Raw genomic sequence first — 44,422 nt, 5'->3', positions numbered from 1 at the left:
CGCCCCCGGACCGCTATGGAGTTCGGGTCCCTCCTGCGTGTGCGAAGAAGTCAGCGGCGGTGCTGCGAGTCCGCCACCGTGACCTCGACGCGCTGGAACTCCTTGAGGTCGCTGTACCCCGTCGTCGCCATCGCCCGGCGCAGCGCGCCGAAGATGTTCATCGAGCCGTCGGGGGTGTGCGAGGGACCGGTGAGGACCTCCTCCGTCGTGCCGACGGAGCCGAGGTCGACCAGCTTGCCGCGCGGCACGTCCTCGTGGACGGCCTCCATGCCCCAGTGGCGGCCACGGCCCGGCGCGTCCGTCGCGCGGGCGAGCGGGGAGCCCATCATCACGGCGTCCGCACCGCAGGCGATGGCCTTCGGCAGGTCGCCGGACCAGCCGACACCGCCGTCCGCGATCACGTGCACGTACCGGCCGCCGGACTCGTCCATGTAGTCACGGCGGGCACCGGCCACGTCGGCGACCGCGGTCGCCATCGGGACCTGGATGCCGAAGACGTTGCGCGTGGTGTGCGCCGCGCCGCCGCCGAAGCCGACGAGGACACCGGCCGCGCCCGTGCGCATCAGGTGCAGGGCCGCGGTGTACGTGGCGCAGCCGCCGACGATCACCGGGACGTCCAGCTCGTAGATGAACTGCTTCAGGTTGAGCGGCTCGGCCGCACCCGAGACGTGCTCGGCGGAGACCGTCGTACCGCGGATGACGAAGATGTCCACGCCCGCGTCGACGACTGCCTTGGAGAACTGGGCGGTGCGCTGCGGGGAGAGCGCGGCGGCGGTGACGACACCGGAGTCGCGCACCTCCTTGATGCGCTGCCCGATCAGCTCCTCCTGGATGGGGGCGGAGTAGATCTCCTGGAGCCGGCGGGTCGCGGACTCGACCGGCATCTCGGCGATCTCGTCGAGCAGCGGCTGCGGGTCGGCGTGCCGGGTCCACAGGCCTTCCAGGTTGAGCACGCCGAGGCCGCCGAGCTCACCGATGCGGATGGCGTGCTGCGGGGAGACGACGGAGTCCATGGGAGCGGCCAGGAACGGCAGCTCGAAGCGGTAGGCGTCGATCTGCCAGGCGATCGAGACCTCCTTCGGGTCGCGGGTCCGGCGGCTCGGGACGACGGCGATGTCGTCGAATGCGTAAGCCCGGCGGCCGCGCTTGCCGCGCCCGATCTCGATCTCAGTCACGATGTGTGGCCTTTCCCTCTACGTCTGCGCTGTCCAGTATCCCCGACACACACATGAGGGGCGGTCCCGGGAACCCCGGTCCGCCCCTCACCTGCACTGTTGCGTTACTTCCTGCTGTAGTTCGGCGCTTCGACCGTCATCTGGATGTCGTGCGGGTGGCTCTCCTTGAGACCCGCCGAGGTGATCCGCACGAAGCGGCCCTTGCTCTCCATCTCGTCGACCGAGGCGGCGCCCACGTACCCCATCGTCTGGCGCAGGCCGCCGACGAGCTGGTGCAGCACGTTGGCCAGCGGGCCGCGGTAGGGCACCTGGCCCTCGATGCCCTCGGGGACGAGCTTGTCGTCGGAGGACACCTCGGCCTGGAAGTAGCGGTCCTTCGAGTACGAGCGGCCCTGTCCGCGGGACTGCATCGCGCCCAGCGAACCCATGCCGCGGTACGACTTGAACTGCTTGCCGTTGATGAAGAGGAGCTCGCCCGGCGACTCCTCGCAACCCGCGAGGAGGGAGCCCAGCATCACGCTGTCGGCACCGGCGGCGAGCGCCTTGCCGATGTCGCCGGAGTACTGGAGGCCGCCGTCGCCGATGACCGGGACGCCCGCCGCACGGGCGGCCAGCGCGGCCTCGTAGATCGCGGTGACCTGCGGGACGCCGATGCCGGCGACCACACGCGTGGTGCAGATCGAACCGGGTCCGACGCCCACCTTCACGCCGTCCACGCCGGCGTCGACCAGGGCCTGGGCGCCGTCGCGCGTCGCGACGTTGCCGCCGATGACGTCCACGTTCACGGCCGACTTGATCTTCGCCATCCAGTTGAGGGCGTTGCTGTTGTGGCCGTGCGAGGTGTCGACGATCAGGAAGTCCACCCCGGCCCCGGCCAGCGCCTGGGCGCGGTCCAGCGCCTCCGGGCTGGCACCGACGGCCGCGCCGACGAGCAGGCGGCCCTCGCCGTCCTTGGCCGCGTTCGGGTACTGCTCGGCCTTCTTGAAGTCCTTGACCGTGATGAGGCCCTTGAGGATGCCCGCCTCGTCGACCAGCGGAAGCTTCTCGATCTTGTGGCGGCGCAGCAGCTCCATGGCGTCCACGCCGGAGATACCGACCCGGCCGGTGACCAGGGGCATCGGCGTCATGACCTCACGCACCTGGCGCGAGCGGTCCGACTCGAACGCCATGTCGCGGTTGGTGACGATGCCGAGCAGCTTGCCCGCCGCGTCGGTGACCGGTACGCCGCTGATGCGGAACTTGGCACAGAGCGCGTCGGCCTCGCCGAGCGTGGCGTCGGGGCTGACCGTGATCGGGTCGGTGACCATGCCGGACTCGGACCGCTTCACCAGGTCGACCTGGTTGACCTGGTCCTCGACCGAGAGATTGCGGTGCAGTACGCCGACGCCGCCCTGACGGGCCATGGCGATGGCCATACGGGCCTCGGTCACCTTGTCCATCGCGGCGGAGAGCAGCGGGATGTTCACCCGTACGTTCCGCGAGATGAGCGTCGAGGTGTCGACCGCGTTGGGCAGCACTTCAGATGCGCCCGGCAGCAGCAGCACGTCGTCGTATGTCAGCCCGAGCGTCGCGAATTTCTCGGGCACTCCGTCGACGTTTGCAGTCATGACACCTTCCCCAAATGGCCTTGATCGGTGCGGATGTCCATGCTAACGGCCTTCGGGGGTGTCTCATTCCATGAACAAGATCACCGGGAGGTTCTGTAGCTTCCTACGGCACCGATCCGCGGCACCGCAGGCCCGGCTCACTGCTCCGCGAGGGCCCGCAGCCGGCTGAGCGCACGGTGCTGGGCGACCCGGACGGCACCCGGCGACATGCCGAGCATCTGTCCGGTCTCCTCGGCGGTGAGCCCGACGGCGACCCGCAGGACCAGCAGCTCGCGCTGGTTCTCGGGAAGGTTGGCGAGGAGCTTCTTGGCCCAGGCGGCATCGCTGCTGAGGAGCGCCCGCTCCTCGGGCCCGAGCGAGTCGTCCGGCCGCTCCGGCATCTCGTCGGAGGGCACCGCGGTCGATCCCGGGTGCCGCATCGCGGCACGCTGGAGATCGGCCACCTTGTGGCCGGCGATGGCGAAGACGAAGGCTTCGAAGGGCCTGCCGGTGTCCTTGTACCGCGGCAGCGCCATCAGCACCGCGACACAGACCTCCTGCGCCAGGTCCTCCACGAAGTGACGGGCATCACCGGGCAGCCGGTTCAGCCGGGACCTGCAGTAGCGCAGCGCGAGGGGGTGGACATGGGCCAGCAGATCATGCGTGGCCTGCGCGTCGCCCTCGACGGCGCGATGCACCAGGGCACCGATCACCGTCGTTCCGTCCTCGCGCATCGAACCATGGTGCCCCGGCGCCGCGTCATCCGCGGCACCGCGTCCGTAGTTGTGCACTGAAGCGTTATGAGCGGGTGCGCCGGAAGTCATGTCCTGCGCCCTCCCCTTCCGCTCGACCGAATCGTTCCCGAGGAACTCCACGTCTCAAGGATGCGTCATCGGCCGGGAAGCGTCACATGCCGCCGGGCGGCGGGCTGCACGGGTGGGGTACGAGCAGGCCGCGTCCGGGGACACGACCCGGCTCCGCACCCCTCCCCCGAGGTCGCCCCGTCCGCCCGCGAGCGGACGGGGATGGATCGTGGGGCCGGTCACGGCCCGCCCTCAGCGGACCAGGCCCCAGCGGAAACCGAGCGCCACCGCGTGCGCGCGGTCCGAAGCGCCGAGCTTCTTGAACAGGCGCCTGGCGTGCGTCTTCACCGTGTCCTCCGAGAGGAACAGCTCACGGCCGATCTCCGCGTTGGAGCGGCCGTGACTCATGCCTTCGAGCACCTGGATCTCACGCGCCGTGAGCGTGGGCGCCGCGCCCATCTCGGCCGAGCGCAGCCGGCGCGGGGCGAGCCGCCACGTCGGATCGGCCAGGGCCTGGGTGACGGTCGCCCGGAGCTCCGCCCGGGAGGCGTCCTTGTGCAGATATCCGCGGGCCCCGGCGGCGACCGCGAGCGCGACCCCGTCCAGGTCCTCGGCGACGGTCAGCATGATGATCCGCGCCCCGGGGTCGGCGGAGAGCAGCCGTCGGACGGTCTCCACACCCCCCAGACCGGGCATGCGTACGTCCATGAGAATCAGATCCGAACGGTCGGCACCCCAGCGGCGGAGTACTTCCTCCCCGTTGGCCGCCGTCGTCACACGCTCGACGCCGGGCACGGTCGCGACCGCGCGACGGAGCGCTTCTCGGGCAAGCGGGGAATCATCGCAGACGAGAACGGATGTCATGACCGCCCTCCGCAGCTGATGCGCGTCACCTTGAGCCTCCAGGCTGTTACAAGTCGTCACCTGAGCGGTTGACGCTCTCGGACGTTTGCCCGATCGCTTTCTCTGTCAACCGCCTCCGCACTCCCAACGATGGTCACTCGAAAGAGTTACGGGTCGGAGGATGGAGTTCGGCACTCTACGTGAGGGGTCGGCCACGGAGGAGAGCGCCACGAGGTCGTCCAGCCCTCAACCGAACCTTCTCAGGAACTTATGCACCATTTAGCGGATTTTCTTCCCTTTTGCTGGTGTCTGTGACTAGATTCGCAATCAGTCATATTTACATCTACTAACACCGTAGATGTACGGTCATGGGCACGGTACGACGGACGACCACGACGTTTCCGACTCAGCATGGTTTCGAGGGGACAAGCAATGGCAGATTTCTCCCGCCTTCCCGGACCCAACGCCGATCTGTGGGACTGGCAGCTGCTGGCGGCCTGCCGAGGGGTCGACAGCTCACTGTTCTTCCACCCCGAGGGGGAACGCGGAGCCGCCAGGAGCGCCCGCGAGACCTCCGCGAAAGAGGTCTGCATGCGATGCCCGGTACGCGCCGAGTGCGCAGCCCACGCCCTGGCGGTACGCGAGCCCTACGGAGTGTGGGGCGGACTGACGGAGGACGAGCGCGAAGAGCTCATGGGCCGGGCCCGCAACCGGCTGATCTCCGCGGCGGCACCCTCGTTCCCGCCCGGGCACGGCTGAGCCCCACCGCGCGCCACAAGGGAAGAAACGTTTCTCCACTCGGGTCGGGGTCGCATGCCCCTCTCCGCTCGGGCACCCGCGGGCGCGCACTCCTTGCCCGCTCGGGCCCGCGGGCCCGCCGCGGACCGCTCAGCGGGCCGCCGCATGCGACAGCTGGTCCAGGGTGGCCGCCACGGCCGGGACCTGCGCCAGGTCGGGCAGGGTCAGTGCGACGATCTCGCGCTCGATGGCCGGCTCCACCGTGACGGTCCGGGCACCCCTGGGGCGTACCGACTCGATCGCCAGCGCCGGCAGGACGGCCACCCCGAGACCCGCGCCGACCAGGCCGATCACCGCCGGGTAGTCATCGGTCGCGAAGTCGATCCGCGGGGTGAAGCCGGACGCCTCGCAGACCTCCACCAGCTGCCGGCGGCAGCGCGGGCAGCCGGCGATCCACGGCTCTCCCGCGAGTTCGCCGATGCCCACCTCGGCCCGGTCCGCGAGCTCGTGGCCTTCGGGGACCAGTCCGATCAGCCGGTCGGTGAGCAGGGGACGCACCACCAGGTCGTCCCACTCCGCGCCCGGCGTGCCGTACCGGAAGGCCAGCGCGATGTCGCAGTCGCCGTCGCGCAGCATCTCCACCGAGCGGGGCGGCTCCGCCTCGACCAGGGAGACCCTGGTGCCGGGATGGGCGGCCCGGAGCGCGGCGAGGGCGCCCGGGACCAGGGTGGAGCTGCCGCTGGGGAAAGAGACGAGCCGGACCCGGCCGGCCCGCAGCCCGGCGATCGCGGCGACCTCCTCCTCGGCGGCGGTGAGCCCGGCGAGGATGCCGGAGGCATGGCGCACGAGCGCCTCACCGGCCTGCGTCAGCCGCATCTCGCGTCCGGTGCGGATGAGCAGCGTGGTGCCCGCCGAGGACTCCAGCGCCTTCATCTGCTGGCTCACGGCGGGCTGGGTGCAGCCAAGCTCGCGGGCGGCGGCGGAGAAGGAGCCGGTACCGGCCACGGCGCGCAGGACTCGGAGATGACGGGCTTCGATCACTCTTCGAATATAAGGGATTCTTGGGTCATGGGCGAATTACTGGCGTGCAACTTTGAGGTGTGCGGCTCCGAGCCGGGAGTCGCTAGCGTTCGGGCATGACTGCGATGACTGTGCTGACCGTGAACGCGGGCCGCCCCGTGGCGGCGTCCTACACCGACGCCCCGGGCGGCATGACCGGGATCGACAAGCGCCCCGTCGAGGGGCTCGTGCGGGTCTGCGACCCGGGTCCCGAGGGTGAGGGCGGCAGCGGCCTGGCCGGGGACACGGTCTGCGACCTGCGCCATCACGGCGGCTCGCACCAGGCCGTGTACGCCTTCGCCCGCGAGGAGCTCGACGCGTGGGAGCGGGAGCTGGGGCGCCCGCTGCCCAACGGCTCCTTCGGCGAGAACCTGACCACGGGCGGTGTGACGGTCAGCGGCGCACTGATAGGCGAGCGCTGGCGGATCGGTGCCGAGCTGGTCCTCGAGGTCACCTCCGGCCGGATTCCGTGCCGTACGTTCGCGGGCCACCTCGACGAGGAGCGCTGGGTCAAGCGGTTCACGCAGGCCGCCGTGCCCGGCGCGTACCTCCGCGTGATCACGCCGGGGAGCATCCGGGCCGGCGACCCGGTCGAGATCGTGCACCGGCCCGACCACGAGGTGACGGTGGAACTGCAGTTCCGGGCCGTCACCACCCGGCGCGAGCTGCTGCCGCTGCTGCTTCCGGCAGGCGACGCCCTGCACCCCGGGGCGATGCGGAAGGCGCGCGCGCACGTGGCCCGTCAGGGATGAGCGGGGAGCGGCGGGCGGGTCGTCCGGTGGTGTGCGCCGGGCACTAACGTGCCGCGTATGACGACTGCACTGATTACGGGCGCGACCGCGGGTATCGGGGCCGCCTTCGCGCGGCGGCTCGCGGCCGAGGGACACAACCTCGTCCTGGTGGCCCGCGACACCGACCGGCTGCGGGAACAGGCCACCGAGCTGCACGACCGGCATGGCATCGAGGCCGAGGTGCTGACCGCGGACCTGTCCCTGGACGACGGGATCGCCGCCGTCGAGGCCCGGCTGGCCGACCGCAAGGAGTCGGTCGACCTCCTGGTCAACAACGCCGGGTTCGGCAACAAGGGCCACTTCCTCGACGTACCCATGGCGGACGAACTGGCGATGCTGAAGGTGCACTGCGAGGCGGTCCTGCGACTGACCTCCGCGGCCGCGGCCGGCATGAAGGAGCGGGGCAGGGGCGGCATCGTGAACGTGGCCTCCGTGGCGGCGTTCGTGCCGCGCGGTACGTACGGGGCGTCCAAGGCGTGGGTCGTGCAGTTCACCCAGGGCGCGGCGAAGGACCTGGCCGGTTCGGGCGTGCGGCTGATGGCGCTCTGCCCCGGCTTCGTACGGACGGAGTTCCACCAGCGGGCCGGGATGGGCACGGGCAACATCCCGGGCTGGATGTGGCTCGACGCCGACAAGCTGGTGGCCACGGCCCTGGCGGACCTGGCGCGCGGCAAGTCGGTCTCGGTTCCGGACGCGCGGTACAAGGCGCTGATGGGTCTGGTGAAGGTGACGCCGCGCGGCCTGCTCGGAGGGGTCACCTCCAAGACAGGCCGCAAGTACGGGCCCCAGTGAGCGGCGGGTTACCGCACCCCGCGGCCCTCGTAGGCGCCGATGTTGGGGGCGCCGGGCTTCAGGCGGTTGCCGAAGTAGTCCTTGCCGCCGTTGTCCTCGATGACGGCTCCGGCGGCGAGGGCGGGCGAGCCCGTGCCGAGCCGGAAGTCGTCCCGCAGCTTCGGGTCGGCCGTGGTGCCGCCGGGGTCCGGGCGCGTCATGTCGATGCCGTAAAAGGCGTTGTGGTCGAAGGAGAGCCCGGGGGTCGGGTTCTTGAAGGCGTAGCCGCCGGTGCCTTCGCTGACGAAGACGTTGTTGCGGACGGACAGTTCGTGCTGGGTGGTGGCGGGGCTGCCGGCATCGTCCTGGACGAGGTACCCGGGGATCTGCTCCTTGTTGCGGAAGGTGTTGTTGTAGATCTCGGTGCCCAGGATCGGGCCCCAGCAGTTCTGGATCAGGCGGGCGCCGTCGTCGCGGCTGACGTTGTAGCGGGCTACCGTGCCGATGGTCTTCGCGCCGCTGTAGGGGCAGATCAGCAGGAAGCCGCCCTTGTTGTCGTGGCTGTAGTTGTACTGGAAGACGGTGTTCCGCGAGGCGCCGTCGGCGTCGAAGGACATGCCGTCATGGGTGTTGCCGCCGCCGGAGACCTCGTTGTACTCGACGGTCGTGTCGTCGGTGTTGAACGTCCAGATGCCCGCGTTGGCGGAGGGCGAGCGGAGCTGGAAGCCGTCGACGCGGTTGTGGTCGACGCGGGCTCCGCTGGTGGTGTCGAGCTTCATGCCGTCCCCGGCCAGGGACTTCAGCGTGTTGTGGTGGACACGGACGCCGGTGCTGGGCGTCCACTCCCCCGGGTAGACGTTCGGATCCTGCTGCCCGCCGACCAGATCGCGTTTGGAGAAGGTCGACTTGAAGTAGACGCCCTCGCGGTCGACGTCCTCGATGCGGTTGTGGCCGATGTCCAGGCCGTCGTACCAGCTGGCCTTCGCCGTGCCCTCGACTGCGATGTGGATGGCGCTGGAGCCGGACACGGTCTTGTGGTCGCCGCCGCGTACGTCGTGGATGTAGAGGCCGCTGATGTCGAAGCCCCGGGCGACGCCGTAGTCGGTCAGGCGCAGGCGGACGCCGTTGCGCTCGCTGCCGGGGCTGTCGGCGTTGGTGATCTCCAGGGCCCTGAGGTGTACGTACTGCGTGTTGGAGAGCAGGACGGTGTCGTGGGCGCCGGCTCCGTCGAGCCTGGCCCGGGCAGGTCCGTTGCCGTAGTCGGCGATGGTGAACGGGGCGCGGGCGGAGCCGGTGCCCGTGGGGGCGAGGGTGCCGGTGCAGACGGCGCCGCGCCTGAAGAGCAGCCTGTCGCCGGGCCCGTAGGGGTGTGCGTTGGCTTCGGCGAGGGTGGTCCAGGGATGCCGCCTGCTGCCGGTGGCCCCTTCCGGGGCGGCGCCGCAGTCGACGTGGAAGGTGCGGCCGGCGGGTGCGGCCGCCTGCGCGGCGCCCGGTCCTGCGAAGGCCGGACCGGCGGCGGCGGTCAGGGCCGCGAGCGCCGCGGCGGTGACGCGATGTCTCACAATTCCTCCGTACGAACAGTCAAGGTCGGGGCGGGCCGGGAACGGCCTGATCGGCATCGCCGGGAATCCTGGACTTGGATTGATCGAACGTCAATGCATCGCGTTTGAATGATCGAAACTCCCATCGTTCGATCACGTTGGTCTAGGGTCGGACATCGGCTCCGGCACCGGCCGGGCCAGGGGCCGGGCCACACACTGCGAGGGGACTGCCGCCGTGCGCGAAAGTGCTGCTGAACGTCATGACCGCCTGCTCGGGCTGGTACGGGACCGGGGCTCCGCCCGGGTGTCGGACCTGGCATCGCAGCTGGGGGTCTCGCCCGTCACGGTGCGCCGGGACGTCGAGGACCTGGCAGGCCGCGGCCTGCTCGACCGGGTCCACGGTTCGGTGTCCTGGCCCCAGGACACCGCCCCCGCCGCGGGGCCCGGCGGCGCGGGCAGCGGCCTGGTCCTCGGCATGCTCGCGCCCTCCGCGACCTACTACTTCGCCGAGGTCATCCGGGGTGCCCACGAAGCCGCCGCACGGGCGGGGGCCCGGCTGATCCTGCGGATCTCCGACTACCGGCCCCAGGAGGACCAGGCCCGTACCGAGGGGCTGCTCTCCGCGGGCGCCGAGGGCCTGCTGGTCGCGCCGGGCTGGCAGCATCCGGGCGACCCGTCGGCGTTCGGCGACTGGATCGGCTCACTGCCCGTCCCGACCGTCCTGCTGGAGCGCAGGCCCGCCGCCGGCTCACCCCTGGACGCCTTGGACCGGGTCTGCTCGGACCACGCGCACGGGGTGCTGCTGGCCGTGCGCCATCTGGTGGACCTCGGGCACGGGGCGCCCCTGCTGATGGCCCGGGCGGACTCCCCGACCGCCCTCGCGGTGCGCTCCGGATACGCGGAGGCGCTGACCGTGCTCGGGCTGCGCCCCCCGCAGGACGTGATCGATTCCGTACCGGCCGAACTGGCCCCGGAGGCCTTCGAGCAGGCCGTGCAGGCGCTGCGCGAGGCGGTCCGGTCGGGGGTGGCGACGGCGGCGCTGATCCACAACGACGTCGACGCGATCCAGGTGGTCCAGCGCCTGGCGGAGCTGGACGTACGGGTCCCGGAGGACCTGGCGCTGATCGCGTACGACGACGAGGTGGCGGCCCTCGCGGACACCCCGCTCACCGCCGTGGCCCCGCCCAAGCGCGAGGTGGGCCGCCACGCGACGGAGCTGCTGGTGGAGCGGCTGGGCCAGGACGCCGGCGCCCCCCGGCGGCACTTGACACTGCTCCCGCAGCTGCGGGTCAGGGACTCCTGCGGGGCGCCCCTCCTGTAGCCGTCCCCGACGGTTCCGTACGCAACTCTTTTGATCTTTTTTCGATCAATCGCTCTTTCGCTCTTGACTTCGGTCACAGCTGGTTCAAGGATCACGGCCAACGCCAATGTCGCCGTCTGTTCAGGAGCCTCGCTGTGAGCCGCAGTTCGAGCAGAACGTCCCTCGCCGTAGTCGGCGCCGCCACCGCCCTCGCCGTTCTCACGGCCTGTGGCGGCAGCGGAGACGACAGTTCCGCCGCCGGAAGTGACGGCAAGCCCGTCAGCATCACCTTCTGGGGCTGGACCAAGGGATCCAAGGAGGTCGTTGACGCGTTCAACGCCTCGCACACGAACATCAAGGTGGTGTACGAGGAGATCCCGTCCGGCAACGCGGGCGGCTACGCCAAGATCTCCAACGCCGTGAAGGCGGGCAACGCCCCCGACCTCGTCTCCATCGAGTACCCGCAGCTTCCGGAGTACGTCAGCCAGGGCGCCCTCCAGGACATCGGCCAGTACTTCACCGAGGACATCAGGAAGAAGCTGCTGCCCCAGGCGGTGGAGCTGACGACACTCGGCGGCAAGAACTGGGCCGTCCCCTTCGACGCCTCGCCGCAGTCCTTCTACTACCGCAAGGACCTGTTCCAGAAGTACGGCGTCGAGGTCCCCAAGACCTGGGAGGACTTCCGCAAGGCCGCGGAGAAGGTCCGGAAGGCCGACAAGAAGGCCCGGATCGGCACGTTCTTCCCGGACGACCCGACCACCTTCCAGGCGATGGCCTGGCAGGCCGGCGCCCAATGGTACAAGCCCGAGGGCGACACCTGGAAGGTCGACACCACCGACGCGGCCACCAACAAGGTCGCCGACTACTGGCAGGGCCTGCTCGACGACGACCTGATCCGCGCCAACGCCTCGTTCAGCCCCGAGTGGACCAACTCCCTCAAGAACGGCGGCACCGTCGGCTACCTCGGCGCGGCCTGGGGCGCCGGCGTCCTCAAGGGCACCCTGCCCGAGCAGAGCGGCAAGTGGGCCGTCGCCCCGATGCCCAGCTGGGACGGCACACCGGCCAGCGGGATGCTCGGCGGCTCCACCTTCGCGGTGACGAAGGACAGCAAGAAGGCCGGGGCGGCGGTCGAGTTCGCCACCTGGATGTCGACCACCCCGGAAGGCATCAAGGCCCGCATCGAGTCCGGCACATCGAGCGCCTTCCCGGCCGCGGCGTCCCTGCGCCCCGTCGCGAAGAAGGCGTTCGACGCGGACTTCTACGGCGGCGAGGACATCTACCAGGTGTTCGAGGACGCCGCGACGTCCATCGGCCCGAACTGGAACTGGGGCCCGACGACCGGCACCACGAACACCACGATGAAGGACCGGTTCGGCAAGGTCGCAAGCGGCGGAACCACCATCAAGGACGCCGTGAAGGCCGGGCACGACGCCACCGTCGCCGAGCTGAAGAAGCGCGGTCTGAAGGTCGAGGACGCAGGCTGATGAAGCACGCCCGGACCACCAGAGCCGCCGCCATCCTGCTGGGGCCCTTCTTCGTACTGTTCACGCTGGCCATGGTGCTGCCGATCGGATACGCGGTCTGGCTCAGCCTGTTCACCGAGAAACAGTCCGGCCTGGGCTTCGGCGGCACCGAGACCGTCTTCAGCGGACTCGACAACTACACGGCGGCCCTGGGCGACCGGGCGTTCCGCGAGGGCTTCGGCGTACTCCTCGGATACTGCCTCTTCTACATCCCGCTGCTCCTCGTCGGAGCCCTCGCCCTCGCGCTGCTGCTGGACTCCACGCTGGCCCGCGCCCGCCGGTTCTTCCAGCTCGCACTGTTCCTGCCGCACGCCGTGCCCGGCATCATCGCCGCACTGATCTGGGTGTACCTCTACACACCGCAGCTCAGCCCGGTGGTCGGCGCCATGGAGTCCGGCGGCATCGGATTCGACTTCTTCTCGCCCGAAGGGGCCCTGCCCTCCGTCGTCAACATCGCGCTGTGGGAGTGGCTCGGCTACAACATGGTGATCTTCTACGCCGCGTTGCAGGCCATCGACCGCTCCGTACTCGAAGCGGCCACCGTCGACGGGGCCGGCGCCTGGCGGATCGCGGTCGGCATCAAGGTCCCGCTGATCCGCGCGTCCGTCGTGATGGTCGCGCTGTTCACCGTCATCGGCTCGCTCCAGCTGTTCACCGAGCCGCTGATCCTCAACAAGGGAACCGGCTCCGCCGTCACCTCCACCTGGACGCCGAACATGTACGCGTACACCGCGGCCTTCGAGCGCAACGACTACGGGCTCGCAGCGGCCGCCTCCATCCTGCTGGCGCTCACGGCCGCGCTGCTGTCCTTCGTCGTCACCCGTTTCACCGGCCGGAAGGGCAAGAAAGCATGAGTTCCCCCGCGTCCCGCGGCCGCTGGATGTCGAAGACCGCGGTCAACGGCTTCCTCCTGCTCGCCGTCGTCTACATGCTCTTCCCGCTCGTCTGGCTGGTCACCGCCGCCACGAAGGACACCGGCGATCTGCTCGCCGGCAACGCGTTCTCCTTCGACGGCTTCAACCTCGGCGAGAACCTGTCGAACCTGGCCTCGTACGGCGACGGCATCTACTTCCGCTGGTACCTCAACAGCCTTCTGTACGCGGGCGGCGGGGCGATCGTCTGCTCGCTGATCTGCGTCGCCGCGGGATACGCCTTCGACAAGTACGAATTCCGGGGCAAGGAGAACCTGTTCGGCCTGGTGCTGATGGGTGTGCTCGTCCCCACCACCGCGCTCGCCCTGCCGATGTATCTGCTGGCGTCCAAGGTCGGACTGGTCAACACGTACTGGTCGGTGCTGATCCCGGTGCTCGTCAACCCGTTCGGCGTGTATCTCGCGCGGGTGTTCTGCTCGGGCTACATACCGAACGAGGCGCTGGAGGCCGCCCGTATCGACGGGGCCGGTGAACTGCGCATCTTCTGGTCCGTCGGTCTGCCGATGGTCATGCCCGGCTTCGTGACCGTCTTCCTCTTCCAGTTCACCGCGATCTGGAACAACTTCTTCCTCCCCCTCGTGATGCTCTCGGACCGCAAGCTCTTCCCGCTGAGCCTCGGTCTGTACTCGTGGAACACCAACACCCATGGCGAGCCGAGCTTCTACCCCCTCGTCGTCACCGGCTCCCTCCTCGCCGTCATCCCGTTGATCGTCGCCTTCGTCTCCCTGCAGCGGCACTGGAAGGCGGGACTGACCGCCGGAAGCGTCAAGTGACCGTCCACGCGAGCCCCGAGGAGTACGAGTTCCACCATGCAGCACGCCACTGACAACCGGCCCCGTGCCCTGCTCGCGATGGGCCCCGGCATCGCAGGACGCCTCCTCGCCGAACGCCACCACACCCGGCTGGCCGCCCTCACCCGTACGGACACGCGTCTCGTCGCCCATGACCTGGCCGATCCGACGCCCGAGGTGGCGGCCGCGCTCGCCGAAGCCGATGTGCTCCTCACCTGCTGGGGCGCGACGCCGCTCACCGCACCGGTGCTGGCCGCCGCCCCGCGGCTGCGGGCGGTGGTGCACGCGGCCGGTTCCGTCAAGCACCACATCACCGACGCCTGCTGGGAGCGGGGCATCGCCGTCACCTCGGCGGCCGCGGCCAACGCGCTGCCGGTGGCCGAGTTCACCCTCGCCGCGATCCTCTTCGCGGGCAAGCGGGTCCTGGGCTCCGCGCAGCGCTACCGCGCCCTGCGGACAAAGCACGACTGGCTCCACGAGCTGGACGGCACCGGCAACTACCGCCGCACGGTGGGGATCGTCGGCGCCTCCCGGATCGGCCGTCGGGTGATCGAGCTGCTGCGCCCCTTCGATCTCGACGTCCTGCTGTACGACCCGTACGTCAGCGAGGAAGGGGCGGCGCGGCTCGGTGCCCGCCTCACCACGCTCGACGAACTGTGCGCGAGCAGCTCCGTCGTCTCGGTGCACGCCCCGCAACTGCCCGAGACGCACCATCTCATCGGCGCCGCCCAGCTGGCGGCGATGCCGGCGGGCGCGACGCTGATCAACACGGCGCGCGGGTCGCTGGTCGACGAGGACGCGCTGCTCCCCGAGCTGACGAGCGGGCGGCTGCACGCGGTCCTGGACGTGACGGACCCCGACCTGCCCCGGGCGTCCTCACCGCTGTACGACCTGCCGAACGTGCTGCTGACCCCGCATGTCGCGGGGTCGCTGGGCAACGAGCTGCACAGGATGGCGGACCAGGCCCTGGACGAACTGGAGCGCTTCGCGGCCGGCCTGCCGTTCGCGGACCCGGTGCACGGGGAGGGGCTGTCCCGCTCGGCGTGACCCTCCCCGGGGCCGGACACGCAAGAGGCCCGGTATCCTCTCGGGGATACCGGGCCTCACCGCTTGCGCGGAAAGCTACACGCTAGTGCGAGTGACCGTGGCTGTGACCGGCCTCGGCCTCTTCCTCGGCCGGCTTCTCGACGACCAGGGTCTCGGTCGTGAGCAGCAGCGACGCGATGGACGCGGCGTTCTCCAGCGCGGAGCGGGTGACCTTGACCGGGTCGATGACGCCGGCCTTCACCAGGTCGCCGTACTCGCCGGTCGCGGCGTTGAAGCCCTGACCCTTGTCGAGGTCGGCGACCTTCGAGGTGATGACGTAGCCCTCGAGGCCCGCGTTCTCCGCGATCCAGCGGAGCGGCTCGACGGCGGCGCGGCGCACGACCGCGACACCGGTGGCCTCGTCGCCGGTCTTGCCGAGGTTGCCCTCGAGGACCTTGACGGCGTGGACCAGAGCGGAGCCACCACCGGAGACGATGCCCTCCTCGACCGCGGCGCGGGTCGCGGAGATGGCGTCCTCCAGACGGTGCTTCTTCTCCTTGAGCTCCACCTCGGTGGCAGCACCGACGCGGATCACGCAGACACCGCCGGCCAGCTTCGCCAGGCGCTCCTGGAGCTTCTCGCGGTCCCAGTCCGAGTCCGTGGACTCGATCTCGGCCTTGATCTGGTTGACGCGGCCGGCGACCTCGTCGGACTTGCCGCCACCGTCGACGATGGTGGTGTCGTCCTTGGAGACGGTCACGCGGCGGGCGGTGCCCAGCACGTCCAGACCGGCCTGGTCGAGCTTGAGGCCGACCTCCTCGGCGATGACGGTCGCACCGGTGAGGGTGGCGATGTCGCCGAGCATGGCCTTGCGGCGGTCACCGAAGCCCGGGGCCTTCACCGCGACGGCGTTGAAGGTGCCACGGATCTTGTTGACGACCAGGGTCGACAGGGCCTCGCCCTCGACGTCCTCGGCGATGATCAGCAGCGGCTTGGACGCACCGGCCTGGATGACCTTCTCCAGGAGCGGCAGCAGCTCCTGGATCGAGCCGATCTTGCCCTGGTGGATCAGGATGTACGGGTCGTCGAGGACGGCCTCCATACGCTCCTGGTCGGTCACCATGTACGGGGACAGGTAGCCCTTGTCGAAGGCCATGCCCTCGGTGAAGTCGAGGTCCAGACCGAAGGTGTTGGACTCCTCGACGGTGATGACACCGTCCTTGCCGACCTTGTCCATCGCGTCCGCGATGAGCTCGCCGACCTGGGTGTCCTGCGCGGAGAGCGCGGCCACGGCGGCGATGTCGGACTTGTCCTCGATCGGGCGGGCGGTCGCGAGGAGCTCCTCGGACACGGCCTTGACCGCGGCGTCGATGCCCTTCTTCAGGGCGGCCGGGGACGCGCCCGCGGCCACGTTGCGCAGGCCCTCGCGGACGAGCGCCTGGGCCAGGACGGTGGCGGTGGTCGTACCGTCACCGGCTACGTCGTTGGTCTTGGTCGCCACCTCCTTCACCAGCTGGGCACCGAGGTTCTCGTACGGGTCGTCCAGCTCGACCTCGCGCGCGATGGTGACACCGTCGTTGGTGATGGTGGGCGCACCGAACTTCTTGTCGATGACGACGTTGCGGCCCTTGGGGCCGATCGTCACCTTGACCGTGTCGGCAAGCTTGTTGACGCCGCGCTCGAGGGCGCGACGGGCGTCCTCGTCGAACTTCAGGATCTTCGCCATGGAGCTGAACTGTCCTCTCAGAACAAGAACTGCGCCCCTCGCCGCCCGGCTAGTTATTTCGCAGGGGGCCAGGGGCGCAGAACAGAAGCAAACGTTAAGTGAATTACTTCTCGATGATCGCGAGCACGTCGCGAGCCGAGAGGACGAGGTACTCCTCGCCGTTGTACTTCACCTCGGTGCCGCCGTACTTGCTGTACAGGACGACATCGCCGGTCTTGACGTCGAGCGGAAGGCGCTCGCCGTTCTCGAAGCGGCCCGGGCCCACGGCCAGGACGACGCCCTCCTGGGGCTTCTCCTTGGCGGTGTCGGGAATGACCAGGCCGGAGGCCGTGGTCTGCTCGGCGTCGAGCGGCTGGACCACAATGCGGTCCTCGAGCGGCTTGATCGCAACCTTGGTGCTGGTCGACACGATCCGGTCTCCCCCTTCGGAGATCTCACGGGGTTATCAGTCTTTGGGTGGCGACCAGGTGGGCCCGTCGTCGCGGGTGCCGGACCTGCCGGTCGCACAGTACTGCTGGCACTCTCCAGTGGGGAGTGCCAGCACTGAGACTATGACCGCGATTAGCACTCGGTCAAGCGGAGTGCCAATTCACGCCCCTCGTGGCGTCCGGCCGCCCCCCGCCGGAACCCGTCCGGCACAGGGAGAACGCCGCAGGCACCCGGACCGTTCCGCACGTCAGGTGCGCCGGCACCCCGCATCCGCGGCCGCCCCGCCGCGCGGCCCCGACCGCTCCGGCCACCAGCGGACCGGCGGGCGCGTCCGGTCTCCCCCGGCCGCCGCGGGGCGGCCGCAGGCGACGACGACCATCGCCCCCGGCGCCCCGTGATCACCGCGCACCGCCGCGGGCCGCACCTCCGCGGCGCTCGGCGACGGGTTCACCCGCTGCGCCGCCTTCCGGCCCAGCCGCTCGATCGGGTCCACCGACTGCGCGCAGCCGGCGGTCAGGAGCGCACCGGCGGTCAGCAGTCCGGCCAGCAGCCGGTGCGCCCTTCTCATACGTAGTCCTCCAGCCGGGCCACCGCGTAACCCTTGTCCGTGACGACCTTCATGACGGACCGGATCAGGTCGGGCATGCTGCCCTTCCAGTCCTTCTTGCCGCGGAAGTGGGTGAGGATGATGTCGCCGGGGTGCAGGTCCTGGTCCTCCTCGCGCCACTCCATGTGGTCGGGGAACGCCTCGGCCGCCCACAGGGGCACGGCCGTGATGCCGCAGGACTTGGCGATCCGCAGGGTGTCGCCGTTGTAGTTGCCGTACGGCGGCCGGAAGAGCCGGGGGCGCTCGCCGTACTGCTGCTCGATGATGTCCTGCTGGTCGCAGATCTCCCGCTTCTGCTCCTCGTGGGAGAGGCCCGGCATGTAGCGGTGGTTCAGCGTGTGGTTGCCGAGGACGACACCGCGGGCCTGGGCCTCCTTGAAGTACCCGTAGTCGTCGCGCACCAGGTAGTCGCTGAGGAAGGCGCTGTACGGGATGTTCAGCTCCGACATCATCCGCAGCAGCTCGGGGTCCTTGTCGTCCCCGTCGTCCATCGTCAGGAAGACGACCTTCTCCTTGGTGGGGACCGTGGTGAAGACCGGCGGCAGCGAGGCGTCGCCGCCCTCGACCTCGAAGCCCTTGCGGGTGGCGAGGTGCGGCTTCGCGGCGGGCGGCGCCGGCGGAGCCAGCGGGGTGCTCGCCAGGCCCCACTTCTTGGCGGCGACGGCCCGTGCGGCCTGAGCGCGGCGCACCTTCTCGGCCCGGGCAGCGGCGGAGCCCGCCACCCCTGCCGGGGGGCCGCCCTGCTGCCCGGCCCGGGCGGCGGCCGCGCGGGCCGGATCGGCCGGGGCACGATCGCCGGTCTCGGCCGCACAGCCCGACCCGACGGCGGCGACCAGGAGCGCGGCGAGGACCGCGTAGCCCGGCCGGCGCCGCAGGTGTCCCTGCCCGCGCCGCTTCCGCCCCTGCCCGTCCGACACCGCACCCGGTCTGCGCCTCTTCATGTCAAATTCTTCCTTTTGTCGTACTGGCTGCATGGCGCCGCATCCTGCCAGCCCGGGGTCGGGCATCCGGCCCGACACAGCGCCCGCCCCGACGGTCCCCCCGGCTGGCGCGCAGCCGACTGGCCCACAATGGGGCGGGTGAACGCTCTCTCCCCGACCGGCCCGTCCGACGCCCCCGACCCGCTCGCCGCCTTCCTGGCCCTGCGCACCGCCGAGGGCGCCGAGCTGCTGGCCGGGCTGCGGTCGTACGACCCCGCCACCGAACTGGCCACCGCCACCCGGCTGCGCCGCACCCACCCGGCCGCCCTCGTCTCGGCGGCGCTGGGGCAGGCCCGGCTGCGGCAGCGGGCGGTGGCGAAGTTCGGGGCCGAGGACGCGCACCGGATGTTCTTCACACCGAACGGGGTCGAGCAGGCGACCCGTACCTCGGTGGCCGGCTACCGCGCCCGCCGGTTCGCGGACGCCGGGGTGCGCAGCGTCGCCGACCTGTGCTGCGGGATCGGCGGCGACGCGATCGCCCTGGCCCGGGCGGGGATCTCCGTGCTCGCCGTGGACCGCGACCCGCTGACCGCCGAAGTGGCCCGCGCCAACGCCGCCGCGCTCGGCCTGGACGCGCTGATCGAGGTGCGGTGCGCCGACGTCACGGAGATCGACACCTCGCCCTACGACGCGGTCTTCGTCGACCCGGCCCGCCGGGGCGGACGCGGCCGGATCTTCGACCCGGAGGCGTACTCCCCGCCCCTGTCCTGGGCGACGGCGGCCGCGCTGAAGGCTCCCCGAGCGGCACTGAAGATCGCCCCGGGTGTCCCGCACGAGGCGATCGGGCCGCAGGCGGAGGCCGAGTGGATCTCGGACGGCGGCGACGTGAAGGAGGCGGTGCTCTGGTTCGGCGAGGGCTTCGAGGCGGGTTCGTACCGCGCGACCCTGCTTCCGTCGGGCGCCACCCTGTCCGCTCCGGCCGCGCTGCCCGCCCCGCCCGTCGGTCCGGTGGGCCGCTATCTGTACGAGCCTGACGGCGCCGTGATCCGGGCGCATCTGGTCGCCGGGATCGTGGAGCGGTGCCACGGACGGCTGTTCGACGAGATGATCGCGTACGTCACGAGCGACGAGCTGTACGAATCCCCGTACACCGCCGGCTACGAGATCACCGATCAGCTCCCCTTCAACATGAAGCGGCTGAAGGCGCTGCTGCGGGAGCGGAAGGTCGGCGTCCTCACGGTCAAGAAGCGCGGCTCGGCGGTCGAACCGGAGGAACTGCGCCGGAAGATGAAGCTCCAGGGCCCGAACGCGGCCACGGTCTTCCTGACCCGGGTCGCGGACGCGCCGACGATGCTGATCGGCCGTCCCGTGACCGGCCCGGAGGCCCGCCGCGGGTGACTGCGGCCGACCTCCGGGCCGGGGTCAGCGGTGGGTTCCCCCGCCGAAGGAGAGCAGGGGCTCGGGCGCGGCCGCACCGGCCAGCGTCCGCAGGACCCAACGCCGGTGCCAGAAAGCCTTGGTGACGCCGATGAGGCCGATGAGCCAGCCGATGAAACCGAGACCCATGATCAGGGCCATCAGACCGTAGGTGTCGTCTCCCCGGACCGCACCCGCGGGCACCGCGAAGCAGGCGTACAGCCCGAAGGCGCAGAGCGCGAAGGAGCCCAGCAGCCAGGCCAGGCTCGCACCGGGCAGCCGGAACGCGGCGTCGCTCGCCGCATCACGGTCCAACGCGCCCCACTGCCCGAGCAGTCGGCGTATCCGCCGGTCCCGGCGCAGGCCGATGACGACGAGGATGACCGCGGGCACCAGGCAACAGGCCCCCATGACCAGCATGATCGCGCCGATGGCGGCGCTGAAGATGTCGTACGACTGCTCGAAGGTGACGAACGCTGCGCCGATCAGCGCCCAGCCGAGCGCACCGACCGCTCCCCACATCCACAACAGCCCCAGGCGTCCGGGCCCGATGTGCATCTTCACCAACGCGCCCAGGATGAGGGCCCGGTCGGCGAGCAAAGCCCCCCGGTCGGGCCAGGTGCGTATCTCCACGGGCGGCGGGGGCGGCGGAAGCGCTGAGCGAGCGGACATGGGCCAGACCCTACCGAGCGCCGGGCGCGGCCCCACGCCCGAGTGACCGCCTCTCAGGCGTTGCGCAGGGCCTCGATGTCGAGGCGCTTCATGCCGAGCATCGCCTTCATGGCGCGGGCCGCCTTGTCCGGGTCCGGATCGGTCAGGGCCTCACCGAGACCGGGCGGGATGATCTGCCACGAGACGCCGTACTTGTCCTTGAGCCAGCCGCACTGGCTCTCCTGGCCGCCGTCCGCGGTGAGCTTGTCCCACAGCTGGTCCGCCTCCTCCTGCGACGCGCACTCCACGGAGAGGGACGCGGCCTCGGTGAAGGGGAACTCGGGACCGCCGTCGAACGCGATGTACTCCGCGCCGTCCAGCTGGAAGCGGACCGTCATCACCGCTCCCGCCTCGCCCGGCGAGGCTGCGGTCCAGCGGGTCACGTCCAGGACGCGCGAGTCGCCGCCGATGACGGAGATGTAGTGGTCCGCAGCCTCCTCGGCCTGGTTTTTGTCGAACCAAAGGAACGTGGTGACCTTCTGCATGGTCTTCTCCTCACTGGGTGGTGCGGAATGCCGTGCAGGGTAGACCGGCGCCGGGCCCGGAACTCATCGGCCGGCCCGGTCCAGCAGCAGCGCCCGTTCCCGCTCGTTGCGGGTGAGCTCCGCCGCCCGTACGAACTCGGCGCGGGCCTCGTCCGTACGCCCCATCCGCTCCAGCACATCCCCGCGCACGCTCGGCAGCAAGTGGTAGCCCTTGAGCGCGGGGTCGGCGGCCAGGGCGTCGACCAGGGCGAGGCCGGCTGCGGGGCCCTCGGCCATGGAGACGGCGACGGCCCGGTTGAGCTCGACGACCGGTGACGGGGTCAGTGCGGCGAGACGGTCGTACAGCGTGACGATGGCGGCCCAGTCGGTGTCCTCGTAGCGCACCGCCCGGGCGTGGCAGGCGGCGATGGCGGACTGGAGGGCGTACGGCCCCAGGGTCTGCCCCGCCTCGGCAGCGGTCCCGCTCGCCCGGAGCAGGGCCGCGAACCCGCGGCGGATGAGCAGCCGGTCCCAGCGGGCCCGGTTCTGGTCGGCGAGAAGCACCGGCGCCCCGTCCGGTCCGGTCCTGGCGGCGGTGCGCGAGGCCTGGAGCTCCAACAGGGCGGCCAGCCCGTGCACCTCGGGCTCCTGGGGCATCAGCCCGGCCAGCACCCGGGCCAGGCGCAGCGCGTCCTCGCAGAGGCCCGGGCGCAGCCAGTCGTCACCGGCGGTCGCGGCGTACCCCTCGTTGAAGACGAGGTAGATGACTTCGAGCACCGATCCGAGCCGGGCGACGCGCTCGGGGCCGTACGGCACCTCGAAGGGGACACCGGCCCGGCCCAGCGCCCGCTTGGCCCGGACGATCCTCTGGGCGACGGCCGGCTCGGTGGTGAGGAAGGCGCGGGCGATCTCCTCGGTGGTGAGGCCGCCCAGCAGGCGCAGGGTGAGCGCGATACGGGCGTCGGTGGAGAGCACCGGATGGCAGGAGGTGAAGATCAGCCGGAGCAGGTCGTCGTCGATCCGGTCCGGGTCCGCGGCGCCCGGGTCCGGTTCGCCGGAGACGCTGTCCAGGTCGCGGCCCATCTCGGCCAGCTTGCGGGCGTACGTCTCGCGGCGGCGTACGAGATCGATGGCGCGGTGCTTGGCCGTGGCCATGAGCCAGGCTCCCGGGTTGTCCGGGACGCCCGACTCCGGCCACTGTTCCAGCGCGGCGACCAGGGCGTCCTGCGCGAGTTCCTCGGCGATGCCCACGTCCCGGACGATCCGGGCGACACCGGCGATGATCCGCGCGGACTCGATCCTGAATACCGCTTCAACCGCGCTCGCTGCCGTCACGGCCACCCATCAGAGCAGCCGTGACGTACCCGGGCAAGCGCGACCGGCCGGTCGGCCGGCGGTCAGCGCGTGCGGTACCCCGGCGAGCGCGAGCGGCCGGCCGGCGGTCAGCCGGTCGCTTCGTCGATGGCCCGGATCTCGGAGGTGACGCTCCAGCTCTCCGGGTGGCACCGCAGGAACCGCTTGGTCCATTCCAGTGCCTCGTCCTTGTCCTTGCACTGGAGGATGGCGTACCCGCCGACGACTTCCTTGGTCTCGGTGAAGGGCCCGTCGGTGTAGCTGAGCTTGCCGCCGGCCCAGTGGACGCGGGTGCCCTGGGCGGTCGGGGTGAGGCCGGCCGTCTCCAGCATCACGCCCGCCTTGTTGATCTCCTCGAACAGGGCGCCCATGCGCTTCTCGAAGTCGGGGTCGGGCTCGAACCCGGCGGCGGCCTGCTCGTCGATGCGGATGAGTGACATGAAGCGCGGCATGGTGACTCCTCGGTCGGGAGGGCGGGGACCTCTTCCCCGCCTCTCACCCTTGCGTCGAACGGGACACGGCCGGATCGACATCTCCCCCGGAATTCTTCTGAGATATTTCCGGCCCGGCCACCGGACCGGCTGCCGGGACGGCTGCCGTCCCGGCAGCCGCCGTCCACCCGCTGCTTCCCCGAGACGGTCACCGCCGAGGACGCGGCGGAGCTGCCCCGCCTCACCGCGATCAAGGACGACTGGCGGACGTACGCCGCCGACTACGAGGTGGCCGACGAACTCGACGCGATCATCACCGGTCTGCTGGCCCGAGGGACTCGAAGCGCCAGCGGTGCACCGGCCGGGTGACGATCCCCGCCTCCGGCTCGGGCAGCTCCGGCAGCTCGTCGCCGTGGGCGCCGTCCCACCAGGTGATGACCAGGACCCGGTCCTGCGGGGCGCGCAGCAGCTCGCTGCGCAGGGGCGGCCGCTCCAGCTCACCCGCGCGGGCGCGCGCCCACTCCAGCAGTTCCGCGCCCCGGCCCTCGGTGGCCCGGGCCTCCCACATCAGGGCGACGACCGTACCGTTCCCGTTCATGAGTACAGGTTGTCCTTGCTGATCTCGTGCACATGGTCGTGCGAGTGGCTGTGCCCGTGCCCGGCGCCCGGTACGTGGGTCTCGGTGACCGGCAGCGAGGAGTCGGCCGAGAGCTCCAGGTCGGATGCGGGCCGGTTGCGGGCCACCATCTCCGCGCCCAGCGCGGCGACCATGGCCCCGTTGTCGGTGCACAGCCCGGGCCGGGGCACGCGCAGCCGGATCCCGGCCCGCTCGCACCGCTCCTGCGCAAGCGCCCGCAGCCGCGAGTTGGCCGCGACACCGCCGCCGATCATCAGGTGGTCGACGCCCTCGTCCTTGCAGGCGCGGACGGCCTTTCGCGTGAGCACGTCCACCACGGCCTCCTGGAAGGACGCCGCCACGTCCCGTACCGGCACCTCCTCGCCCGCGGCGCGCTTCGCCTCGATCCAGCGGGCCACGGAGGTCTTCAGGCCGGAGAAGGAGAAGTCGTACGCGGGGTCGCGCGAACCGCTCAGGCCGCGCGGGAACGCGATGGCCTTCGGGTCGCCCTCCTTCGCGAGACGGTCGATGACCGGACCGCCGGGGAAGCCGAGGTGCAGCACCCGGGCGATCTTGTCGAAGGCCTCGCCCGCCGCGTCGTCGATGGTCGCGCCGAGCGGCCGTACGTCGTTGGTGATGTCGGGGGCGAGCAGCAGCGAGGAGTGCCCGCCGCTGACCAGCAGCGCCATCGTCGGCTCGGGCAGCGGGCCGTGCTCCAGCTGGTCGACGCAGATGTGCGAGGCGAGGTGGTTCACGCCGTACAGCGGCTTGTTCAGCGCGTACGCGTACGCCTTCGCCGCCGAGACTCCCACGAGGAGGGCGCCTGCGAGTCCGGGGCCCGCGGTGACGGAGATGCCGTCGAGGTCGCGGCCGGTGACGCCGGCCTCCTTCAGGGCGCGCTCGATCGTGGGGACCATCGCCTCCAGATGCGCGCGGGAGGCGATCTCCGGGACGACGCCGCCGAAACGGGCGTGCGTGTCGACGCTGGACGCGACGGCGTCGGCGAGCAGCGTCGTCCCGCGGACGATGCCGACGCCGGTCTCGTCGCAGGAGGTCTCGATGCCGAGTACGAGCGGTTCGTCAGCCATCAGTCAGTCTCGTTTTCTTGTACGTGGAGGCGCATGACGAGTGCGTCGATGTTGCCCGGCTGGTAGTAGCCGCGCCGGAAGCCGATCGGTTCGAAGCCGAAGCGCTCGTACAGCTTCTGCGCCCGGGTGTTGTCGACCCGGACCTCCAGCAGCACCTCGGCGCACTCGAAGGCCGTGGCGTGCTTCAGCAGATCGGTCAGGAGCTCGGAGCCGAGCCCGCCGCCCCAGTGGCCGCGGGTGACGCCGATCGTCTGTACGTCGGCGAGGTCGCCGGCCGCGGCGAGGCCCGCGTATCCGACGATCCGGCCGGAGACCGGGTCCTCGGCGACCACGTAGCGGCGGGTGGCCTGCGGGCCGCGGGCGTGTGCCAGTTCGGACCAGAACATGCCGGCCGACCAGGCGTCGTCCGGGAACAGTTCGTGCTCCAGATCGAGCACCGGATCGATGTCCCACCAGCGCATCTCGCGCAGCACTGCGGTCGTGGCGGTCACTTCGGCGTGACCACCTTGTAGTTCTTCGGGACCTGCGCGTCGGGCCTGCGCAGGTAGAGCGGCTGGGGCGGCAGCAGCTCCGTGCCCGCGGCGAGGTGTTCGGCGGCGAGGGCCGCCATCGCGCCGGCGGCGACGTGCTCGGGGCCGCGCGCGTCCGGGAACGCGTCCGGGTAGAGCACCGCGCCCGCCCCGACGACGGGAAGGCCGGCGAGCTGCCCGGCGATATCGGCGGGCCGGTCGACGGCGGGTTCACCGGTCCGGGTGCGGAGGTCCTCGTACCGGGCCCAGTACACCTCCTTGCGGCGGGCGTCCGTCGCGACGGCGAACGGGCCCTCCACCCCGGCCTGCCCCGCGGCGTACGCGAGAGCGTCCAGGGTGCAGATGCCGTGCACGGGCACGGACAGCGCCGAGCCGAAGGCCGCGGCTGTCACCAGGCCGACCCGCAGTCCGGTGTACGGGCCGGGGCCGACCCCCACGACCACGTCCGTCACGGCGTCGAGTGTCACACCGGCCTCGGCGAGGACCCGGTCGACGGCGGGCAGCAGCAGCTCCCCGTGCCTTCGGGCGTCGACCTGACCGGACTCGGCGACGACGCGGGTCCCGTCGTGGAGGGCGACGGTGACGGCGGGGGTGGCGGTATCCATAGCGAGCAAGAGCACGCAAACAGCCTACGGCTCCGCCGCGGGCCGTACCGCGCCCCGTACGGCGTCCTGGTGCGGGGGTGCTCCGGTGCTACCGTCACCGGGTATACGCGGAGTACGTGTAAACGCTTGTACGACTTACAGCGGACTGCAACGGCGAAAGAGGCACGAACGGTGGCAAGGGGCAGCTCGGGAATCGTGGCCGCGCTCACTGCGGCGGCCGTGGCCGTGGTCGGATTCCTGGCCTACCAGGCATCGGCGAACGTCCCCGACAACCTCTCCGTCACACCGAAGGCGTCCAGCAGCGCGCCGGCCACGGGGGGCCACGCAAAGCCGAAGGCGACGAAGGACCCGCTCGCCGTCCCCGCCGCGTCCGGCACGGGCATGCGCGTGGTGTACGCGCTGGGTGACCGCCGGGTGTGGCTGGTGAACGCGAAGAACAAGTCGACCCGGACCTTCAAGGTGATGCCGAGCGCGGTGAGCGCACTGCCGGGCACCTACCCGGTGAGCTCCCGCTCCGGCAGCGTCACGGGCTCCGACGGAGTACCGATCGAGCACGTGGTCCGGTTCGCGACCAATGACGACGTGGCCATCGGTTTCAGCGCCGCGCAGGACGGCACGATGGAGAGCCCGGACCCGACGCTGAAGGCGGGCGGCGTACGGATGTCCCGCGAGGACGGCAACGCGGTGTGGACGTTCGCCACGGTGGGCGTGAAGGTCGTCGTCGTCCCCTGAGTGCTGTCCCCCGGGCGGTCGGCCGCTGTCTTCGGCCACCGCACGGTGCGTTTCCCGGCCGACGGCTCGGATCTCCGCATTGCGTTTCCGCTGCCTCACGAGGGAAGGCGGCCGGGATCACACAGCCGAGATTCAGGCCGTCGGAGAGAACCTGCAAGGGGTCCGCGAGCGTCTCGGCGAGGCGGTACTCGCTGATGCCGCTCATCGAGATTCGTACCAGTTTCCGACCGAAGATCCTGCTCACCGCCGGGCCGCCGCAGAACAGGTCTTCGCCGCAGAACAGATATTCACCGCGGAACGGGGCGGGAGCAGCCGGGCGGGAGCAGCCGGGCGGGCTCAGGCCCGCTTCGTGTTCGCTCCCGTGCCCTCGCACGGCGTGGGAGCCACTCCGCGCGGGCGGGGTGCGACCGGCGGAGTGGAGACCGCGTCGGCAGCCGCCCCGGCGGCGAGCAGGTCTCTCATCGATACCGCCCGCGGCGGCTGCACGTCACGCTCGGATGTCGGCATGGACGCCTCCTCGGGCTCCGGGTGGAAGGCACGGTTAGGCAGACCTAACCTGCTCTCGCCCTCCATGTCACCACGCCCGCACCGCCCCGCGCAACAATGTGCCGACACCATGTCGGGAAACAGCCCGGTGGCGACGGCCTCTCAGGCCCCCGCCACGTCCCACGGGGCCCAGGACTCCGCACGCAGCCCCGCCCACCGTGTGCCGACGCCCAGAAGCGTCACATCGCGCCGTTCGTCGTCCGTGTCACCGACCGCTCGGTCGATCAGCACCTGGAGCCGGTCGTCGGAGAGCTCCTCGACCTTGCCGTCGCCCCACTCGACGACCACCACCGAATCCGGCAGCGACACATCGAGGTCCAGGTCCTCCATCTCGTCGAGCCCGCCGCCCAGGCGGTACGCGTCGACGTGGACGAGCGCCGGGCCTTGGCCGAGCGGGGGGTGGACGCGGGCGATCACGAACGTGGGGGACGTGACGGCGCCGCGCACGCCCAGTCCCTCGCCGAGACCACGGGTCAGGGTCGTCTTCCCGGCGCCGAGCTCACCGCTGAGCATCACCAGGTCGCCGGGGCGCAGCACGCCGGAGATCCGGCGGCCCAGGGCCTGCATCTGTTCGGGTGATTCGACGGCCAGCGTCACGGCGACGGTGTCGTGCGCGGTGTCCCGCGCGATGCCGGACGCCGTCCCGTGCGCGGTGTCTCCGGCAGGCTCGGCCGCCGGGCTGTTGTGCGGTGCTTCCATGCCCGCCAACGTTAGAGGATTCGGCGACGGCCCCGGCCCTCACCCACGGGCCTCGGAGGACTCCGGTACGGCTCCGGCCCGCACCAGCAGGTCCGCCAGCCGGTCCGTCACCGTCTCCGGGTGCTCCAGCATCACCAGGTGCCCGGCATCCGGGACGATGACCAGCTCCGCGTCGGGCAGCTGGTCCGCGATCGCCTCGCTGTGCGAACTGGGTGTGACCAGGTCCTTGTCGCCCGCCAGGATCAGCACCGGCACCTCCCTGAACAGTGGCAGCGCGTTGCTCTTGTCGTGCTCGGCGAAGGCCGGGTAGAACTCCGCGACGACGTCGATCGGCGTGGACTCGATGAGCCGCTCGGCGAACCGCTCGACCGCCGGGTCCACGTCCCGCGAGCCGAACGAGTACCGCTTGATCAGCCCGGCGAACAGATCCGCGGTCGCCCGCCTCCCCCGCTCCACCAGCTCCGCCTGCGAGCCGAGAGCCTTCAGTACACCGGGCAGCACCCGCCGTACCGCGTTCACGCCCGCCACCGGAAGCCCGAAGCTGACCTCGCCGAGCTTCCCGCTCGACGTGCCGACGAAGGCGACGGCCGCGACCCGGTCGCGCATCAGGGCCGGGTACTGGTCGGCCAGCGCCATGATCGTCATGCCGCCCATGGAGTGCCCCACCAGCACCACGGGCCCCTCGGGGGCGGCCGCGTCGATGACGGCCTTGAGGTCGCGGCCGAGCTGGTCGATGCCGACGTGCACGCCCTGCGCCTGCGCCCGGCCGCGCTCGGAGCGGCCGTGGCTGCGCTGGTCCCAGTGGACGGTGCGCACGATGCCGCGCAGGGCCGCCCGCTGGAAGTGCCAGGAGTCCTGGCTGAGGCAGTAGCCGTGGCTGAAGACGACCGTCACCGGGGCGGGGGCCTTGCGCCCGAAGAGACGGCGCCTGCGCGGACCGGCGGCGGAGCCGGGGGGCGTGCCGCCCGTTCCCGTACCGCTGCCCGGGTCGACCTCGTCGATCTCGTAGTACAGCTCGGTGCCGTCGTCGGCCGCCGCCCGGCCCGGCATACCGCGCAGCGAGCCGTACGGTCCGGTGGCGTCCAGGGCCAGCCTGGCCCGCTTGCGCATGCCACGGCCGACCGTCAGCCGCTCGACCGCGACCCCGGCCGCCGCGCCTGCGGCGATCACACCTATGGCGGCCCCGGCGATCCCCGCCCGGCGCCAGCCGGCCGCCGAAGCGGCCGTCGCCACCGCCTCCACCCCGCTGATCTCACTCACCGTGCCGCGCTCCTCGTCGGTCGTGTCGTGTCCGTCGGGTCAGGGCCGAAGGGCCGGCCCGGTCTCCTGCGACCTTGTCCGGCCGTTCCAGGACGTGCTCAGATCGTGCCTGGTCAGAGGTGCTTGTTCGGTCAGGACCCGGCCGATCGGCCCTCCGGCGTTTCGTCGTCCCGGTAGACCCGCGGCACCCTGCCGCTGATGCGGGTGACGATCTCGTACGCGATCGTGCCGGCCGCCCGCGCCCAGTCCTCGGCGCTCGGTTCGCCCCGGTCCCCCGGGCCGAACAGCACGGCGTCGCTGCCCACCGCCGGCTCGTCCCCGTGGAGGTCGACGACGAACTGGTCCATGGCCACCCGGCCCGCGACCGTGCGCCGGACACCGCCGACCAGGACCTGACCGAGGCCCGAGGCGTGGCGCGGAATGCCGTCCGCGTACCCCAGCGGCACCAGGCCGAGCGTGGTCTCCGCGGACGTCGTGTAGTGGTGCCCGTAGCTGATGCCGTGACCGGCCGGCACCCGCTTGACCAGGGCGACGGACGCGGCGAGCGTCATCACGGGACGCAGTCCGAAGTCCGCCGGGGTGCCGAGCTCGGGGCTGGGCGAGATGCCGTACATGGCGATCCCGGTCCGCACGAGGTCGAAGTGCGACTCGGGGACCGTCAGCGTCGCCGGGGAGTTCGCGATGTGCCGCACCTCGGGCTCCACGCCGGCCTTCTCCGCGTACGCCACCATGTCGCGGAACGTGTCCAGTTGCGCGGCGATGGAGGGGTGGCCGGGCTCGTCCGCGCAGGCGAAGTGGGACCAGAGGCCGGTGACGCGGAGGGCTCCCGCCTGCTCCGCCGTGCGGGCGGCGGCGACCAGTTCGGGCCAGTCGGCGGGCTGGCAGCCGTTGCGGCCGAGGCCGGTGTCGGCCTTGAGCTGGACGCGGGCGGGCCGGCCCGCGTCGGCTGCCGCCGCGGTGACCTCGCGCAGCGCCCACATGCCGCTCACCGACACGTCGATGTCGGCCTCGATCGCCTCGCGCCAGGGTCCGCCCGGCGTCCACAGCCAGCACATCATCCGGCCGCCGATTCCGGCCGCGCGCAGGGCGAGCGCCTCGTGCGGGGTGGCGGTGCCCAGCCAGGTGGCGCCCGCTTCGAGCGCGGCGCGTGCGCAGCGCTCCGCCCCGTGCCCGTACGCGTCGGATTTGACCACGGCCATGAGTTGCGCCCCGGACGCCCGGGCCCGCAGAACGCGCACGTTGGCGCGGAGTGCGGCGAGGTCGATCTCGGCACGGGCTCTCAAGGACGCTGTCTCGTTCATCGCGCCCAGTCTCTCACTGGCGTACGGCGGGACCCTCGGGCGGCGGCCGCGGCAGGGCGCGGCGCGCGGGTGGACGTGCACGTCAGCGGCGGTGCAACTCGTGCTCCACATGGTCGACGAGGACCGGGACGTGGCTGCGCGGGACGTCCTTGACCGCCGTGACCAGTGTCACCGGACCGCCCTCGCGCACCAGCGCAGTCAGCTCGTCCACGGCCGCCGCGTGCACGGGGTCGGCGAGCTCGGCGCGGTAGCGGTCCACGAAGGTGTCGTACCGGGTGCCGGAACGGTCCTCGTGGTACCAGGAGCGCAGCTCGTCCGACGGGGTGAGGTCCCTGAGCCAGCGGTCGATCGCGGCCCGTTCCTTGGACACACCGCGCGGCCAGAGCCGGTCGACGAGGACACGGGTGCCGTCGCCTTCCTCCTGGGGGTCGTACACCCGCCGTACCCGCACGTCACCACTGCTGCCCACGACCGATCACTCCCTCGCTGCCGCCACATCCGGGCCCAGCATCACTCAGGCCCGTACGTCCCGCCATGCCGCCGTGATCGCCTCCGCGACGTCCTGCGCGGCGACCGGGGAGCCGTCGGAGGCGTGTCGGGCGGCGAGGCCGTGGAGGTGGGCGCCGACGGACGCGGCGTCGCGCGGGGCGAGGCCCGCGGCGAGCAGCGAGCCGGTCAGCCCGGAGAGCACGTCGCCGCTGCCCGCGGTGGCCAGCCAGGACGTGCCGGTCGGGTTGACCCGTACGGGCGTGTGCGGGGCGTCGGTGGCGATCAGGGTCGTCGACCCCTTGAGCAGGACCGTGGCGCGGAACCGGGAGGCGAGTTCGCGTACGGCGGCGAGCCGCCCCGCCTCGACCTCCTCGCGCGGTACGCCGAGCAGCGCCGCGGCCTCCCCGGCGTGCGGGGTGAGGACGGTGGGCGCGGTGCGCGCCCGTACGACGGCGGCGTCCAGCAGTCGCAGCCCGTCCGCGTCGACGAGCACGGGCACGTCCGTGGCCAGCACGTCGGAGACCGCCTCGACGGCGTCCGTGCCGTCGCCGAGGCCCGGCCCGACCACCCATGCCTGCACGCGCCCGGCCTTCGACGGCGGGCCCGCGTGGACGAGGGTCTCCGGGTGCCGCGCGATGACGGCGTCGGCCCCCGGCCCGACGTAGCGCACGGCCCCCGCCCCGCCGCGCAGCGCCCCGGAGACGGCCAGCACCGCGGCCCCCGGGTAACGGGCCGATCCGGCGACGATGCCGACGACGCCGCGCCGGTACTTGTCGCTCTCCGCGGCGGGCACGGGCAGCAGGGCGGCGACGTCCGCGTACTGGAGCGCCTCCAGATCGGGTACGCCGGGGAGTTCGGCGCCGAGCCCGATGTCGACGAGGTGCAGGGCGCCGGCCCGTTCGGCGGCCGGGTCGACGAGCAGCGCCGGTTTGTACGCGCCGAAGGTGACGGTCGCGTCCGCGTGCACGGCGGCCCCCAGCACCTCGCCGGTGTCGGCCTCGACGCCGCTCGGCAGGTCGACGGCGACGACGGGCACCCCGTGGGCCGTGTAGTGCTCCACCACGGCGGCGGCGTCGGGCCGCAGTCCGCCGCGCCCGCCGATGCCGGTGATGCCGTCCACGACGAGGTCGATGTGCCCGCCCCAGTCGCGGTGCGGGGCGGCATCGCCGCCGTCCATCACCCGGCCGCCGGCCGCCAGCAACGCCGCGGTCCCGCCCTCGTGGGCCCGGCCGGGCGAGACGCGTACGGCCACGACGCCCGCGCCGCGCCGGGCCAGCCGGGCCCCCGCGTACAGCGCGTCGCCCCCGTTGTCGCCGCTGCCGACGAGGAGGACGACCCGGGAGCTGTAGACGCGGCCGCCGCGCCGCAGCAGATCGGCGCAGGCGGCGGCGAGTCCGGCGGCGGCGCGCTGCATCAGCGCACCCTCCGGGAGCCGTGCCATCAGGGCCTGTTCGGCCGCCCGTACGGTCGGGACGCTGTAAGCGGTACGCATGGCTCCAACGTACGCAGGAATCCGCGTCCGCGCCCCGGCTCAGCCCTCCGCGATCACCACCGCCGAGGCGATGCCCGCGTCATGGCTGAGCGACACGTGCCACTGCCGGACGCCCAGCTCCACGGCGCGCGCGGCAACGGTGCCCCGGACCCGCAGCCGGGGCTGCCCGGTCTCCTCGACGTACACCTCGGCGTCCGTCCACAGCAGCCCGCCGGGCGCGCCGAGCGCCTTGGCGAGGGCCTCCTTGGCGGCGAACCGGGCGGCCAGCGATGCGATACCGCGCCGCTCACCGCCGGGCAGCATCAACTCACTCTCCACGAATAGGCGTTGAGCCATCTGCGGCGTACGCTCCAGCGCCGCGTCGAACCGCTCGATCTCCGCCACATCGATCCCGACCCCGATGATCACGTACGCACCCTCACTGTTGACTGCCGGCTCACTCCACGGTGACGGACTTCGCCAGGTTGCGCGGCTGGTCCACCTCGTTGCCGCGGGCCGTCGCCAGCTCGCAGGCGAAGACCTGCAACGGCACGGTCGCGACCAGCGGCTGAAGCAGAGTAGGCGTTGCGGGGATCCGGATGAGGTGGTCGGCGTACGGAACGACCTCCTCGTCGCCCTCCTCGGCGATGACGACGGTGAGGGCGCCGCGGGCCCGGATCTCCTGGATGTTCGACACGATCTTGCCGTGCAGCACCGAGCGCCCGGCCGGGGACGGCACCACGACGACGACCGGCAGCCCGTCCTCGATGAGCGCGATCGGCCCGTGCTTGAGCTCACCGGCGGCGAACCCCTCGGCGTGCATGTACGCGAGCTCCTTGAGCTTCAACGCGCCTTCCAGGGCGACCGGATAGCCGACGTGCCGGCCGAGGAAGAGCACGGTGTCGTGCGAGGCGAGCGACCGGGCCAGCTCACGCACGGGCCCCATGGTCGCCAGGACCCGGTCGACGGACCCGGAGATCTCGGAGAGCTGGCGGATGACGGTACGGATCTCGTCGCCCCACTTGGTCCCGCGCACCTGGCCGAGATAGAGGGCGACGAGGTAGCAGGCGACGAGCTGGGTCAGGAACGCCTTGGTGGAGGCGACGGCGACCTCGGGGCCGGCGTGCGTGTAGAGCACGGCGTCGGACTCGCGGGGGATGGTCGATCCGTTCGTGTTGCAGATGGCGAGGACCTTCGCGCCCTGCTCGCGGGCGTGCCGCAGCGCCATCAGGGTGTCCATCGTCTCGCCGGACTGCGAGATGGCGATGACGAGGGTGTGCGGATCCAGGATCGGGTCGCGGTAGCGGAACTCGCTGGCGAGTTCCGTCTCGCACGGGATCCGGGTCCAGTGCTCGATGGCGTACTTGGCGATCATCCCGGCGTGGAACGCGGTCCCGCAGGCGACGATCACCACCTTGTCGACCTCGCGCAGCTCACCCCGGCTGATCCGCACCTCGTCGAGGTGAAGCGTGCCCTCCGGGTCGATCCGGCCGAGGAGGGTGTCGGTGACGGCCTTGGGCTGTTCGGCGATCTCCTTGAGCATGAAGGAGGCGTAGCCGCCCTTCTCGGCTGCGGAGGCGTCCCAGTCCACGTGGTACGCACGCACCTCGGCGGGCTCCCCGTCGAACCCGGTGACCACGACCCCCTCCCGCCGCAGCTCGACCACCTGGTCCTGGCCGAGCTCGATCGCGGAGCGGGTGTGGGCGATGAACGCGGCGACGTCGGAGGCGAGGAAGGCCTCGCCGTCGCCCACCCCGACGACGAGCGGCGAGTTCCGCCGGGCCCCCACCACCACGTCGGGCGCGTCCGCGAACACGGCGACGAGCGTGAACGCGCCTTCGAGGCGCAGGCAGACCTGCCGCATCGCCTCCGCCGGGTCCGCGCTCTGCGAGAACGCCTCGGCGAGCAGGTGGGCGACGACCTCGGTGTCGGTCTCGGAGAGCAGGTCGTGGCCGCGCCGGCCGAGCTCGGCCCGCAGTGCGGCGAAGTTCTCGATGATCCCGTTGTGGACGACGGCGACGCGTCCGGCGTTGTCGAGGTGCGGGTGTGCGTTGACATCGGTGGGGCCGCCGTGGGTCGCCCACCGGGTGTGCCCGATCCCGGCGCTGCCGGCCGGCAGCGGCCGCTCCACCAGCACCTTCTCCAGGTTGACGAGCTTCCCGGCCTTCTTGGCGGCGGCCAGCCCCCCGTCGGCGAGGATCGCGATCCCGGCGGAGTCGTACCCCCGGTACTCCAGCCGTTTGAGACCGGCGACGACGACGTCCTGCGCCGACTGCCCACCGACGTAACCCACGATTCCGCACATAGTGGTCCTTTCCTGGTCACCAGCCCCTGTTCTTCGCATAGTCGCAGAAGCAACCACTATTTCAAGCCCACGAACCAGGCCGGTCGGGCACGTCGAGCCCGTCGGGCCCGGCCCTCATCTACCGCGCGGACACCCGCGGCGCCTCCGGCACCGGGCTCCCGGCACCCTCCCGGGCCCCCTTCACCAGCACCAGCACCGCCACCCCCGCGACCATCCCCGCCACTCCGGCCACCGCGGCCGCGGTGTTCAGCCCCGACGCGAACGCCGCCCGCAGCGCCTGCTCCGGCACCCCCGCCGCCCGCAGCCCCGGCGCACCGCCGCCCGCGAGGGTGTGGGACCGCCCGTCGCTCAGCGTCTCCCCCATCCGGGAGGTCAGCACCGTCCCGAACACCGCCACCCCGAAGGCGTACCCGAGCTGCCGGAAGGTGTTGACCGCGCCGCCCGCCATGCCCGCCCGCTCCGGCTCCACCGCCGCGAGCGCGGCGCCCGCGAGGGCCGGGGACACCAGCCCGGTGCCGATGCCCGCGACCACGAGCCCCGGCAGCAGCGCCGGCCACGAGGAGCCCGCGCCGAGGACCGCCTGGCCGAGTGTGCCGACGCCGATCAGGACGAGCCCGACGCCGATGGTCAGCCTCGGCTGCACCCCGTGCAGCAGCCGCCCGCCGACGGCCGCCACCACGAACGCCGTCGCGGCCAGCGGCAAAAGGGCCAGGCCGCCCTGGACGGGGCTGAGCCCGAGCACGGTCTGCAGCCAGATCGAGGTGTACGGCAGGACGGCGAAGGCCGCCATGTTGTACGCGAGCGCCCCGGCCATCACGCCGGTGAACGCGGACTTCCGGAACAACGACAGCTCCAGCAGCGGGTGTTCGGCGCGCCGCTCGACGAACACGAAGCAGAGCAGGGCGAGCACGGCGATCCCGAACGTGGCGAGCGTGCGCCCCGACGTCCATCCCAGGCTCCCCGCCCGTACGACGGCGTACGTCGCCGCCGCCGCGAACACCGCGAAGCTCGCGGTCCCCGCCCAGTCGATCCGCCGGTTCCGCGCCCCGTGCGACTCGGGCACGGTCCGGGCCGTCAGCCAGACCGCGGCGACACTGACCGGAAGGTTCACGAAGAAGATCCAGCGCCATCCGGGCCCCTCGGTCAGCAGCCCGCCGACCACCGGCCCGATCGCGGCGGCGCCCCCGCTCACCGCGCCCCACAGCCCGAGCGCGACGGACCGTTCCCTGCCCCGGTAGACGGAGGCGAGCAACGGCAGCGTGGTCGCGAACATCGCTGCCGCGCCCACCCCCTGGACCCCGCGCGCCGCCACCAGCAGCGCGGGCGACGAGGCGAGCCCGCAGGCCAGCGAGGCGACGGCGAAGAGCACGACGCCCGCGACATGGACCCGGCGCCGCCCGAGCAGATCGGCTGCGGCCCCGATGCCGAGGAGCAGCGCGGCGAGCGCGAGCGCGTAGCCGTCGATGACCCACTGCAGATCGGAGAGCGACGCGTCCAGCGCCCGTGCCATGTCGGGCAGCGCCACGATGACGATCGTGACGTCGAGCAGCAGCATGAACGTCCCCAGACAGACCGCGGCGAGCGGCCCCCACTTGCGCATGTGTTTTCTCCCTGTAGGCCTGGACGGCTTCGGTGTGGCCGGCGACCACCCCCGTACGATCGGAGAGGCGCGGCCGAAACCACCGGCCGGAGTCCGCCAAGCGACGGAATCCGACATGAACGAGGCCATCACTCATGGAATCCAGCACAGTGGGCGACGCCCTCGACCTCCGGATCCTGCACGCGCTGGAGCTGGACGCCCGCGCCCCGTTCAGCCGGATCGCGGCCGTCCTCGGCGTCTCCGACCAGACCGTGGCCCGCCGCTTCCGCCGGCTGCGCTCCGAGGCGGACCTCCGGGTCGTCGGGGTCCGCTGCGCGGCCGCCGAGGACCCGCTCGACCACTGGCTGCTGCGCGTGCGCTGCGCGCCCGAGGGCGCGACAGCCATCGCCGAAGCCCTGGCCAAGCGCCCGGACACGGCGTGGATCGGCCTCACTTCGGGCGGTACGGAGGTGACCTGCACGGCGAACGTCCGCTCCCGGGACGACGCGGACGACCTGCTCCTCGGCAAGCTGCCGCGTACCCCGCACATCGTCGACATCCGCGCCCACCAGTTGCTGCACCGCTTCTACGGCGGCCCGTCCGGCTGGCTCCACAAGAGCGGCGCGCTCTCCCCCGGCCAGGCAGCGGCCCTCACCGCCACCACCCCCCTCCCGGACCACCCCGGCCCGGCCGTCATCACCGCCGAGGACGAAGCACTGGTCGCGGCGCTGGAGGCGGACGGCCGGGCCACGTACCCCGAACTCCAGAAGGCGACGGGCCGCTCCGAATCCGCGGTGAAACGCCGCATGGACCGGCTCGTGGCATCGGGCGCGCTGTACGTGGACGTCGAGTTCGACGCCGCCCCCTTCGGCTTCCGTCACCCGACCATGCTGTGCATCACCGCCGCGCCGCGCGCCCTCCACACGGTGGGCGAGGCACTCGCCACCCACCCGGAGGTCGCGTACGCGGCGGCGACCACGGGCCCGTCCAACCTGGTGGCGGTGGTGATCACCCGCGACACGGGCCACCTGTACCGCTACCTGAGCGAGCGTCTGGGCGCGCTGGAGGGCGTCGAGCACGTGGAATCGATGCCGTTCCTGCGGCGCGTCAAGCAGCTGACGTACCGGCCGTTCCGGGGGTAGCAGGAGGCGCTGAGCAGTCAAGGACGGAGGACCTGCAGGACACGGCCCGCGCAGGAGGCCGGCCGTCGCCCCCGACGGGTGCGGCTGCCGAGGGACTGACCGCGCGCCGGGCCCCGGGCCGGCAGGCGGAAATCTGCTTGAGCCCCGGATGATCACGTGGCAGGCTCGCCGGCCTTGCCCGGGATCACCGGGCCGCACGACGACATGGAGGGCCGATGGCACCGATCAAGCAGTTCCAGGTCACCTTCGACTGCGCGGAGCCCGAGCGCCTCGCGCGCTTCTGGTGCGAGGTACTGGGATACGTCGTGCCGCCCCCGCCCGAGGGGTTCACCACGTGGGACGAATTCACGCTCTCGCTGCCACCTGAGCAGCGGGATGCATGGTTCGCCTGCATCGACCCGTCAGGTGTGGGCCCGCGCCTGTACTTCCAGCGCGTCCCCGAGGGGAAGGCTGCCAAGAACCGGCTGCACCTCGACGTGCGGGTCGGCACCGGGCTCGTGGGCGAGGAGCGCCTCGCCGTGCTTGAGGCCGAGTGCGCGCGGCTGGTCCCGCTCGGCGCGGTACACGTGCAAACGCTGTACGACGGCAAGGACTCCTGCATCCCGATGCAGGACATCGAGGGCAACGAGTTCTGTATCGACTGAGGGGCCGATGACCCCGACGACCGATGGCAGGGTCCTCCTGAGCGACGCGCCGGAACCCGGACCCGCCTCCGACGAGGCGCTGATCGGAGTGGAGGCGTTCTCCGTCAACCGGGGCGAGACGTTCCAGCCGGACGGGCGGCTCGACCGGCGGTGGTCTTCAGGGGCCCGGCCCAGGCCCGTATCGCCCACTTCGACACACCCGCGCGGACACGACGTACGCCGACGACCTCGCCACGCTGGTCCGGCTGGTGGCGGGCCCCGCTGCTACCGCCGCCGCGCGACGGCGGCAGATCCGGGCACGACCGCGCCGACCTGTCGATCTGCCTCCCTGGATGCTCCGTGCCATGGTGGGTTTCCGGGGTCCGGGGGCTCAGAATCCACCTCGCGTTGCATGATCATGCGAGATGATGCATAATCTTCCTATGTCTAAGGTCCTCACCTCCCTGCCCACCGGCGAGCGCGTCGGCATCGCCTTCTCGGGCGGCCTCGACACTTCGGTCGCGGTCGCGTGGATGCGCGACAAGGGCGCCGTCCCGTGCACCTACACCGCCGACATCGGCCAGTACGACGAGCCCGACATCGCCTCCGTGCCCGGCCGCGCCAAGGCCTACGGCGCCGAGCTCGCGCGCCTGGTCGACTGCCGTGCGGCGCTCGTCGAGGAGGGGCTGGCCGCGCTCACCTGCGGGGCGTTCCACATCCGCTCGGGCGGGCGCGCGTACTTCAACACCACGCCACTCGGCCGCGCCGTCACCGGCACGCTCCTGGTGCGGGCGATGCTCGAGGACGACGTACAGATCTGGGGCGACGGCTCCACGTACAAGGGCAACGACATCGAGCGGTTCTACCGCTACGGTCTGCTCGCCAACCCGCACCTGCGGATCTACAAGCCCTGGCTCGACGCGGACTTCGTGACCGAGCTCGGCGGCCGCAAGGAGATGTCGGAGTGGCTGGTCGCCCATGACCTGCCCTACCGCGACAGCACGGAGAAGGCGTACTCCACCGACGCCAACATCTGGGGCGCCACCCACGAGGCCAAGACGCTGGAGCACCTGAACACCGGCGTGGAGACCGTCGACCCGATCATGGGCGTGAAGTTCTGGGACCCCTCGGTCGAGATCGAGACCGAGGACGTCACGATCGGCTTCGACCAGGGCCGCCCGGTCACCATCAACGGCGAGAAGTTCGACTCCGCCGTCGACCTGGTGATGAAGGCGAACGGCATCGGCGGCCGCCACGGCATGGGCATGTCGGACCAGATCGAGAACCGGATCATCGAGGCCAAGAGCCGCGGCATCTACGAGGCCCCCGGCATGGCCCTGCTGCACGCCGCGTACGAGCGCCTGGTCAACGCGATCCACAACGAGGACACCCTCGCCCAGTACCACAACGAGGGCCGCCGCCTCGGTCGCCTGATGTACGAGGGCCGCTGGCTGGACCCGCAGGCGCTCATGGTGCGGGAGTCGATCCAGCGCTGGGTCGGCACCGCCGTCACCGGCGAGGTGACGCTGCGGCTGCGGCGCGGCGAGGACTACTCGATCCTCGACACGACGGGCCCGGCGTTCAGCTACCACCCGGACAAGCTGTCCATGGAGCGCACCGAGGACTCCGCGTTCGGCCCGGTCGACCGGATCGGCCAGCTCACGATGCGCAACCTCGACATCGCCGACTCGCGCGCCAAGCTGGAGCAGTACGCGGGCCTCGGCCTGATCGGCACCGCCAACCCGGCCATCGGCGCGGCCCAGGCCGCCGCCACCGGCCTGATCGGGTCGCTGCCCGAGGGCGGCGCCCAGGCCATCGCCTCCCGCGGCGAGGTCTCCGAAGCCGACGAGATGCTGGACCGCGCCGCGATGGAGTCCGGCACGGACTAGGGCTCCGAGCGGCCCGAGCGCCTGATTGAGCGTGTGCCCGTGCGGGTCATGGGGTGCTCCATCCGCGGCGCCGTCGAATCCGGCAGGGAACTCCCTTCCGAGGTGCGGGAGTTGACCAACGACTCTCGACACCGGGTGAAGGGGGACGTCTCCCGCTCCTCTTCGGACGCGGACCGGCCCGGCGCCGTGGGGCGCCGGGCCGGTCACTCCGTCAGGCGGGCCGGATCAGTGCGAGTGTCCCTTCCGCGAGCCGTGCGACGCCGTCTTCCACCGGCGTTGCACCAGGATCAGTGCTCCGCCCGCGGCCGCGGCCGCTGCGGCGATGCCCAGCGGGAGGAGCATCGGCGCTCCGGTGTCAGGCATCTGGCCGCCGTGACCGCCGGAGTTCGTGGACGTCGGGTCCGGCCACGGCCGGGAGTGCGTGGGAGCCGGGCTGGGACTGTGGGTGTGGGTGTGGGTCGGAGTGGGCGTCGGGGTGTGAGTCGGCGTCAGTGTGGGAGTCGGCGTCGGTGTGGGAGTGGGCGTCGGTGTGGGAGTGGGAGTCGTCGGCTTGGTGACCTCGATCGTCGCCCGGTCCGGCGGGGACTTCACCGCGCCTCCGTTGCCAGACGCGACCGCGTTGTTCACCACACTCCCCCGCTCCGCGTCGTCCTCCCCCACCACATACGTGCCCGTACAGGTGGTGCTGTCGCCCGGCATCCCCTGTGCGGCCAGCGTGGTGGACTCACAGGTGACACCTTCGAGGCGGTCGTCCTGGATCAGGAGATCCTCGACCGGGCTGTCCGTGACATTGCCGACCACATAGCTGTACGCCACCTCGTCCCCGGTCTCGTACGGGTGCGAGTCGTCCACCTGCTTGTCGAGAGTCAGACCGACCTTGCCGCCCAACGGCAGATCCACACTCGACGGCGGGGAAGAGATCTCGGTGCCACCGTTCCTCCCCGTGGCCTCCGCGGTGTTGTGGACGTAACCGCGTACCGCGTCGGCCGTGGTGACGGTGTAGGAACCCGTACACGTCGCCGTCGCCCCGGGCGCCAGGGTGGTCACGGGGCAGGTCACCGGTCCGACGATGGGATCGTCCACGGCGACGTCGGTCAGCTCGGTACCCCCCGAGTTCGTCACCACGAACTCGTACGGCACCCGCGTGCCCGGCACGATCACGTCGGGCAGCGGCTCCGCGAGGCTGACCTGCTTCACGAGGTTGAGCTCGGGCAGCGGCTTCAGCGAGCGGGCGGAGAGCGTACGGATGAGGTGGACGTCCGTGAACAGCCCGGTCGACGCGGCGAATCCGAACTTGTACGTGGCGGGGACCGGCTGCGGCGCGGCCGTCTCCAGCACCTGCTGGGCGCCCTTGCCGTCGCGGAAGTCGACCAGCACCGTCAGCATCGGGTCGGGCGCCGGGCTCACGCGCACCGTCACGGTGCGGCGGGACGCCTCCAGGATCTGCTGCGCCGCTTCGGGCGTCGTCCCCGCGGGGAGGTCGGCCGCGGTGGTCGGCCCCTGGAGCTTGCCGGGAAGCGTGGACGGCCAGGGTGCCGAAGTCGTCAGGTTGCTGGTGGTGGCGGCCAGGAAGCAGTAGCCCTCGATGCCGTGGCCGGGCCCCCGCACCGTGACCATGTTGCTCCCCGGGCCCGGAACCCGGAATCCCGTACCGGCGGGGGATCGTCGCTCGCAGCCGTTGCCGCGATGTTCCCAGTCCCCGAAGTAGTTCCCCAGGACGTCCAGGCCGACGCCCAGATATCCATGGTCGACACCCGGCACGAATCTCATGCTCGCGTCGTCGTTCGGCAGCTTCTGGGCATAGCCGAGGCTCCCGCCGAACGCCCCGGGCCCGGACAGATCGGATGCCCCGTCCACCAGGAAGAACGAGATGCCGTCCGCCGGATTCGCGACCGGCGTGCCCCCGTACTGCCACTGGTCGAAGGAGACCTCCAGCCCCTCGTTCGCGGGCAGTGCCTTGTTGTGGACCACCGCGGAGGCCCTGTCGTTGCCCGCGTCCGTCAGCTGGAGGTAGCCGTACGGTGCCCCGTTGCGCGGCGGTACGGGCCCCACCGCCGTGTCGGAGCAACCGCCCAGCGGATGCGGCGCGTTGCCTGCGGGCGGCTGCTCGGGCGCGGCCCCCGTCAAGCAGGCCGGTCCCACCGCTTCGAAGTCTCCGTTCGCGGTCGCTCCGGTGAAGGTCTCCTCCACCAGGGTGGGCGACACCGCTGCGGCACTGCTCCCCGTGGCCGGCGCGGCGCCGGGCAGGAGGGAGACCGCCATGATCGCTGCCGTCAGAGCCAGGGCTCCGGTCGACAGCGCAACGCGCGGTTGGCGGGCCTGCACAGAATGAGGTCTTAGCATAAATGAGACAATATGTACGGTTCTGTGCAGATTGGTGCGGCACGCCGCAGGCCACCCTCCCCGCCCCCCATCCGCCGGAACCCGGCCCGTACCCGTCCCCCACGTGACCGAGCCCACCCTCCACTCCGTTAAAACTCCCGCAACAATGAACCCGTGATCACTTCGCCGACACGGAGCACGAACCGACGCGCCGAGCCCGCCGCGACGCCGTACGTCGACCTCTCCCGGGCGGAGTGGAGCGCGTTGCGCGACAAGACGCCGCTGCCGCTGACCGCCGACGAGGTGGAGCGGCTTCGCGGGCTCGGGGACGTCATCGACCTGGACGAGGTGCGGGACGTCTACCTGCCGCTCTCGCGCCTCCTCAATCTGTACGTCCAGGCCACGTCCGGGCTGCGCGGCGCCCTGAACACCTTTCTCGGGGACGCGGGCAACGGGCACGGGGAGCAGCGCGGGACCCCGTTCGTCATAGGGGTCGCGGGCAGTGTCGCGGTGGGCAAGTCCACCAGCGCCCGTATCCTCCAGGCACTGCTGGCCCGCTGGCCGGAGCACCCCCGGGTGGAGCTGGTGACCACGGACGGCTTCCTGCTGCCGATGAAGGAGCTCCACGCGCGCGGGCTGATGTCACGCAAGGGCTTCCCCGAGTCGTACGACCGGCGCGCCCTGACCCGCTTCGTCGCCGACATCAAGGCCGGCAAGGACGAGGTGACCGCCCCCGTCTACTCGCACCTGATCTACGACATCGTGCCGGACGAGCGGCTCACCGTACGGCGCCCGGACATCCTCATCGTCGAGGGGCTGAACGTGCTGCAGCCCGCCCTGCCCGGCAAGGACGGCCGCACCCGGGTCGGGCTCGCGGACTACTTCGACTTCAGCGTGTACGTGGACGCGCGGCCCGAGGACATCGAGACCTGGTACCTCAACCGCTTCCGCAAACTGCGCGCGACGGCGTTCCAGGACCCGTCCTCGTACTTCCGCAAGTACACCCAGGTCTCCGAGGCGGAGGCGATGGAGTACGCGGCGACGATGTGGCGGACCATCAACAAGCCCAACCTCGTGGAGAACGTCGCACCGACGCGGGGCCGTGCCACGCTGGTGCTGCGCAAGGGCCCCGACCACAAGGTCCAGCGGCTGTCCCTGCGCAAGCTCTGAGCCCGGAAAGGGTGCACCGTGCTGCATCTGCGCCTGATCGTCCCCGCCGACCGAACGGACGAGGTGACGGGCCTGCTGGAGCGGACCGTCGGCACCGCCCATCTCGCGGTGCTGCCGGGGGTCGCGCGCGATCCGGTCGGCGACGTAGTGCTGTGCGACGTGGCGCGTGAGGCGGGCGACGAGCTGATCGGGGCGCTGCGGCGGCTCGGGGTCGCCGAGTACGGGGCGATCACCGTCGAGAACATGGACCTGACGCTGTCCGCGCGCGCCGACCGGGCCGAGGAGGCCGCTCCGGGCGAGGGCGCGGACGCGGTGCTGTGGGAGGAGCTGACGGACGTCACCCACGAGGAGTCGACGTTCACCATCACCTATGTGTCGTTCCTCGCGGTCGCGACGATGCTCGCGGCCTGCGGTGTGATGCTCGACAACGCGATCCTGATCGTGGGCGCGATGGCGGTGGGTCCGGAGTTCGGGCCGCTGGCCGGGATCTCGACCGCGCTGGTGCAGCGGGCCCCGCGGCTGGTGCTGCGGTCCCTGTGGGCGCTGGTCGGCGGTTTCGTCGTGGCGATGGTGCTGACGGCCGGCTTCGCCTGGCTGATGGACGCCTTCGGCCTGTTCGACGCGTCGATGATCGAGGCGGGCCGGCCCAACACGGCGTTCATCTGGCAGCCCGACTGGATGTCGTTCGTGGTGGCGTTCCTCGCGGGCATCGCCGGGACGCTCTCCCTCACGTCGGCGAAGTCCGGGGCGCTGATCGGCGTCGCGATCTCGGTGACGACCGTGCCCGCCGCGGCGAACGCGGCGGTCGCGTTCAGCTACAGCGACTACAGCCAGATGACGGGGTCCCTCCAGCAGCTGCTGGCGAACCTCGGCGGGATCGTGCTCGCGGGGACGCTGACACTGCTGGCCCAGAAGGGCCTGTGGGTGGTGGCTCTCCGCCATCAGCGGGCGCACCCGAAGCCGCCCGTGGCCACGGACGCGTAGCCCGGTGGGGGGGGGGGGGGGGGCGCCCCCCCCCCCCCCCCCCGGGGCCCCCCCCCCCCCCCCACCCCCCACAGGCCCGAGGGGGGCGCCCGCCCCCCCCCGCGCGGACGTGGGCGCCGGCGCCCAGAGGCCCCC

Annotated in this window: 43 protein-coding genes; 15 read left to right on the top strand and 28 right to left on the bottom strand. The window is 71.6% G+C overall.

Annotated features, from left to right (window positions below; translation table 11 throughout):
• Positions 1-50: 50 nt before the first annotated feature.
• The 4 genes from ABT025_RS30765 to ABT025_RS30750 form a co-directional block, all read right to left on the bottom strand.
• Entirely contained in the window at positions 51-1,175 is a 1,125-nt protein-coding gene (locus ABT025_RS30765) for a GuaB3 family IMP dehydrogenase-related protein (RefSeq protein ID WP_007453079.1), read from the bottom strand.
• Between the two features lie 104 nt (positions 1,176-1,279).
• Positions 1,280-2,782, bottom strand: a complete 1,503-nt coding sequence (gene guaB / locus ABT025_RS30760) for an IMP dehydrogenase (RefSeq protein WP_351001596.1) — start codon at positions 2,780-2,782, stop codon at positions 1,280-1,282.
• A gap of 137 nt (positions 2,783-2,919) precedes the next feature.
• Positions 2,920-3,495, bottom strand: coding sequence for a sigma-70 family RNA polymerase sigma factor (locus ABT025_RS30755; RefSeq protein WP_148020273.1), 576 nt, complete (start codon positions 3,493-3,495; stop codon positions 2,920-2,922).
• A gap of 321 nt (positions 3,496-3,816) precedes the next feature.
• Entirely contained in the window at positions 3,817-4,428 is a 612-nt protein-coding gene (locus ABT025_RS30750) for a response regulator transcription factor (protein WP_003948568.1), read from the bottom strand.
• A 411-nt stretch (positions 4,429-4,839) separates the two neighbouring features.
• On the opposite strand from ABT025_RS30750, the gene ABT025_RS30745 reads away from it, so the two are divergent.
• Complete coding sequence (locus tag ABT025_RS30745) at positions 4,840-5,166, top strand: WhiB family transcriptional regulator (protein WP_328895853.1); 327 nt, start codon at positions 4,840-4,842, stop codon at positions 5,164-5,166.
• 129 nt (positions 5,167-5,295) lie between these two features.
• Here the strand turns inward: ABT025_RS30745 and ABT025_RS30740 are convergent, their stop codons facing one another.
• Positions 5,296-6,186, bottom strand: a complete 891-nt coding sequence (locus ABT025_RS30740; RefSeq protein ID WP_351001593.1) for a LysR family transcriptional regulator — start codon at positions 6,184-6,186, stop codon at positions 5,296-5,298.
• A 104-nt stretch (positions 6,187-6,290) separates the two neighbouring features.
• Here ABT025_RS30740 and ABT025_RS30735 point away from each other — a divergent pair, with 104 nt between their 5' ends.
• On the top strand, positions 6,291-6,956 hold the full coding sequence (locus ABT025_RS30735; RefSeq protein WP_351001601.1) for an MOSC domain-containing protein: 666 nt from the start codon (positions 6,291-6,293) through the stop codon (positions 6,954-6,956).
• A 57-nt stretch (positions 6,957-7,013) separates the two neighbouring features.
• Complete coding sequence (locus tag ABT025_RS30730) at positions 7,014-7,787, top strand: SDR family NAD(P)-dependent oxidoreductase (protein ID WP_351001591.1); 774 nt, start codon at positions 7,014-7,016, stop codon at positions 7,785-7,787.
• A gap of 8 nt (positions 7,788-7,795) precedes the next feature.
• Here ABT025_RS30730 and ABT025_RS30725 read toward each other — a convergent pair whose 3' ends face one another.
• A complete protein-coding gene (locus ABT025_RS30725; protein ID WP_351001589.1) occupies positions 7,796-9,328 on the bottom strand; it encodes a right-handed parallel beta-helix repeat-containing protein in 1,533 nt (510 codons plus the stop codon).
• Positions 9,329-9,542: 214 nt separating this feature from the next.
• Here ABT025_RS30725 and ABT025_RS30720 point away from each other — a divergent pair, with 214 nt between their 5' ends.
• The 5 genes from ABT025_RS30720 (at position 9,543) to ABT025_RS30700 (ending at position 14,900) form a co-directional block, all read left to right on the top strand.
• Positions 9,543-10,628, top strand: coding sequence for a substrate-binding domain-containing protein (locus ABT025_RS30720; protein ID WP_351001587.1), 1,086 nt, complete (start codon positions 9,543-9,545; stop codon positions 10,626-10,628).
• 134 nt (positions 10,629-10,762) lie between these two features.
• Positions 10,763-12,091, top strand: a complete 1,329-nt coding sequence (locus ABT025_RS30715) for an ABC transporter substrate-binding protein (protein WP_351001585.1) — start codon at positions 10,763-10,765, stop codon at positions 12,089-12,091.
• Entirely contained in the window at positions 12,091-12,984 is an 894-nt protein-coding gene (locus ABT025_RS30710) for a carbohydrate ABC transporter permease (protein WP_351001583.1), read from the top strand. Before ABT025_RS30715 ends, ABT025_RS30710 begins: the two co-directional genes overlap by 1 nt.
• A complete protein-coding gene (locus ABT025_RS30705) occupies positions 12,981-13,835 on the top strand; it encodes a carbohydrate ABC transporter permease (protein WP_351001581.1) in 855 nt (284 codons plus the stop codon). The genes ABT025_RS30710 and ABT025_RS30705 overlap by 4 nt, the downstream gene beginning before the upstream one ends.
• A gap of 36 nt (positions 13,836-13,871) precedes the next feature.
• Positions 13,872-14,900 (top strand): hydroxyacid dehydrogenase, encoded by a 1,029-nt coding sequence (locus ABT025_RS30700; protein WP_351001579.1) that lies wholly within the window; start codon positions 13,872-13,874, stop codon positions 14,898-14,900.
• Between the two features lie 82 nt (positions 14,901-14,982).
• Here ABT025_RS30700 and groL read toward each other — a convergent pair whose 3' ends face one another.
• The 4 genes from groL to ABT025_RS30680 form a co-directional block, all read right to left on the bottom strand.
• Positions 14,983-16,605: a chaperonin GroEL gene (gene groL / locus ABT025_RS30695; RefSeq protein WP_351001577.1), complete on the bottom strand. Its 1,623-nt coding sequence runs from the start codon at positions 16,603-16,605 to the stop codon at positions 14,983-14,985.
• Positions 16,606-16,708: 103 nt separating this feature from the next.
• Entirely contained in the window at positions 16,709-17,017 is a 309-nt protein-coding gene (gene groES / locus ABT025_RS30690) for a co-chaperone GroES (protein ID WP_024490209.1), read from the bottom strand.
• A 264-nt stretch (positions 17,018-17,281) separates the two neighbouring features.
• On the bottom strand, positions 17,282-17,602 hold the full coding sequence (locus ABT025_RS30685; RefSeq protein ID WP_351001575.1) for a hypothetical protein: 321 nt from the start codon (positions 17,600-17,602) through the stop codon (positions 17,282-17,284).
• Positions 17,599-18,615, bottom strand: coding sequence for a polysaccharide deacetylase family protein (locus tag ABT025_RS30680; protein WP_502972067.1), 1,017 nt, complete (start codon positions 18,613-18,615; stop codon positions 17,599-17,601). The genes ABT025_RS30685 and ABT025_RS30680 overlap by 4 nt, the downstream gene beginning before the upstream one ends.
• Before the next feature lie 96 nt (positions 18,616-18,711).
• Between ABT025_RS30680 and ABT025_RS30675 the strand changes: the two genes are divergently transcribed.
• Positions 18,712-19,959, top strand: coding sequence for a THUMP-like domain-containing protein (locus tag ABT025_RS30675; RefSeq protein WP_351001572.1), 1,248 nt, complete (start codon positions 18,712-18,714; stop codon positions 19,957-19,959).
• A gap of 24 nt (positions 19,960-19,983) precedes the next feature.
• On the opposite strand, the gene ABT025_RS30670 is transcribed toward ABT025_RS30675, so the two are convergent.
• The 8 genes from ABT025_RS30670 to tsaB all read right to left on the bottom strand — a co-directional run bounded on the left by ABT025_RS30670 (position 19,984) and on the right by tsaB (position 25,775).
• A complete protein-coding gene (locus ABT025_RS30670) occupies positions 19,984-20,649 on the bottom strand; it encodes a hypothetical protein (protein ID WP_351001570.1) in 666 nt (221 codons plus the stop codon).
• A gap of 53 nt (positions 20,650-20,702) precedes the next feature.
• A complete protein-coding gene (locus ABT025_RS30665) occupies positions 20,703-21,173 on the bottom strand; it encodes a VOC family protein (protein ID WP_351001568.1) in 471 nt (156 codons plus the stop codon).
• A 63-nt stretch (positions 21,174-21,236) separates the two neighbouring features.
• A complete protein-coding gene (locus ABT025_RS30660; protein WP_351001566.1) occupies positions 21,237-22,487 on the bottom strand; it encodes an RNA polymerase sigma factor in 1,251 nt (416 codons plus the stop codon).
• Positions 22,488-22,594: 107 nt separating this feature from the next.
• Positions 22,595-22,957, bottom strand: coding sequence for a YciI family protein (locus ABT025_RS30655; protein WP_351001564.1), 363 nt, complete (start codon positions 22,955-22,957; stop codon positions 22,595-22,597).
• Positions 22,958-23,249: 292 nt separating this feature from the next.
• Positions 23,250-23,534, bottom strand: a complete 285-nt coding sequence (locus tag ABT025_RS30650; RefSeq protein WP_351001562.1) for a hypothetical protein — start codon at positions 23,532-23,534, stop codon at positions 23,250-23,252.
• Positions 23,531-24,640, bottom strand: a complete 1,110-nt coding sequence (tsaD, locus tag ABT025_RS30645; RefSeq protein ID WP_351001560.1) for a tRNA (adenosine(37)-N6)-threonylcarbamoyltransferase complex transferase subunit TsaD — start codon at positions 24,638-24,640, stop codon at positions 23,531-23,533. The genes ABT025_RS30650 and tsaD overlap by 4 nt, the downstream gene beginning before the upstream one ends.
• A complete protein-coding gene (rimI, locus tag ABT025_RS30640; RefSeq protein ID WP_351001558.1) occupies positions 24,640-25,131 on the bottom strand; it encodes a ribosomal protein S18-alanine N-acetyltransferase in 492 nt (163 codons plus the stop codon). Before rimI ends, tsaD begins: the two co-directional genes overlap by 1 nt.
• Positions 25,128-25,775: a tRNA (adenosine(37)-N6)-threonylcarbamoyltransferase complex dimerization subunit type 1 TsaB gene (gene tsaB, locus ABT025_RS30635; protein ID WP_351001599.1), complete on the bottom strand. Its 648-nt coding sequence runs from the start codon at positions 25,773-25,775 to the stop codon at positions 25,128-25,130. The genes rimI and tsaB overlap by 4 nt, the downstream gene beginning before the upstream one ends.
• 195 nt (positions 25,776-25,970) lie before the next feature.
• On the opposite strand from tsaB, the gene ABT025_RS30630 reads away from it, so the two are divergent.
• Positions 25,971-26,507 (top strand): hypothetical protein, encoded by a 537-nt coding sequence (locus ABT025_RS30630; RefSeq protein ID WP_351001556.1) that lies wholly within the window; start codon positions 25,971-25,973, stop codon positions 26,505-26,507.
• A 336-nt stretch (positions 26,508-26,843) separates the two neighbouring features.
• Here ABT025_RS30630 and ABT025_RS30625 read toward each other — a convergent pair whose 3' ends face one another.
• The 9 genes from ABT025_RS30625 to ABT025_RS30585 form a co-directional block, all read right to left on the bottom strand.
• The gene (locus tag ABT025_RS30625) at positions 26,844-27,014 is read right to left on the bottom strand and encodes a hypothetical protein (RefSeq protein WP_351001554.1); all 171 of its coding nucleotides are present in this window, start codon (positions 27,012-27,014) and stop codon (positions 26,844-26,846) included.
• 141 nt (positions 27,015-27,155) lie between these two features.
• On the bottom strand, positions 27,156-27,752 hold the full coding sequence (tsaE, locus tag ABT025_RS30620) for a tRNA (adenosine(37)-N6)-threonylcarbamoyltransferase complex ATPase subunit type 1 TsaE (protein WP_351001552.1): 597 nt from the start codon (positions 27,750-27,752) through the stop codon (positions 27,156-27,158).
• A 39-nt stretch (positions 27,753-27,791) separates the two neighbouring features.
• On the bottom strand, positions 27,792-29,012 hold the full coding sequence (locus ABT025_RS30615; RefSeq protein ID WP_351001550.1) for an alpha/beta fold hydrolase: 1,221 nt from the start codon (positions 29,010-29,012) through the stop codon (positions 27,792-27,794).
• Positions 29,013-29,143: 131 nt separating this feature from the next.
• A complete protein-coding gene (alr, locus tag ABT025_RS30610; protein WP_351001548.1) occupies positions 29,144-30,313 on the bottom strand; it encodes an alanine racemase in 1,170 nt (389 codons plus the stop codon).
• An 82-nt stretch (positions 30,314-30,395) separates the two neighbouring features.
• Positions 30,396-30,782, bottom strand: a complete 387-nt coding sequence (locus tag ABT025_RS30605; protein ID WP_351001547.1) for a DUF488 domain-containing protein — start codon at positions 30,780-30,782, stop codon at positions 30,396-30,398.
• 45 nt (positions 30,783-30,827) lie between these two features.
• A complete protein-coding gene (locus tag ABT025_RS30600; protein ID WP_351001545.1) occupies positions 30,828-32,294 on the bottom strand; it encodes an NAD(P)H-hydrate dehydratase in 1,467 nt (488 codons plus the stop codon).
• A 39-nt stretch (positions 32,295-32,333) separates the two neighbouring features.
• Complete coding sequence (locus tag ABT025_RS30595; protein WP_351001543.1) at positions 32,334-32,702, bottom strand: holo-ACP synthase; 369 nt, start codon at positions 32,700-32,702, stop codon at positions 32,334-32,336.
• Positions 32,703-32,730: 28 nt separating this feature from the next.
• Complete coding sequence (gene glmS, locus ABT025_RS30590) at positions 32,731-34,578, bottom strand: glutamine--fructose-6-phosphate transaminase (isomerizing) (RefSeq protein ID WP_351001541.1); 1,848 nt, start codon at positions 34,576-34,578, stop codon at positions 32,731-32,733.
• A 118-nt stretch (positions 34,579-34,696) separates the two neighbouring features.
• The gene (locus tag ABT025_RS30585) at positions 34,697-36,178 is read right to left on the bottom strand and encodes an MFS transporter (protein WP_351001539.1); all 1,482 of its coding nucleotides are present in this window, start codon (positions 36,176-36,178) and stop codon (positions 34,697-34,699) included.
• Between the two features lie 134 nt (positions 36,179-36,312).
• Here ABT025_RS30585 and ABT025_RS30580 point away from each other — a divergent pair, with 134 nt between their 5' ends.
• The 3 genes from ABT025_RS30580 (at position 36,313) to argG (ending at position 39,811) form a co-directional block, all read left to right on the top strand.
• Positions 36,313-37,299: an Lrp/AsnC family transcriptional regulator gene (locus tag ABT025_RS30580; RefSeq protein ID WP_351001537.1), complete on the top strand. Its 987-nt coding sequence runs from the start codon at positions 36,313-36,315 to the stop codon at positions 37,297-37,299.
• Between the two features lie 215 nt (positions 37,300-37,514).
• Entirely contained in the window at positions 37,515-37,943 is a 429-nt protein-coding gene (locus tag ABT025_RS30575; RefSeq protein WP_351001535.1) for a VOC family protein, read from the top strand.
• 422 nt (positions 37,944-38,365) lie between these two features.
• Positions 38,366-39,811 carry an argininosuccinate synthase gene (gene argG / locus ABT025_RS30570; RefSeq protein ID WP_326738122.1) on the top strand — a complete coding sequence of 482 codons (1,446 nt, stop codon included), beginning with the start codon at positions 38,366-38,368 and terminating at the stop codon, positions 39,809-39,811.
• Between the two features lie 225 nt (positions 39,812-40,036).
• On the opposite strand, the gene ABT025_RS30565 is transcribed toward argG, so the two are convergent.
• On the bottom strand, positions 40,037-42,073 hold the full coding sequence (locus tag ABT025_RS30565) for a CLIPPER-2 domain-containing protein (protein WP_351001532.1): 2,037 nt from the start codon (positions 42,071-42,073) through the stop codon (positions 40,037-40,039).
• 234 nt (positions 42,074-42,307) lie between these two features.
• On the opposite strand from ABT025_RS30565, the gene coaA reads away from it, so the two are divergent.
• Together coaA and ABT025_RS30555 are read left to right on the top strand one after the other, a co-directional pair.
• Entirely contained in the window at positions 42,308-43,303 is a 996-nt protein-coding gene (coaA, locus tag ABT025_RS30560; protein WP_326738120.1) for a type I pantothenate kinase, read from the top strand.
• Between the two features lie 18 nt (positions 43,304-43,321).
• Positions 43,322-44,287 (top strand): DUF389 domain-containing protein, encoded by a 966-nt coding sequence (locus tag ABT025_RS30555; RefSeq protein WP_351001530.1) that lies wholly within the window; start codon positions 43,322-43,324, stop codon positions 44,285-44,287.
• Positions 44,288-44,422: the final 135 nt, after the last annotated feature.

It is taken from the genome of Streptomyces sp. NPDC002809 (assembly GCF_040295435.1).
Taxonomy (GTDB): domain Bacteria; phylum Actinomycetota; class Actinomycetes; order Streptomycetales; family Streptomycetaceae; genus Streptomyces.
The sequence above is the reverse complement of the archived record's forward strand: the minus strand, read 5'-3'. Positions and strand labels throughout refer to the sequence as shown.

Coding starts and splice junctions, on each gene's coding strand:
- ABT025_RS30750 (WP_003948568.1), bottom strand. CDS start 4,428: ATGACATCCGTTCTCGTCTGCGATGATTCCCCGCTTGCCCGAGAAGCG.
- ABT025_RS30675 (WP_351001572.1), top strand. CDS start 18,712: ATGGGGCGGGTGAACGCTCTCTCCCCGACCGGCCCGTCCGACGCCCCC.
- tsaE (WP_351001552.1), bottom strand. CDS start 27,752: ATGGAAGCACCGCACAACAGCCCGGCGGCCGAGCCTGCCGGAGACACC.
- glmS (WP_351001541.1), bottom strand. CDS start 34,578: ATGTGCGGAATCGTGGGTTACGTCGGTGGGCAGTCGGCGCAGGACGTC.
- ABT025_RS30705 (WP_351001581.1), top strand. CDS start 12,981: ATGAGTTCCCCCGCGTCCCGCGGCCGCTGGATGTCGAAGACCGCGGTC.
- ABT025_RS30625 (WP_351001554.1), bottom strand. CDS start 27,014: ATGCCGACATCCGAGCGTGACGTGCAGCCGCCGCGGGCGGTATCGATG.
- ABT025_RS30685 (WP_351001575.1), bottom strand. CDS start 17,602: ATGAGAAGGGCGCACCGGCTGCTGGCCGGACTGCTGACCGCCGGTGCG.
- tsaB (WP_351001599.1), bottom strand. CDS start 25,775: ATGGATACCGCCACCCCCGCCGTCACCGTCGCCCTCCACGACGGGACC.
- ABT025_RS30735 (WP_351001601.1), top strand. CDS start 6,291: ATGACTGTGCTGACCGTGAACGCGGGCCGCCCCGTGGCGGCGTCCTAC.
- ABT025_RS30670 (WP_351001570.1), bottom strand. CDS start 20,649: ATGTCCGCTCGCTCAGCGCTTCCGCCGCCCCCGCCGCCCGTGGAGATA.
- ABT025_RS30745 (WP_328895853.1), top strand. CDS start 4,840: ATGGCAGATTTCTCCCGCCTTCCCGGACCCAACGCCGATCTGTGGGAC.
- alr (WP_351001548.1), bottom strand. CDS start 30,313: ATGAACGAGACAGCGTCCTTGAGAGCCCGTGCCGAGATCGACCTCGCC.
- groL (WP_351001577.1), bottom strand. CDS start 16,605: ATGGCGAAGATCCTGAAGTTCGACGAGGACGCCCGTCGCGCCCTCGAG.
- ABT025_RS30730 (WP_351001591.1), top strand. CDS start 7,014: ATGACGACTGCACTGATTACGGGCGCGACCGCGGGTATCGGGGCCGCC.
- ABT025_RS30575 (WP_351001535.1), top strand. CDS start 37,515: ATGGCACCGATCAAGCAGTTCCAGGTCACCTTCGACTGCGCGGAGCCC.
- tsaD (WP_351001560.1), bottom strand. CDS start 24,640: ATGGCTGACGAACCGCTCGTACTCGGCATCGAGACCTCCTGCGACGAG.
- ABT025_RS30565 (WP_351001532.1), bottom strand. CDS start 42,073: ATGGCGGTCTCCCTCCTGCCCGGCGCCGCGCCGGCCACGGGGAGCAGT.
- ABT025_RS30665 (WP_351001568.1), bottom strand. CDS start 21,173: ATGCAGAAGGTCACCACGTTCCTTTGGTTCGACAAAAACCAGGCCGAG.
- ABT025_RS30755 (WP_148020273.1), bottom strand. CDS start 3,495: ATGCGCGAGGACGGAACGACGGTGATCGGTGCCCTGGTGCATCGCGCC.
- ABT025_RS30710 (WP_351001583.1), top strand. CDS start 12,091: ATGAAGCACGCCCGGACCACCAGAGCCGCCGCCATCCTGCTGGGGCCC.
- ABT025_RS30655 (WP_351001564.1), bottom strand. CDS start 22,957: ATGCCGCGCTTCATGTCACTCATCCGCATCGACGAGCAGGCCGCCGCC.
- ABT025_RS30600 (WP_351001545.1), bottom strand. CDS start 32,294: ATGCGTACCGCTTACAGCGTCCCGACCGTACGGGCGGCCGAACAGGCC.
- ABT025_RS30585 (WP_351001539.1), bottom strand. CDS start 36,178: ATGCGCAAGTGGGGGCCGCTCGCCGCGGTCTGTCTGGGGACGTTCATG.
- ABT025_RS30580 (WP_351001537.1), top strand. CDS start 36,313: ATGGAATCCAGCACAGTGGGCGACGCCCTCGACCTCCGGATCCTGCAC.
- ABT025_RS30650 (WP_351001562.1), bottom strand. CDS start 23,534: ATGAACGGGAACGGTACGGTCGTCGCCCTGATGTGGGAGGCCCGGGCC.
- ABT025_RS30680 (WP_502972067.1), bottom strand. CDS start 18,615: ATGCAGCCAGTACGACAAAAGGAAGAATTTGACATGAAGAGGCGCAGA.
- argG (WP_326738122.1), top strand. CDS start 38,366: ATGTCTAAGGTCCTCACCTCCCTGCCCACCGGCGAGCGCGTCGGCATC.
- guaB (WP_351001596.1), bottom strand. CDS start 2,782: ATGACTGCAAACGTCGACGGAGTGCCCGAGAAATTCGCGACGCTCGGG.
- ABT025_RS30700 (WP_351001579.1), top strand. CDS start 13,872: ATGCAGCACGCCACTGACAACCGGCCCCGTGCCCTGCTCGCGATGGGC.